Source organism: Pseudomonas sp. CK-NBRI-02 (assembly GCF_008124495.1).
Lineage (GTDB): Bacteria > Pseudomonadota > Gammaproteobacteria > Pseudomonadales > Pseudomonadaceae > Aquipseudomonas > Aquipseudomonas guariconensis.
This window is the reverse complement of record NZ_VSJH01000036.1, coordinates 169,420-224,705: the sequence shown is the minus strand read 5'-3', so window position 1 is coordinate 224,705 and position 55,286 is coordinate 169,420. Positions and strand designations below refer to the sequence as shown.

56 protein-coding genes and 4 pseudogenes (1 of these 60 running past the window's edge) are annotated in these 55,286 nt (G+C 52.9%); 46 read left to right on the top strand and 14 right to left on the bottom strand.

Annotated features, from left to right (window positions below; genetic code table 11):
• Positions 1-398 precede the first annotated feature (398 nt).
• Positions 399-1,571 carry a tyrosine-type recombinase/integrase gene (locus DQ397_RS21240; RefSeq protein WP_043209433.1) on the bottom strand — a complete coding sequence of 391 codons (1,173 nt, stop codon included), beginning with the start codon at positions 1,569-1,571 and terminating at the stop codon, positions 399-401.
• On the bottom strand, positions 1,537-1,824 hold the full coding sequence (locus DQ397_RS21235; protein ID WP_148921618.1) for a helix-turn-helix domain-containing protein: 288 nt from the start codon (positions 1,822-1,824) through the stop codon (positions 1,537-1,539). The genes DQ397_RS21240 and DQ397_RS21235 overlap by 35 nt, the downstream gene beginning before the upstream one ends.
• Positions 1,825-1,952: 128 nt before the next feature.
• Between DQ397_RS21235 and pilM the strand changes: the two genes are divergently transcribed.
• The 13 genes and pseudogenes from pilM to DQ397_RS21175 all read left to right on the top strand — a co-directional run.
• Positions 1,953-2,390: a type IV pilus biogenesis protein PilM gene (pilM, locus tag DQ397_RS21230; protein ID WP_043209438.1), complete on the top strand. Its 438-nt coding sequence runs from the start codon at positions 1,953-1,955 to the stop codon at positions 2,388-2,390.
• An 881-nt stretch (positions 2,391-3,271) separates the two neighbouring features.
• On the top strand, positions 3,272-3,634 hold the full coding sequence (locus tag DQ397_RS21220) for a hypothetical protein (RefSeq protein ID WP_043209442.1): 363 nt from the start codon (positions 3,272-3,274) through the stop codon (positions 3,632-3,634).
• Positions 3,635-3,891: 257 nt separating this feature from the next.
• The gene (locus DQ397_RS24795) at positions 3,892-4,023 is read left to right on the top strand and encodes a hypothetical protein (protein WP_256664399.1); all 132 of its coding nucleotides are present in this window, start codon (positions 3,892-3,894) and stop codon (positions 4,021-4,023) included.
• A 316-nt stretch (positions 4,024-4,339) separates the two neighbouring features.
• Positions 4,340-4,816, top strand: a complete 477-nt coding sequence (locus DQ397_RS21215; RefSeq protein ID WP_043209444.1) for an STY4534 family ICE replication protein — start codon at positions 4,340-4,342, stop codon at positions 4,814-4,816.
• 54 nt (positions 4,817-4,870) lie between these two features.
• The gene (locus tag DQ397_RS24580; protein WP_178113808.1) at positions 4,871-5,026 is read left to right on the top strand and encodes a hypothetical protein; all 156 of its coding nucleotides are present in this window, start codon (positions 4,871-4,873) and stop codon (positions 5,024-5,026) included.
• 147 nt (positions 5,027-5,173) lie between these two features.
• Positions 5,174-5,509, top strand: coding sequence for a hypothetical protein (locus DQ397_RS21210; RefSeq protein ID WP_043209446.1), 336 nt, complete (start codon positions 5,174-5,176; stop codon positions 5,507-5,509).
• Between the two features lie 79 nt (positions 5,510-5,588).
• Entirely contained in the window at positions 5,589-6,095 is a 507-nt protein-coding gene (locus DQ397_RS21205; RefSeq protein WP_052352429.1) for a hypothetical protein, read from the top strand.
• Positions 6,096-6,204: 109 nt separating this feature from the next.
• Positions 6,205-6,528, top strand: a complete 324-nt coding sequence (locus tag DQ397_RS21200) for a hypothetical protein (protein ID WP_043209448.1) — start codon at positions 6,205-6,207, stop codon at positions 6,526-6,528.
• A gap of 64 nt (positions 6,529-6,592) precedes the next feature.
• Positions 6,593-6,997 (top strand): hypothetical protein, encoded by a 405-nt coding sequence (locus DQ397_RS21195; RefSeq protein WP_052352430.1) that lies wholly within the window; start codon positions 6,593-6,595, stop codon positions 6,995-6,997.
• Between the two features lie 65 nt (positions 6,998-7,062).
• Positions 7,063-7,185 (top strand): annotated as a pseudogene (locus DQ397_RS21190) (DUF3275 family protein); the annotation flags it as partial.
• A gap of 309 nt (positions 7,186-7,494) precedes the next feature.
• A complete protein-coding gene (locus tag DQ397_RS21185; protein WP_080642073.1) occupies positions 7,495-8,484 on the top strand; it encodes a fimbrial protein in 990 nt (329 codons plus the stop codon).
• A gap of 962 nt (positions 8,485-9,446) precedes the next feature.
• A pseudogene (locus tag DQ397_RS21180) lies at positions 9,447-9,584 on the top strand (transposase); the annotation flags it as partial.
• Position 9,585: 1 nt separating this feature from the next.
• Positions 9,586-10,029 (top strand): annotated as a pseudogene (locus tag DQ397_RS21175) (DEAD/DEAH box helicase); the annotation flags it as partial.
• A gap of 356 nt (positions 10,030-10,385) precedes the next feature.
• On the opposite strand, the gene DQ397_RS21170 reads toward DQ397_RS21175, so the two are convergent.
• Positions 10,386-10,595, bottom strand: coding sequence for a hypothetical protein (locus tag DQ397_RS21170; RefSeq protein ID WP_238556607.1), 210 nt, complete (start codon positions 10,593-10,595; stop codon positions 10,386-10,388).
• 560 nt (positions 10,596-11,155) lie between these two features.
• Here DQ397_RS21170 and DQ397_RS21165 point away from each other — a divergent pair.
• The 3 genes from DQ397_RS21165 to DQ397_RS21155 all read left to right on the top strand — a co-directional run bounded on the left by DQ397_RS21165 (position 11,156) and on the right by DQ397_RS21155 (position 14,264).
• On the top strand, positions 11,156-12,106 hold the full coding sequence (locus DQ397_RS21165) for a fimbrial protein (protein ID WP_148921617.1): 951 nt from the start codon (positions 11,156-11,158) through the stop codon (positions 12,104-12,106).
• A 231-nt stretch (positions 12,107-12,337) separates the two neighbouring features.
• A complete protein-coding gene (locus tag DQ397_RS21160) occupies positions 12,338-13,102 on the top strand; it encodes a molecular chaperone (protein WP_080642074.1) in 765 nt (254 codons plus the stop codon).
• Between the two features lie 169 nt (positions 13,103-13,271).
• On the top strand, positions 13,272-14,264 hold the full coding sequence (locus tag DQ397_RS21155) for a fimbrial protein (protein ID WP_052352431.1): 993 nt from the start codon (positions 13,272-13,274) through the stop codon (positions 14,262-14,264).
• 217 nt (positions 14,265-14,481) lie between these two features.
• Here DQ397_RS21155 and DQ397_RS21150 read toward each other — a convergent pair whose 3' ends face one another.
• On the bottom strand, positions 14,482-14,835 hold the full coding sequence (locus DQ397_RS21150; RefSeq protein WP_148921616.1) for a hypothetical protein: 354 nt from the start codon (positions 14,833-14,835) through the stop codon (positions 14,482-14,484).
• 494 nt (positions 14,836-15,329) lie between these two features.
• Between DQ397_RS21150 and DQ397_RS25085 the strand changes: the two are divergent.
• Together DQ397_RS25085 and DQ397_RS25080 are read left to right on the top strand one after the other, a co-directional pair.
• Positions 15,330-15,860 (top strand): annotated as a pseudogene (locus DQ397_RS25085) (MCP four helix bundle domain-containing protein); the annotation flags it as partial.
• A gap of 222 nt (positions 15,861-16,082) precedes the next feature.
• Positions 16,083-16,955 (top strand): methyl-accepting chemotaxis protein, encoded by an 873-nt coding sequence (locus tag DQ397_RS25080; protein ID WP_372240780.1) that lies wholly within the window; start codon positions 16,083-16,085, stop codon positions 16,953-16,955.
• 260 nt (positions 16,956-17,215) lie between these two features.
• Here the strand turns inward: DQ397_RS25080 and DQ397_RS21140 are convergent, their stop codons facing one another.
• The 8 genes from DQ397_RS21140 to DQ397_RS21105 form a co-directional block, all read right to left on the bottom strand.
• Positions 17,216-17,422 carry a hypothetical protein gene (locus DQ397_RS21140; RefSeq protein WP_043209453.1) on the bottom strand — a complete coding sequence of 69 codons (207 nt, stop codon included), beginning with the start codon at positions 17,420-17,422 and terminating at the stop codon, positions 17,216-17,218.
• A gap of 39 nt (positions 17,423-17,461) precedes the next feature.
• Positions 17,462-20,017: a fimbria/pilus outer membrane usher protein gene (locus tag DQ397_RS21135; protein ID WP_080642075.1), complete on the bottom strand. Its 2,556-nt coding sequence runs from the start codon at positions 20,015-20,017 to the stop codon at positions 17,462-17,464.
• Positions 20,018-20,099: 82 nt separating this feature from the next.
• Positions 20,100-20,852, bottom strand: a complete 753-nt coding sequence (locus tag DQ397_RS21130) for a molecular chaperone (protein WP_043209455.1) — start codon at positions 20,850-20,852, stop codon at positions 20,100-20,102.
• Positions 20,853-20,923: 71 nt separating this feature from the next.
• Positions 20,924-21,514 carry a fimbrial protein gene (locus DQ397_RS21125; RefSeq protein ID WP_043209457.1) on the bottom strand — a complete coding sequence of 197 codons (591 nt, stop codon included), beginning with the start codon at positions 21,512-21,514 and terminating at the stop codon, positions 20,924-20,926.
• A gap of 110 nt (positions 21,515-21,624) precedes the next feature.
• The gene (locus DQ397_RS21120) at positions 21,625-22,266 is read right to left on the bottom strand and encodes a response regulator (RefSeq protein ID WP_043209459.1); all 642 of its coding nucleotides are present in this window, start codon (positions 22,264-22,266) and stop codon (positions 21,625-21,627) included.
• Between the two features lie 46 nt (positions 22,267-22,312).
• Positions 22,313-25,549, bottom strand: coding sequence for a hybrid sensor histidine kinase/response regulator (locus tag DQ397_RS21115; RefSeq protein WP_043209461.1), 3,237 nt, complete (start codon positions 25,547-25,549; stop codon positions 22,313-22,315).
• Positions 25,550-25,629: 80 nt separating this feature from the next.
• Positions 25,630-26,823: an EAL domain-containing protein gene (locus DQ397_RS21110; RefSeq protein ID WP_043209548.1), complete on the bottom strand. Its 1,194-nt coding sequence runs from the start codon at positions 26,821-26,823 to the stop codon at positions 25,630-25,632.
• Entirely contained in the window at positions 26,810-29,638 is a 2,829-nt protein-coding gene (locus DQ397_RS21105; protein ID WP_148921614.1) for an ATP-binding protein, read from the bottom strand. Before DQ397_RS21105 ends, DQ397_RS21110 begins: the two co-directional genes overlap by 14 nt.
• 861 nt (positions 29,639-30,499) lie before the next feature.
• On the opposite strand from DQ397_RS21105, the gene DQ397_RS21100 reads away from it, so the two are divergent.
• From DQ397_RS21100 to DQ397_RS20995, 22 genes are all read left to right on the top strand, one after another.
• Positions 30,500-31,195 carry a hypothetical protein gene (locus DQ397_RS21100; protein ID WP_052352432.1) on the top strand — a complete coding sequence of 232 codons (696 nt, stop codon included), beginning with the start codon at positions 30,500-30,502 and terminating at the stop codon, positions 31,193-31,195.
• A 13-nt stretch (positions 31,196-31,208) separates the two neighbouring features.
• Positions 31,209-31,988 carry a TIGR03759 family integrating conjugative element protein gene (locus DQ397_RS21095; protein WP_043209463.1) on the top strand — a complete coding sequence of 260 codons (780 nt, stop codon included), beginning with the start codon at positions 31,209-31,211 and terminating at the stop codon, positions 31,986-31,988.
• Positions 31,973-32,533, top strand: coding sequence for a lytic transglycosylase (locus tag DQ397_RS21090; protein WP_043209465.1), 561 nt, complete (start codon positions 31,973-31,975; stop codon positions 32,531-32,533). The genes DQ397_RS21095 and DQ397_RS21090 overlap by 16 nt, the downstream gene beginning before the upstream one ends.
• On the top strand, positions 32,530-33,066 hold the full coding sequence (locus DQ397_RS21085) for an integrating conjugative element protein (protein WP_080642076.1): 537 nt from the start codon (positions 32,530-32,532) through the stop codon (positions 33,064-33,066). The genes DQ397_RS21090 and DQ397_RS21085 overlap by 4 nt, the downstream gene beginning before the upstream one ends.
• Positions 33,067-33,073: 7 nt before the next feature.
• Entirely contained in the window at positions 33,074-33,307 is a 234-nt protein-coding gene (locus tag DQ397_RS21080) for a hypothetical protein (RefSeq protein WP_148921613.1), read from the top strand.
• Positions 33,308-33,311: 4 nt separating this feature from the next.
• Entirely contained in the window at positions 33,312-35,528 is a 2,217-nt protein-coding gene (gene traD / locus DQ397_RS21075; protein ID WP_043209466.1) for a type IV conjugative transfer system coupling protein TraD, read from the top strand.
• 10 nt (positions 35,529-35,538) lie between these two features.
• Positions 35,539-36,291, top strand: coding sequence for a TIGR03747 family integrating conjugative element membrane protein (locus DQ397_RS21070; RefSeq protein ID WP_043209467.1), 753 nt, complete (start codon positions 35,539-35,541; stop codon positions 36,289-36,291).
• 9 nt (positions 36,292-36,300) lie between these two features.
• Positions 36,301-37,797 carry a UvrD-helicase domain-containing protein gene (locus DQ397_RS21065; protein WP_052352433.1) on the top strand — a complete coding sequence of 499 codons (1,497 nt, stop codon included), beginning with the start codon at positions 36,301-36,303 and terminating at the stop codon, positions 37,795-37,797.
• Complete coding sequence (locus DQ397_RS21060) at positions 37,794-38,081, top strand: hypothetical protein (protein WP_043209468.1); 288 nt, start codon at positions 37,794-37,796, stop codon at positions 38,079-38,081. Before DQ397_RS21065 ends, DQ397_RS21060 begins: the two co-directional genes overlap by 4 nt.
• Before the next feature lie 197 nt (positions 38,082-38,278).
• Positions 38,279-39,310, top strand: coding sequence for a hypothetical protein (locus tag DQ397_RS21055; RefSeq protein WP_043209469.1), 1,032 nt, complete (start codon positions 38,279-38,281; stop codon positions 39,308-39,310).
• A gap of 420 nt (positions 39,311-39,730) precedes the next feature.
• Positions 39,731-40,048 carry an RAQPRD family integrative conjugative element protein gene (locus DQ397_RS21050; protein ID WP_238556610.1) on the top strand — a complete coding sequence of 106 codons (318 nt, stop codon included), beginning with the start codon at positions 39,731-39,733 and terminating at the stop codon, positions 40,046-40,048.
• Positions 40,045-40,284 carry a TIGR03758 family integrating conjugative element protein gene (locus DQ397_RS21045; protein ID WP_043209472.1) on the top strand — a complete coding sequence of 80 codons (240 nt, stop codon included), beginning with the start codon at positions 40,045-40,047 and terminating at the stop codon, positions 40,282-40,284. Before DQ397_RS21050 ends, DQ397_RS21045 begins: the two co-directional genes overlap by 4 nt.
• A 19-nt stretch (positions 40,285-40,303) precedes the next feature.
• A complete protein-coding gene (locus DQ397_RS21040; RefSeq protein WP_043209473.1) occupies positions 40,304-40,654 on the top strand; it encodes a TIGR03745 family integrating conjugative element membrane protein in 351 nt (116 codons plus the stop codon).
• A 14-nt stretch (positions 40,655-40,668) separates the two neighbouring features.
• The gene (locus DQ397_RS21035) at positions 40,669-41,061 is read left to right on the top strand and encodes a TIGR03750 family conjugal transfer protein (RefSeq protein WP_043209474.1); all 393 of its coding nucleotides are present in this window, start codon (positions 40,669-40,671) and stop codon (positions 41,059-41,061) included.
• Positions 41,062-41,069: 8 nt separating this feature from the next.
• Positions 41,070-41,723, top strand: coding sequence for a PFL_4703 family integrating conjugative element protein (locus tag DQ397_RS21030; RefSeq protein WP_043209475.1), 654 nt, complete (start codon positions 41,070-41,072; stop codon positions 41,721-41,723).
• Positions 41,720-42,622, top strand: a complete 903-nt coding sequence (locus DQ397_RS21025; RefSeq protein ID WP_052352434.1) for a TIGR03749 family integrating conjugative element protein — start codon at positions 41,720-41,722, stop codon at positions 42,620-42,622. The genes DQ397_RS21030 and DQ397_RS21025 overlap by 4 nt, the downstream gene beginning before the upstream one ends.
• Positions 42,606-44,099 (top strand): TIGR03752 family integrating conjugative element protein, encoded by a 1,494-nt coding sequence (locus tag DQ397_RS21020; RefSeq protein WP_148921612.1) that lies wholly within the window; start codon positions 42,606-42,608, stop codon positions 44,097-44,099. The genes DQ397_RS21025 and DQ397_RS21020 overlap by 17 nt, the downstream gene beginning before the upstream one ends.
• On the top strand, positions 44,077-44,514 hold the full coding sequence (locus DQ397_RS21015) for a TIGR03751 family conjugal transfer lipoprotein (protein WP_043209476.1): 438 nt from the start codon (positions 44,077-44,079) through the stop codon (positions 44,512-44,514). The genes DQ397_RS21020 and DQ397_RS21015 overlap by 23 nt, the downstream gene beginning before the upstream one ends.
• Positions 44,514-47,504: a conjugative transfer ATPase gene (locus DQ397_RS21010; protein ID WP_052352435.1), complete on the top strand. Its 2,991-nt coding sequence runs from the start codon at positions 44,514-44,516 to the stop codon at positions 47,502-47,504. The genes DQ397_RS21015 and DQ397_RS21010 overlap by 1 nt, the downstream gene beginning before the upstream one ends.
• Positions 47,501-47,794, top strand: coding sequence for a hypothetical protein (locus DQ397_RS21005; protein WP_043209479.1), 294 nt, complete (start codon positions 47,501-47,503; stop codon positions 47,792-47,794). Before DQ397_RS21010 ends, DQ397_RS21005 begins: the two co-directional genes overlap by 4 nt.
• Positions 47,791-48,459 carry a thioredoxin domain-containing protein gene (locus DQ397_RS21000; RefSeq protein ID WP_043209481.1) on the top strand — a complete coding sequence of 223 codons (669 nt, stop codon included), beginning with the start codon at positions 47,791-47,793 and terminating at the stop codon, positions 48,457-48,459. The genes DQ397_RS21005 and DQ397_RS21000 overlap by 4 nt, the downstream gene beginning before the upstream one ends.
• Positions 48,456-49,031: a hypothetical protein gene (locus DQ397_RS20995; protein WP_043209482.1), complete on the top strand. Its 576-nt coding sequence runs from the start codon at positions 48,456-48,458 to the stop codon at positions 49,029-49,031. Before DQ397_RS21000 ends, DQ397_RS20995 begins: the two co-directional genes overlap by 4 nt.
• 38 nt (positions 49,032-49,069) lie before the next feature.
• On the opposite strand, the gene DQ397_RS20990 is transcribed toward DQ397_RS20995, so the two are convergent.
• Complete coding sequence (locus tag DQ397_RS20990) at positions 49,070-49,426, bottom strand: histone-like nucleoid-structuring protein, MvaT/MvaU family (RefSeq protein WP_043209484.1); 357 nt, start codon at positions 49,424-49,426, stop codon at positions 49,070-49,072.
• 345 nt (positions 49,427-49,771) lie between these two features.
• Between DQ397_RS20990 and DQ397_RS20985 the strand changes: the two genes are divergently transcribed.
• The 6 genes from DQ397_RS20985 to DQ397_RS20960 all read left to right on the top strand — a co-directional run bounded on the left by DQ397_RS20985 (position 49,772) and on the right by DQ397_RS20960 (position 54,977).
• The gene (locus DQ397_RS20985) at positions 49,772-50,221 is read left to right on the top strand and encodes a hypothetical protein (protein WP_148921611.1); all 450 of its coding nucleotides are present in this window, start codon (positions 49,772-49,774) and stop codon (positions 50,219-50,221) included.
• A 142-nt stretch (positions 50,222-50,363) separates the two neighbouring features.
• On the top strand, positions 50,364-50,786 hold the full coding sequence (locus tag DQ397_RS20980; RefSeq protein WP_043209487.1) for a TIGR03757 family integrating conjugative element protein: 423 nt from the start codon (positions 50,364-50,366) through the stop codon (positions 50,784-50,786).
• The gene (locus tag DQ397_RS20975; protein ID WP_043209488.1) at positions 50,783-51,715 is read left to right on the top strand and encodes a TIGR03756 family integrating conjugative element protein; all 933 of its coding nucleotides are present in this window, start codon (positions 50,783-50,785) and stop codon (positions 51,713-51,715) included. The genes DQ397_RS20980 and DQ397_RS20975 overlap by 4 nt, the downstream gene beginning before the upstream one ends.
• 23 nt (positions 51,716-51,738) lie before the next feature.
• Positions 51,739-53,100 (top strand): integrating conjugative element protein, encoded by a 1,362-nt coding sequence (locus tag DQ397_RS20970; protein ID WP_043209490.1) that lies wholly within the window; start codon positions 51,739-51,741, stop codon positions 53,098-53,100.
• Positions 53,101-53,103: 3 nt separating this feature from the next.
• Entirely contained in the window at positions 53,104-53,457 is a 354-nt protein-coding gene (locus tag DQ397_RS20965) for a hypothetical protein (protein ID WP_043209492.1), read from the top strand.
• Positions 53,454-54,977: a conjugal transfer protein TraG N-terminal domain-containing protein gene (locus tag DQ397_RS20960; protein ID WP_043209493.1), complete on the top strand. Its 1,524-nt coding sequence runs from the start codon at positions 53,454-53,456 to the stop codon at positions 54,975-54,977. The genes DQ397_RS20965 and DQ397_RS20960 overlap by 4 nt, the downstream gene beginning before the upstream one ends.
• A 36-nt stretch (positions 54,978-55,013) precedes the next feature.
• Here DQ397_RS20960 and DQ397_RS20955 read toward each other — a convergent pair whose 3' ends face one another.
• A protein-coding gene (locus tag DQ397_RS20955; RefSeq protein ID WP_148921610.1) for a hypothetical protein crosses the window boundary here: on the bottom strand, positions 55,014-55,286 show its 3' portion. Its footprint extends 84 nt past the window's final position; 273 of the gene's 357 nt are visible here — the last part of the coding sequence; its start codon lies beyond the right edge, outside the window; it ends in the stop codon at positions 55,014-55,016.

Here is a 55,286-nt window from a genome sequence, read left to right as displayed (position 1 = left end):
AGTTAGGGATTTGGAGTTCCCACTTCCGTAGTTCAGTGTGCAGATCGCCCAAGCTCCCAGCGATGAGCCTGAAACCCTATATGGACCGTCAAGCCTTCCGCTATTGCCTTTCCACACCCCGGATTGGCAATCACATGGGTTTTACACAGGAGAATAGGTAATTATTGTCTGCTTGGAAAACTAGGACTCGCTCGTAACCTCCCGGGCACGCAACACGGGGATCAAAGCCCTTACAAGGCAGAATGTTGATGTAGCCTTTATCATGATCGGAAGAAGAGAATCCACACACATCACCCACCTTTTCCCCACCACTACTCCACACCCCGGATTGGCAAGGAGGTTTTAATCAACGCCATGCCACGCTTGAAATTCACACGGTTTGCTGTGACACAAGTGCTTCAAAAAAGTGTGAGCCCAGTTGGAGTTCCTTGAGCTGTACTCAGGCAAAGCGGATCCAGCATGATGATCTCCGAGTCATCAACCTGCTCTAAATACTGGTCAGGAGCTGGAATGGGTCGCTTATCCCGTAGAGACACCATCAGGTGCCTGAGCAGGGCATCTTGGGCGCTTTGCAGTGCTTGCTCAGCTGTTGCTCCCCGGCCAACAATGCCTTCGAAGTCGAGAACCCGAACAACAACACCTGCTGGGGTCTGGTTCGCGACCGCAGGATACGGGACGAGATGACTGATCACCACCTGTTGCCCGCGATGCTTGTTACCCTCAAGCTTTTTGACCAGCTTGGCAGCTTTCAAATGGGTGTATCGCTTAAGCATCGCAAGGCTTTTGTGCCCGCTGATGGCTGCAATCTCCATGATGTCGAGGGTCCCTAGCTCAAACAGCCGAGAACAGGCCTCATGGCGGAGATCGTGAAAGTGGAGGTCCTCGATGCCGAGCCGCTGCAGCATGATGCGCCACGCGGACTTCAGCCCGTTGGCGGTGTAACTGAAGACCTGCCCCTTCGTCTTGGCGCCCAACTGTATCAGTGCATCACGGGCCTTGAGGCTTAGGGGCACATCTCGCTTCGAGCCGTTCTTCGTGTCTGGGAGATGCGCGATCCGTCGCTGCAAGTTGATGTGCTCCCACTCAAGCTTCAGCAGTTCCCCCTGGCGCATGGCCGTCTCGATCGCCAGAACGACCAAGACGTAAAGATCAGCTGTCGGGTGAGCGTGGCAGTACCTCAGAATCTGGCGCTCTTCCCTAGCCGTCAAACGACGGTCACGTCCTGGTGCAGCCTTAGGCTTGCGGACGTTCGTTACAGGGTTGCTGTCGCAGACGCCCCATTCAATGCGTCCAACGTCGAACAGGTTCGACAGGAGCGACATCTCCAAACGCACAGTAGATGGAGAGATACAGGTCCCAGTACGGGAGTTTATTTGGGCGAGACGTTCATCACGGATCGTGGCGATATCTGGACTACGAAAATCGCGCATCTTCTTCGAAGCGTGACGCGATTTCAGAAGGCTTGCGATTCGATAGCTCTCCTGAACATAGCCCTTCTTCAGGATGGAGATTTTTTGCCGATAAAGGATCAGCCCTTCACCCAACGTCATCTCTTTCGTTTCGTGCATCATTCAACTCTTCCAATCTGGCCTGCAACAGCCTGGCCAGCTGGTCGAATGGGATATCCAACGCACTACACAAACTAAACACGGTATCCAGGGTTGGAGATTTGTGGCCACGCTCAAGCAGACTAATGTACGACCTGTCCATTCCTGCCTCAAAACTCAGCTTCTCCTGGGAAAAGCCCCGCGCAGCACGCAGCTCCAGCAGCACGGTGCCGAAAGCTTGGTTGTGTTTTTTTGAGGAGTCTGGTTGTAATTCCAAAAGTCCGACCCGGAGATCACGAGATCCAAGGTGGGAATTCTGGGATTGTTGACTATGGTCGTCAGCGGACTATAGTCCACAGCGCCTGTACACCGCTACAATCGGCCCCAAGCAACAGGATATTGAATATGTACATTTACTGGGTCGCCCTGGGAATACTGGTAATCGCTGGGGGCTTTTTCGCTCAATCTCAGCACAGCGCCGATGTCACCTCAGAACAGGCGACCCTCGATACGCTCAGCCGCAATCTACTGGTCTATCGTGCCGCCGCCGCCGAGTATGCACACTCGAATCCAGGATTCAGTGGCGCGCCAACTGAGGCCGCGTTAAACCTCCCGGCTTGGTACGTCAAACCGAGTGGTGTCACCTCGTACATCGCGGGTGGCGTTTCGTACACGTATGTAGCCGCCCCGCCGGCCGGACTGCCGGGCGTGCTTGCGAAGCAGACTGAGTCAGCGACCGTTGGCATCAATCGGCAAGGTGTACTGTACTCACCTACGACCGGCCACACCTCGATCGCCATTCCGACAGCAATTCCTGACGGCTCTGTCGTTGCGGTTTATTGACCTTTGATGCAGATGGAAAATCGCACCAAGCCTTGCATCCTGGCTGAAGTGCAACCCATAATGACATCAGTTTTGGTTTCACCCCGCTGGCTACTGACGGTCATCAGTAGCACCCCGGTGTTCGGTCCGCCCAACACCAAACCAAAAGCACGCTTAGCTCCGGGAAGGGCGTGCGGATCTTGTTGAGATTCTCCCTGTGTCTCCCTGCTCTCTCTAGTCGCGCAGCCGTCTAACTCGTGATAAACGAGCTCATAGGCACATAGGGTTTCAAAAGGTTCGGTGCTTCTTGATCCAAGGGTCACATTGGTAATGTGGCCCCTTCTCTTTTTTATCCCTTTGGGTAGCCTGAAAACCTTGCACGGCAGGGTTTTCAGGCTACCTAATGGGTATATTCTTCGACTGCCGGCCGCCCACCGGTGATATCCAGGGCTCCTTTTGTGCGCGGATGCGTGCCTCATGATTACTGGCCACAGCCACGAGAACGGCCAGGTGAAGAGAATCGAGACGATCAATGCCCAGGGATCGACGATTCCGCACAGGTGGCTTCTTCCACTTTTTTTCAAGAGACGGCTGGAAAGCCCTCAGGTCTTCCAGCCGCACTTCTCGCTTCCCTCCCTCGCCCCTCCCCGTTTGACATCCCCCCTACTGCTACCGACAATCAATTCGCGACTTGCTGACGTTGTCAGCGATATGCCCTGCAGCACGGATCTGAAATGCTGCGACACGACTTTCGTGTGATCCAACCCAAGACCGCTTAGCTTCTGGTAGCGCGGTCGATCGACACCTGTCGATAGAAGCCCCTTCCGCAAACCCAGCGGGGAATACACTTCCCCGTAGGGTCAGTGTTTCTCCGCGTACCCTCAACCCGCAGGAGAATCACCATGACCGCAATGTCTGCTCAACCGACCCGTCCGATGTCTTACCGCATTGGTTACTCCGTTGGCACATTCGCATCTGCATGCCTTCGCTCGTTGAAGGATGCCACCAACAGAGACCAACCCTCCCCAGTCATACCGACCGTTGCCATGCCTGTCCTCAGCACGCGCAACGATTGGGACGAACTGTCCAGGACACCCGCGCTCGCGCGTCAAGGTGTCGATCTGAACCGTTGGTATGAGGAAAACACCAAAGAGGCCAAGCCGGATAAGCCGAAGCGTAAGCGCAGCAGTGCACGAAAAGCTGCCGCCACGCTGTTTGTTGGCCCACTGCCGAAGTTCGGCCCTCTGGATACGCTCATTCACTGAGCATCTGCACCATACTCACCCCAGTCGGGAAACTCTCCCGACTGGGCGGGTTTCCTCCATCAGTAGCTCTAGGAAACCCATGAAGCAGAAACAGTATGCTGCGATAGCAGAAGACCTGCGAAAGGTTGGCACCACAGCGGTTGCCGGTGCCTTGGTCTCCATTTTCATCACCGATCACCGGATCCTGACTGCTTGTACCCTCGTAATCGGGATGGTAGCGTGGATGGTAGGTATCTGGATGACACAGGAGGAATGATATGAGCCAGAACACCTTCGGTCTCATCATCATTGGCTGCGTTTTCTTCGGCTGCATGGGAATGGCAGCCTGGGCAAACTGGCCCCTCATCAAACGGTGGATCTCCAAGCACAAGCTACTTCGCGCTCACTGATCCACAGCCCCTCTCTCGAGGGGCTTTTTCATTCCGGGGCTTGACAACCCATTCCGTCGTTTCCATGCTTGTACCCGTGAGTTGCTGACGTCGTCAGCACCCCGGCCCGAGCAGCCATGATCTGAAAGACTGCCCACCTACCCAGGTGTTGATCCTCCCCAAAATCGCCAAGCTTCCGGTAGCGCGATTGATCAGTCTCAAGACTGATGGAAGCCCTTCCAACATGCTGTACCCATGCCCAACCCTTGCGGGGAATACTTTCCCCACCAGGGTCAAAGTGTTTCTCCGCTTTCACTTTTGAAACTGGAGAATCACCATGAGCAACCAATCCAACGAAGCCAAATACTTCGATCTGCACACCACTGGCATCGGTTATCTCAACCGCATCCGTGAAGTGAAATCTCGCGGTAAGCCCTTCGTGGCGGTCACTGTCGCAGCCCTTCGTGGTTCGACTGAGAGCGCTGAATACACCTACCTTGACTGCAATGTGGTTGGTGAAGAGGCTGAAAAGCTTGTTCGTCGCTGCCTGCCTGCCGTTGATGCCGACAAGAAAGTCCTTGTGTCCTTCCGTATCGGAGACATCTGGCCTGATTTGTTCACCTATGAAAAAGGCGAGAAGAAAGGCCAATCTGGCGTTAGCCTCAAAGGCCGACTGCTCTTCATCAACTGGATCAAAGTAAACGGCGAACTCGTTTACGACTCGAAACCCAAAGAGAACCCGGACCAGGTCAATGACCAGGACCATCCTCTCCCTGAAAACAACGATCAACAGCAAGCCGACCAGGCTGCTTAATCGAATCCAAGGCGCCACTCTCGGCGCCTTGAAACCTAATGCCCAGGAGGCACCATGAAATTTCTCTTCGTACTGAACGTTCTTCTTATGGTTGCCGCCGTTGTACTGGGCGATATCGTACTGGGTGTCTGTGCTTTCACAGGCCTGAGCGGTTTCTCTCTGCATGCTGGTGTCAAGCGTAGCGAAAAGAAAGTCGTCGCTCTCGCTTAACGATTAGCGTTACCAGTTCGCTGCACTAAGGGCTAATGCCCTTTCGTGTTGGAGCACTTCTCTCAATCTGAATCGGGACATTGCTGTCCCATCCCCTTAGGGTTCACTTCCCTTAGGGCGGTGAACTTCATACTCAGGAAGCTCACCATGAATAACATTCAGCACCTCGAACTCATCGCCCATCCTGACGTCCCGAATGCCTTCATTCTCAAGGGTGATCTGGAATGGCTGTTTGACGCATTCATCGAACAATGCGCTCTCTCTGCTCGTAAGAGCTCAAATGGACACCTCGCGCTTCATCGGAAGTTCTTACTCGAAGATCTACGCGATAAGAACAAGCTGCTGACACCGCCCCAAAGCGAATTGTTTGCTCACGTAGCGCTCATGCGCGGGCTTTGCATCGACGATGCTAGTTATGCCCAAGCTGACCGCGAGGCTATTGCCTTGATGCACCGACTGTTCCCTACCCAAGCCGCTGCTTAAAAGGCGACTGGAGCAGATTAAACCAGCCTGAGGACTCACCATCCTCACGGCTGGTGATCCTCCTCGCAGAGGATCTACGATGATGTATCTCCCCTTCACACACCCGCTCGCAACCACGACCGACTTTGTTGTTCAGCGACAGCTTCAGATCACGTACGACGATGACTGCCCTGCATGCTATCGCCAGCTCCATGAGAGTCAGGCAGACCTTCCTGATGAAGCGCTGCAATGCTTCCCCTGCATCTTCCAAGACGACTTCGCCCTCATCACCGAGGGACACATTCTAGACCCGGTTCTCGAAGAGCAATGCAACGACATAGGTCTTGTACGTGCGGTCTGCTACAGCATTTTCAGTAGCCCCGGCATGCAACATGTCGCTGACACCTACACCGCTGAGTCAGCGGAACAGCTGGTATCGCTGCTGACACAGACAGCAATAAAAGCGTCACGCATGACGTATTTGGCCGGCGACATCCATTCGCCAGGCCACCGAATTCCGGATTGGTTCACTGTCGTTGACAGTGCCTACAGGAGCCCGGGTTTAGGCTCCGGTGCGCAAGCACTTACCCTCCCAAGAACGCCATAGCACTCGGCAGCGCGATCGCATCACACGGTGATGGAGTGCCTTCAACTTAACCTGCCTGCGGGGATCTCATCCTCGCGGACTGAGGCCTCGCACAATTTGGAGACCTCAAATGTCCATGCCCCCTGCCTCGACCGAGGCCTACCTCACCTACCCTGTCGTGCTGACCAGCGATGCCTGGAATCGCACGATCTTTCTCGCAAACCCCGCACGCGTGGCTGAAATGAGCCAACGCCTTGCCAGCGTCGTACAAGCGGCCTGGCAAGTTCTAAAGCAACAACCTCACCCCCCTTCGATTGACTTCGAGGTCTATCAAAAGCTCAGCACCGGACGTGGACGTGCCCTGGTGCCGCTCACACTGCACATCGTTCGGAACGAGGGCGAACCGCCTTTTGTACGCATCGAGTTGCGGATTAACGCAGCTGACCCACGATAGACCGCTTACATCACCCACCCAGAGGGGCCACCCTTTCGGTGGCTCCTTACCTAAGGAGCTGACAATGTCTCAGATCGCCAATCCCTTCATACGCACCAATGACCAGTCCTTTGAGACGGGCTGTTACAGCAGTGCCTTCGCGATTTGCTCGGGACATTTGACAGAGGCAGGCTGGATGGAAATTCAAGACCTAGCAGAGCACGCTGACACGTCGTTGTTGCTGTTCGAATGCTTCACCCTGCCTGACAGTGATGCCGTTGGCTTCAAGCTAATACGCACGCCCTGGATCGACGAGCATCTGTGCAACGTCATGGGTCATGGGCTTTCAACACTCCAGGCCAAGCAGGAGGAGGAATTCCCTCCAGAAGTCATACGACTCCTTATCTTGGCCGCACAAGCGGACGTTCGCTTCCTCATCTTCGACCCCAACGGTTTCGTGCTCGAGGGACTGCCCTTGTTCGATTGCTGAACCGCCATTCACCACCTCGCGGGGAGCCTCCCGCAGGAGCTCCCCATGCTTTATTGGGAAATCACATGATCTACATCACCGGCCAGCTGGCCATCCGTTCTATCTCGGGTCGTCTTGGGCTTTTTAATGCCGGACGCCTGATCACATCGATCAGTGAGTTCACTATCAAGGATGCTCTCTCGGACCAGATCGAGGGGCAATAAACGCTTTTCAGCACGGCCGCCTGCGGCCGCATCCCTGTTCGCTCTTGGAGCAAAAGATTCCACTTGATGGTGTGCTGCATGTCGGCTTCGCCGGTCGGGAAAAGCCCCGTTTTTCTAGGATCGGCTCGCGGTCAAGGGGATCGTGGAATATCGAGCCAGCTTCATCTGCGAGGATATGACGCGAATGTGGGACTCGTCTGATTGTACTCCCGGGCCAGTTAAGTCAGAGTGTACTTGGAGAAATGTAGCTATAACTTCTCCGCCTTCGATTTTACGGTCAAAGCATATAGGCTTATGAATTCTAGTTTATTTTATAAATCCGACTTCACTTTTTTTAAACGAAACCTGAGCATTTGTCTCCTATTAACTATTCCGCTACACAGTCAAGCGGCAAACTGCTATTACACAGCACCATACGCACCCGAAACAATTAGCATTACTCTTCCAAGTGCTTTAACACTACCACGCGACGCAGCTATCGGAACACAGATCTTCGAGTCGCCTCTGCATTATCACGCGACAAACAATAAATACTATTGCGAAACACCCCACCCTTGGGGCATCCGTAACGATCGAGGTCCCGACTCCCCCACCTCAGACTTATTTCCTATCGGCAACACAGGAATTTCGTGGCAGTACGTACTGGATGGAAGAGCACGAAAAGGCTACGGCGAGTTTACAGAGGGCTCAGGGTACAGGACATTTGAACGCGTCACTACAGCTATACGGCTTATTAAAACTGGCAATGTTAACACCGGGACAAGGGTTTCCGCAGGAGAGCTCGGTAGCATCCAGGCTTCCGGGTTAAAAAATTCGACTATTACGCTGAGAAATAGCGCGATATTTATTGCAAGCTCATGCGAAACCCCAGACGTGAAAGTAAACATGGGCGATTACGAGGCAGGGGCATTCCGCGAAGTTGGCTCATCTTCTACACTAGTACATTTCAATATAAATTTATTAAACTGCCCCAGCGGCATCAACAAAGTTAACTATACTTTAGAACCCACATCAACATCTCCAGCATGGAACCGGGATCTCGGTATCATCAAACTTAATCAAGGCTCGACAGCCAAAGGTCTAGCACTACAAATTATGAATAAAATTGGTGACCCGATACCCCTAAATAAAGCTCAAACCTTTAACTATCTCAATGCAGGAGGGAATTTTGCTATACCATTAACGGCCCGTTATTACCGAACGACTCCTTCAACGCCTGACAGTCCCGGCATAGTCGCGGGCACTGCGGATGCAGAAATTTCCTTTATCATGAGCTATTTATAAGCACTTCATACTACCCCGATCGAAGCAATTAATGAAAAAGTGCCTGGTCCTTCTCCTGAAGACGCACCTACAGGTCGCGGCAAGCAGCCTGCTGCACCGCCCTTTGATCGAGGGCCGCCGCAGCGGCTTCTTCCTGTTCGCGGGCATGGACGCGGTCCTTATCCGCTACCATGTCCGCAGCCAGGGAGCAGCTACAGGCGTTGTCCTGCCAGACGGCCCCCTCGCTAAAGCCTAGCCCGTTCTCCGATATGGCGGCCAGTAATCAGCTTCTCATGCGCTTCATAGCTCCAGCAGCGATTAGGGCAGCGCCTGGAATCCAAATGCCTGGAATTGATGTGCCCAAGCCGACAGCAAGTAGTGCGGTACCGACAGCAAACATAGCGTTCTCCCTAACAAAAATATCCATTCGAAATCCCCTCTTCACCATGGGGGGTACCGAGCAAGTTCCTTCAAACCTTCCCGGAATTAGAATCAGCTAATGCGCACGCCACTAACCTGTATTAGCTCACCTCCGTTAACATCGGGCATGGTCAGAAAAAGGTAGGTACGCTCCTTGTACTCCGAAATCTCGACAGACTTTCCGCTCGTCTTGGCCATAGTTAACCCGAAAGCGATGAGCCTGTCCAAATCGTGCCGACTCGGGAACCGCTCGTCCGGACATATCCGATATTCACGGTTTTTTGCATTCCCGCTCGCGTTGATTAACTTACAATGAATAAATATGTTGTCACTCCCATGATCGTTGGCTTTGATCGTACTGGAAAAGTGCTCAATTTGTATTTCGCCATAATCCCAACCTTCTCCTTCTTCCTATCGCTTCCCAAGGTGCGGCTTTCATGCCCTCGTTTGCCTTGGCCGTCCAAAGCGATTTTTTAATCAAACTACCTTGCGCTTACGGTGTAGTGATCTACTAACTCCGGACACCTTTTTAGGCGAAAATGGTCGCCACACAGAGGTGTTCGATGAGCAGACAACGACGTACTTTCACCCCCGAATTCAAGCGCGAGGCAGCTAGCCTGGCGCTCGACCAGGGCTATAGCCTTACTGAAGCCGCCCGGTCGCTCGACTTGGTTGAATCGGCGCTGCGCCGCTGGGTGAATGTCCCGATTGAAGAAGTTTCTCGAACAGTCAGGTCTCCGCGTTGCTGTACTGCGGGCGGCGGATGAAACGGCTCGGCGGGAGGATTGGATTCTCGACCAGGTCGACCGCGGCGTCGATGTGCTACTCACCAACCCGGAGCTGGTCAAGACCGGGCTGGACCTGCTGGACCTCCCGACCATCGCGTTCCTTCAGACGGGGTACAACGAGTACACCCTGCAGCAGGCAGCGCGGCGGTCATGTAGGATCGGACAGAAGCACCCGGTGCGCGTGATTTTCTTCGGCTACGCCGGCAGCTCGCAGATCACCTGTCTGCAGCTGATGGCCAAGAAGATCGCTGTGGCTCAGAGCACTTCCGGTGATGTTCCAGAGTCTGGCCTCGATCCCTTAAACCAAGATGGAGACTCAGTAGAAATGGCTTTAGCCCGACAACTTATCGCCGCATGACTTTTGGCCACCTTCGGGTGGCCATTTTAGGCGAGAAAGAATGCTAAGGCGTCCAGCTAAGTCTAGGCCCACATGTCTTCAGGACCACCTCAAAGCTTCCACGTCAGGCTGTCTTTAGAGTTTAGCTTTTAGCACAACTTTTGCCATTTCCACGAAACTTTAACGAAACCAACAGAAACCTCCACTACCACGATGAAAGGTTTGAGCCAGCAAGAGCCTGCATAGAAACAGCGTCCCGACTAAAGCATGCCAAGCAAATGGCCCGGGACCTAAGCGAGCCAACTGAGGAACTCGAGTGGTGGCGTTACAGCTTTAGGCAATTTCCGGAATCAGAGCCCGGAGCTGATCAAGCCGAATCAGTGATGGGCACCGCCGGCTTCGCCGCGAGACCTCAGCTGAAATTCGGTGACAGCCTGATACAGCGAATCTGCCAGCATCTTCAGGCGCTCTACCTCGGCAGTCGGGGCGCCCATGTCCTTGGCTTCGTGGTACTTCCTAGTCGCATCTATGCATTGCTGGATCAACAGATCGCCAGCCTCAGCCAGACCTTGAATGGTCCTTTTCACCGCCCTGCTCCGCTTTTTGTGATCAGAGCATCATACTCCGCCTCGCACTGATGACTAGGCTTTTGCAAGCTCTTCCGCTGGTGCATCAGCCCGTTGTGGAATGAGTGTGGGTGACCGTCTCCTTATACTTTGGCCCTTCAATGAACTGACGATAGGGTACCTCGGTAGAGAATCACTGATTGGTAGAACGAATCGGTAAGTACTTTAGATACCCATCTCTTTGGAAGAAGGTGGCCTGGATCAGCGTATTGATACGCCCGTAGTGCCAAACTGTCAGGCGTATCAAAGGCTTACCCGCTTCTATCAATTTTTCTATGGCCCGCTTGACGAGTCCGTTACCTGTCAAAAAAGGAAGCTCCACTCGAATATCAGATTTGTCTGATTACATGCGGGCCGGCTCGGATGTATTTTAGAGTATTCCCTTTCACTGGCACATACCCTGACAAGCCAAACAGCAAGAAGAATTATTGGAAAATACATATCATCACTGATAGCTAATCGCCCAAACCAGATCCATTATACGACACCTTTTTGCAACCGCTAATTCCTTGAGACTTAAAATGTTTAACTCAACCAGAGCAACACAAATGCTATTCAATATAGCACTCATAATGACTATAGGGATATCAATCCAAGCCCAAGCATTTACCGTTACCAGCCGGGGGGCCACCAGAGAAGGCGATATGATTCGCTACAATTTCACCATTGATAATTGGTCTGTTAACGACACGACGCCCGGGAAGTGTGACTCTGAGGGAGGCTTATACAATACGTGCTATGTTTGGACCGCAACATGGAGATACTCTACTGGAGGAGGAACCGCTGCGTTCCCAACCGAAGGGTTACGACAATGGTGGTTCCTGACACGACCAGGGTCAACATTAGGAAATATGCTCCAGGACATGAAACAAGTTGGATTTAATGTTCCTTACAGAGGTTCAGTTCTCATTCATAAGTCGGTGGACGTAACCGATGCTTGCGTAGGGCTTTCGACTGCAAGGGCCGGCAATAGTATCGGTGGAGCGGTTAACCCCTTTGGTCCATGTCTACGTCTGAAAGATATGAAACCGCCCGAGATAACTTGCACCGTGCCTGATGTAACAATCGACATGGGAGAGCACCTCGCCAGTAGATTCGCTAAATACGGCGACACATCGCCCGAAAAACTCATCCCGATAAAAATAACCAACTGCTCAGCATCCCTAGCGTACATAGTATACACCATAAAGCCAACACCTTCATCCCCGATCATAAACATTACAAATGGAATAATTTCGCTTAATAGTCGATCCACAGCTAAAGGTATAGCTTTACAGATATTGAACGAAGAGCGTCAGCCGCTGGCACTTAACCGCAACTATACCATCAGGCCAGGTTCCTTCGGCAGAGACTATAGGTTTAATATGTATGCTAGATACATCAGAACGCTTCCTAACGGAAATTCTGGATCAGATATAGTCACAGCTGGCACAGCCAACGCCGAAGCAACAATAGTTATGGAATATTTGTGACTATTCGCGAAACGAATGTTTAGGCATGAGAGTTTAAAACTTAATTATATATCAACAAATCAAGCCAGCCACTCAAGAAGGTATAGACGCACTACGATGTGCTTATCTCAATCGAGAACAAGCAGCGAAACGATTAGGACTAAATATTAAACGAAGAACCGGTTTTGATGAAGACAACGGCTCCTTCAAATAAACACCGGCAACTGGGCTGATACGCTTAGGAGTCTACTTATGCCCCGCCTACCTTCCTATACATCGAAGACTAGATCAATTTGCAAATTGGAGCTAATTACATATTGCAGAATCACCCTGATCGGACTTGCCATTAACATTATACTTAACTCCTCCGCCCTAGCGAATGTCACTTTCGATGGCTACACGCGATTCATTTATAATCACAAACAAAAACAACTACCTATCACCATTGTCAATCACAGCAATGAACAAGCGCTAGTACAAATACAAATAGAGCAAGGTGATCAGAGCAATACGAAACCGGTACCAATGGCAATAACAAAACCATTACTAGTAATTCCAAGCAACGCGAAGGCGACCACTGACGTATTATATATGGGCGCTGGCCTACCTGAGGATCGTGAGTCCTACCTCTCATTAACCATATTGGAGATACCAAAAAAAGTTGAAATCGCAAACTCCATGGCTATTGCCTTGCGTCATAATCTTAAGTTGTTTTTTCGCCCCCAACTATCCAGCACATTCAAAGACGCCATCGATCAATTGCACTGGACGAAGACGTCTAAAAGCAGCGTAACAATTAAAAATTCTTCGCCCTATTACATAACACTTACCGGAATTAGTTTGCAAAATCATCACAGAACTAGTTGCGGCGAAGCGATAGAGCATCTGATGATCTCCCCCTATTCAACATCAGAAATCGCTACAGATCCATGCGAAGATATAGAGCAGGTGGCTTATAGCTACATTAGTGATACTGGAACTCCATATAGCGTTCGAGCCCCTCTGACGGAGATATGACTTACTAATCGAATAGGCCCAGACGCCTAAAAATTTAATGTTAAAACCCAGCCCCACCCAAGAAATATATTAACCGCCATTAGCACAGCACAAACAATTACAAACCATAAACAATATATCCGCTCTATAAGCTCAATTAAAGCATTACAAATACCTAGGACTTAGATAAATGCATAAAAGAAAATTAATTCAAATAGCTTTTCCATTTTTAATATACGCCCCACAAAGCTACGCCCTGAAATGCACACAAACGGGCACAGACATCATAAACGATAGAATCCTCATTAGGGATACTATAGCTGTGCCTAACTCGTTGCCTGCTGGTACAGTACTATGGCGCCAACCAACACAACGAATAAATGTTCAGTGCTGGGTAGATATTCAGGGCATGCCCGATGAAAAGATTTATTTTTACATGAACCCCAACAACGTTAACCTAGGTAACGAAATCGAAATTGGTGTAACCTACGAAGGAAGGGACTATCGGTATTCCCAACTCCCTGGAGGAAAACTCGATATTGGCTGGTCTGTGTACGGATGCCCAAAGGGGGACACCTGTGGATGGCAAAAAGAAAGTAAAAGCATGACCTATTCCTTGTTCTTCGTGAAGAAGGCTCCTGCCGGACCAAACAAAGAAGGCCCAATGACACCGCTTGCGGATTATAGAGCATTCCAATTCGACGGCGTCGGTGGAGTCAGACCGGGAGTTAGTTATAACATAACCGCTCTGGGACTCAATAAGTTTCGCTACCTACCTTGTGAATCCTCAATAACCATCCAGCCCAACGTAATAAACTTCGGTACAATTGGTACAACTTCGGCTGTGAATGGATCCGTTATCAAAGAGATTCCATTTTCAATTAATGAAGAGCGAACTTGCGCAGCAGTATATGGACTAAGCGGTTATTTGGAACCTACAACGGCTACCACAAGTTCGGATCAAACAACTTTAATTCCGAACGACAACCCCTCGGTGGGAATCAGCTTGATTAGCCAGGCGAACAACAAGACAATACCATTCAAGAAAGAGTTTGAACTTACACCTAAGCACGGGGCCACTAGTTATCGGCACGACTTTTTAGCTCGGTTAAAGTGGACAACATCCCGCCCCAAAGCGGGTAAATTTAATGCAGGCGCAATAGTAAATGTCTTCTACAAATAACAATAGAAACAACGTTTTACTTACCGCTTTTAGCTTAGCAAATATTGATACCTATAATAGGATGTCGAATTATACTGAAACCGCACTGAAGTCATCGCGATATTATGAGTGACTCATCAAACTGCGCTACTAACCGAAGTCACTGCTCCACTCATCTGCGGTGCTCGATCTCCTTTTTGAGCACCGCAAACATTTAATCGATTCTATTCTGATAAAACTAAATTGATGTAAATATAAGAATATAGCTTCCAGCAGTGACAACGGCCCCTTTCGCATCCAACAAAGTATAGTCTGCGAGCTCATCCGCACTTGTTGTTCTCTTTACTCGCACAGGCATTCCAAAATTATCAATCGGCTCGACGGCAACTTGGCTCAAACGGCCAAATGGCGGGCATTCATTTACCCTCCACCCAGTGGATTGTACCGTCGTGATACATGAAGGCTCTACGATACTCCCTGTAAATTTAATTAAACCAGATGCTGAAATCACGTCAGCGGACGCGTGTGTTACGAGTCCAAAACATGCAAAGAAAAGAGCCAAGGTGCTAGTAGTTCTTTTAAATTTACGCATATCAACTTTCCTTTAGGCAATTTCCATGTTCCTAAAAGAGCTATCAGCCGATTTGCGAAATACTTAACCCCCTAAATGTGACGCGCATCACAAAAGACGAAATGTCTTTATATAACTTAATAGCATATGCTTAGAAGCCAATCTTCTCTAACCAGCCTCGGAAAAGACAGTTCTTTCAGCAGTTGTGGACTTTTTACTGCACTTTCTCTTTTCTAAAAATATATCCCTTGAGACGTATCACGCCAGATAATTCAAGAAAAAGTCTTATACAAAATAAGTAGTGTTTTTCGATAAATCACAGATTCTGCTTACTTTATGACCCCATAGGTTTACAACGAAGCGAAGCTTGGGAACTTATGCCAGCGGTATGTTCGCCCTCGACATAGGACGAATCCGAAAGTGCGTTCAAGCTCTCAAGAATCAAAAACCACGTCCGATAATGCTGGTAGCCTTGTTATGGAAACAAGAACTACAGAACCTCGAGGACGAAAACTATGATTCTACGGAAGTTTAATATTTCTATTAGAGCACTCTTTGGCTTCTCTTTTATAGGAAGCGTTATGCTCTTTTTAGGAGTATTCAGCCTGGACCAGATGGCAAAAATTCAAGCAGCAACAGAAAAAATAATTCAAGATAGCATACCCAGCATACAGGCAGTTAATGATCTAACTAGACACACACTTCAGCAGCGCAATTTAGAATATCAACTTCTTCTAAGTACCTCCCGGGGCGCAAAAGAAAATATTATAAAAAAGATGTCTATGCAGAACATCGAAGTTAATAAGACCAACATATCTTATCGAAAATTAATCAGCAGCACTGCAGAGCAACGCGCATATGATGCGTTCACAGTAGAATTAGAAAAGCATAGAGATCTTGAAAAGCATTTCATAACTTTATCCCGTGACTCGCAATCCGAGCGTATGCGTGAATTAATTAAAGACGAAATGCGGGTCAGCACAGATAAGATTAATATTGCGTTATCAAACCTAGCAAACATAAACGCGCAAAATTCTTTGACTGCCAGAACTGCTGCAGTTGAACAGTATGACCTAGCACTTAAGCTTGTTACAGCAATTTTAACATTATCGACCGCATTAATATTAGCATTTGTTTGGTCATTCACACGCAGCGTTACAATACCTATTTCTGCCTCACTTCGCGCGACTGAAGAAATTGCCAACGGTAAACTAACTAGTCCAATCGTAGGCAATGGAAACGATGAGCCAGGACGACTACTCCAATCAATGGAGATCATGAGGTGCAAACTACAGGAAACTCTTAGCTACATTTCACACTCAGCTCATCAATTGGCATGCGCCGGAGAAGAGCTGAGCAATGCTACTGAAGCTAGCGTAAAAGACTCCCATGACCAAAATGCGGAAATCGAACAAGCGGTAACAGCGGTACACCAAATGACGTGTGCAACAGAGGAAATTGCTCGGAATGCCGTCAATACCTCGCAAGCCACTCAGGATGCAATCAGATCTACAGATGATGGTTTGAGTAAAGTCCAAGAGACAGTTACAGCCATTGAGGGCGTTGTTGGAGACGTTCAGAAAAGTGCCAAACTCATTGGAGAACTTGCGACCAATTCGAAAGATATAAGCAAAGTTTTAGAGGTTATTCGCAGCCTTGCCGAGCAAACCAATCTATTGGCGCTCAATGCGGCTATAGAAGCAGCTCGTGCTGGTGATGCTGGCCGGGGTTTCGCAGTGGTTGCAGAAGAGGTCCGTGCTCTTGCATATCGTACGCAGCAATCCACAAACGAAATTGAAACCATTATAGACTTGATTCAAAATGGAACCGAACAAGTAGTAACTTCTATGCGATACAGCACGGAGAATGCAGAAGAGATGCTTGCGATCGCTCGAGGAGCGGGACATACACTAGAAACAATCAACAGGGTGGTCGTTGAAATTAGCGAGCGCAACTTGATGATTGCAAGTGCAGCTGAAGAACAAGCCCAAGTAGCACGGGAGATTGATCGCAGCCTAATCAACATTAGTGAACTATCAGTAAACAATACAGCAACCGCTGGGCACACGCGCAGCGCAAGTGGACAACTCACCGAGTTAGCTGTCGGGCTCGATTCGGTTGTAGCCAGATTTCAGATTTGATTCCCAAATACCTATAACTAATTGAATACGACACCTTGAGATAATTACCATCGCGCTAGCTTGTACCTATTTCTAAACAGCTTAATAATACTATGCCTGATACCAGGGCTACGCCCTGGTAAGGAGTTTACTCTTAATTCAAAGTTGTACAACACTGCGCACGAAAGATGAGATAGTCAAGGCACAATCGTCAGCAAGGATTATACTTTGTAGGTTGCAGGAAAATGACCAATAGCAACATCCCACGCAATAACTAGAAATCAATGCAAGGTTGTAATTTGCCTTGACAATACGCGAAGTTGGTCAGCCTCAATATTAAGTAGATTAATAATATCGATAATGTTGTTCGCTTCGGCATAGCTCAATTTCCGCAAAATACCCATCAAATCCTTTGCGCAGCTCTCATTGACAGCGGCTGACTCTATTAACTTTAACTGCAGTATCTGAGCTTGTTCTAATGTCTTCACAAACCGGTCTCCTATACAATTTTTTTATATGTCCTCTACTTACGGTTGACACTGCAACCGAAGGCGTTCGTAGTTAAGATTACTACGTTCTGGAAGGTCGTAGGGCGCCGTGCACTGACCTTCGTTCCACTTAATTTTTAGATGGCCTGTATCTTTCTCTAAAAGAACTAACGCTTTTCCGGTTGGGTCGGAAATGGCCAATTGTTTGCCTTCGGCATCCTCTACCGATGCGCCAAATGGCATGAGCTGTCCGCGGTGATCAAAAAGCTCGAATTGCACGCGGCGACCGGATTTTCCTATATAGCGGGCCAGCACAACCGCACCACGACGCGGTACGAGTTGCTGTGTGGCATTCTCGATCTCTATGTCGCTCCCTAGATCACGGGTGTCTAGACTCATCCAATTAACCCGGTACGGTTGAGCGCTGGGAATCACTGCGTAGCCATTACGTCCGGTTTCCACCCCGCTAAAATTGCTGATCTTCGCGCCCTTCACCCCAGGAACTTCGGCCAAAGCAAATGTTTCACTCACAGTTTGACCTAGGTTTATTCCACCTTGGTGCGCAACAACTGCACCCGCAACATTCAAGTTTTGAGAATCGTAACCGCGTCCCTGACTGTATCCAACGCTAATATCAGCCATCGAAGTGCGAGCGTTTAGGTTCGCCGAAGCAGAATTACCGCTAGTTCGACTGTGACCACCTTGAACCGAATAGAAGATTTCATTGGAGTCTGACAGATAGCCATTGACACCCGCTTGAGTGGTTTCATTTCCTTTCTGTGTGCTAGAAGTTATGAACGCGCGTGGAGAACGGGCTCGACTGCCTAGAGGGAAAGACATGGATAAGTTTAACTGCGTATCATCACTCGATGCGCCTGAGGTTCCAAGATCCTTTGTCTTGCTGAGATCAATGCTATAAGTAACATCACCCCAGCTGTTACTGTAACCCGCCGAAACACTTTGTGAGCCTCCACGATTCCAGTAGCGCTGATCTGTTGCAGTAAGGTGCAAGTTGCCGAACTCGCGGTTACGTCCCAAGCTCTGATTCACTGTGAGATCGGTACGCGTTTTAGAATTGCCACTGCGCTTACGGACGTCGCTGCTCAGATCTTCAATATGATTAGTTAAACTCCGAAAACCTTCCGTTGAATAGCGGTACGCCGCCAGGGTGAAATTGGTATCTGTCCCTGTAAAGGTCTTTGCATACAGTGCGCGCAGACTGTTCCCCTGAGTGTTTCGCCCCTGGGCCTGGCTCGAGGAGTGAGTCACATCGAAGGAAAAAGCACCCAGCATCGTATTATGGCCGCTACCCACAGCTAGTGCCTTATAGTTATCAGTAGCTTGCATACCAACGATGCCAGTCAGGTTGTTGGTAATTCCATAAGCCAACGTCGCGCTAAGCATCTGCGGTGTGGCCAAGCCATCGCTATTACTATTATAGCGTCCAGCAGAAACGCTGTACTTTACTTGCCCGTGTCGTACCATCAACGGCAAGCTGGAGAATGCCTGCACATTCACCCGACGACGGCCATCTGCCTCGATAATGGTAATTTCAAGGTCACCGTTGGAGCCACTAGGATAGATATCGCTTATTTCGAAGGGCCCAGGCGGTACGTTGGTGGTGTACAGAAGGTAGTTGTTCTGACGAATTTCCACCGTGGCGCTTGTCTGGGCCACTCCTCTTACTACCGGCGCGTAACCCCGTTCGCTGTCGGCACGCATGCCTTCATCTGATGCTATTTTGAGTCCGCGGTAGCGAACGCTATCGAAAAGGTCAGTATCAGTAAATATATCGCCGGCGCTGAATTGCCCCTTGAGCGCGGTCACATCGTGCTGCAAGTAACTGCGGTTGCTCTGGAACTTGTTGGGACGTCCAGTTCCACTACTAAAGTTTGACTCGTTACGCAGTCGCCATCCTCCCAGATTGATACCATTGCGAAGGCTCAAATTATTCGCGGTGTTCGTTTGGCCATCAGATCCGCTACGGCTAGTACTAAACTGATAATTGGAAAATGCTGCAGCAACACCGGCATCCCAAAGCTGCGGATCGACATAGCCACGTAGCCCCCGCTTCATAGCAAGCTGGGGGATACTGGCAGACAGTCGCAGGCGGTTAGAATCGTAGCTCAAGCTTGCCTGATCAATAAGTAATGATAAATCGTAACAAGCCCGGGCGCTGTCGAGATGCCCCTGGGCTTTGAGCTTATCCATGTCGACACCCAATTGCTCGATCAACTCTAAAGTCAGACACGGATCTACCCGACCGGTCTGTACGTTGCGGTTGAAATCGATGTCGCGCCGCCCCACAAGCACATCATTACTGTATAAGTCGACACGATAGGTGCCAGGCAATACGCTATTAGCCGATAATAATAGCTGCAAGTCCACAGAGGACTGGGCGCCTTGCAGGAAGGTGGTATTGAATCCTTGCAGCGACTTATCGACCTCAGTCACTTCAGCGTCAGCGAAGCCAGGAATAGAAGCACAGATGACCAGCGAAAGTGCGCTTCGTTTCCAAAGCGAGTTAGCGGCATTGTTGTGCCCCACATTTTCATTAACGCTGATACTTCGGTGGAGGGCGATGGGCTGATTCATATCACAAACCTATTTCATGACCCGTGGACTGGACACGGGAAGGCCGCACGCAAATAGGCGCGCAAAACACAACTGCTGCGAGTTAGAAAGAAATAGAAGGCTCGGTAGGCTTGGCACTTATTGGATTTGCGCTACCCAGCTGGGCAGAATATTTATTCTGAGCACCGTAGTCGTTAATACTCTTAAAGGTCAGGCTCATTGCACCTTCTGACTGGGAAACAGCCGAGGAAAAGATTTTACGTTCACCTGGCGCGACCATAGTTGAATCAGCCTTAAACACGGTTTGCTTGCCCTGTTTGATCTCGATGTCAGCCATGGAAACGTGGTACGAACTCGGATTCTCAACCACCAACTTAGGCTTACCCAACTCTTTAGTTATTTTCCAACTCAACTGTTCAGGTGCCAGGAGAGCATTCCCAGGCAAGTTGGCAGGACGGTAGAAAATCTTAATTCGTTGGCGCACTGCCAACTGTAATGTGTTGGCTTCTGAAGTAGCCTGAGGAATTTCCTGAACATTCAGCCAAACGACAGACTCGCGATCGTTTGGTAAACCTTTCCCTTCAAATAGTATGCGCAGAAGTTGTTCTTGCTTGGGCAAAACCCTAGCCAACGGTGGGGTAACTGCAAACGGTACCTCTTTAAGGCCAGTTTCACCACTGTCCACCCATGATTGAATCAATACTTCTTGATTACCATTTCGGACAGTGACATTGGCTTCTTTATGCGCGCCGTCAAAAACGACACGTGTAGCACTAAGAGAGATACTAGCGGTTGCCTGGGCGGCAGCGAACATGCCCAGCAACCCGAGAACAGGATACAGAGAACGACGCAACATGGTGGCACACCTTGCGAGATTGGAAGTGGCGAGGCGGTTAAGCCTCGCGCGCGGGGGAACCTGCTTGATAATTACTCGTACTGCAGGATGAACGGCAGAGTTGCATCACCACGACCCGCAGTCGCGGTACCTACTGCGCCGGTGGTCACATAGGCAGCAGAGAAGCTCAAGGTTGCATCACCACCCTGGGCGCCAGTTCCGTGGATTTCGCTTTGGATCATGGCGTTGGCTGGCGAGCGAAGGTCAATGAGTTTGCCCGCATGGTCGAGCAGGGCAATACCAACGCCCTGTGCTGTACCGGTACCTTTCGTCAGAGCCAATACACTCTTGCCGGTTACCAGGCCCGAGCCGCCGCTGTTAGGATCAAAAATCATGGATACTTTTGTACCCACGTTGCAGTTGACGTTGAGGTTGAAATCTTTACCAGTTACACGTCCCGACGCAGGACTTTCGGCAGTCCCCATGTCTTTAATCGAAACGTTGCCCATGTCGACCGCAATCACGCGATCACTGTTAGCACCGTCAACGGAGCAGGCGTCGTTGTTAATTACGCCAGTGAAGGAGATCTTGCCATTGCCGCCTACGGTAGCGTCTGCAGCAAATGCACCGGCGGAAGCGGCGAGCAGCGACAGGGTCAGTGCGGCTAGGGAAAACTTTTTCATCTTGATGTCCATCTGATTAGAGATAAGTGCTGCATTTAAAATGCACGCTCAAGATAATCCAGGTCGCCCCACAATAACATCAGACGATTCTTAAAAACCTCAGTATCTAATCAGCCAAAAATATTGCACTCAATACAGTATGCGATCAAGTCCTGATCAGAACTCACACCTAACTTGCGCATTGCTGAAACCTTCTGCGTACTGATAGTTTTTTTACTACGATTGAGATTTCTTGCAATGTCGCTAACAGTTTGGCCTGTAGCAAAAAGTCTTATTATCTCGAACTCCTTGGGGGAAAGTGCCCCAAACCGCAAATCTACGGCCTGCGCTTTTGATTCGCTAGAATCATTGAACATGGCGCGATAAGTACTATTTGTAGCTATAGCATTCAGTGCGTTTTCTATTTCGCCATGCATTTGATTCTTCTGAACTATACCGTCCACTCCAATTTCAGAAAGCTGTGTCAAAATAAGTGGATTCGAAATCATCGTCAGTACCAATATACGGACTGCCGGATAGTGCCGCTTGAGGTATGTAACCAGTTTAAGTCCGTCACCATAAGGCGAATTGGCAGGCATATTGTAATCTGAAATTACCAAATCCACTGGCTGCTTCTCCAGCAAGTCTATCAATCCTTGCGAGCACACAGCTTCACCTACCACGCAAAAACGATGATCACGCTCGACCAACTCCCGGACACCTAGCAGCACTATGGGGTGGTCGTCGGCAATAACTACCTTAAGTTGTTCCATAAAAGAAGATCCATTTTCGGTGAGTGTAAAAATTCCTAAGCTCGTGTCAGGGGTGCTGTTCGATCCGTTCAATGATTGCTTCGATTCTGCTCAGGACATCGTAGACGCGCTTAGCCAGGGGCGCGTCTAGAGTCGTGTCTATCAGAGCGTTTTCTACTGCGCAGCACTCTTCGGATAATGTCCTTGCCTGGACCGCACCTAGGGCACCGGCGATGCCGTGCAGAAGCTCCCCGAGTCGCTGGCTATCTCCTTGCTTTAAAGCTTCTTGTACATTCAGCACATCTTTGTGCATGGTGCTGATAAATAGTTTCCGCATGGCAGGGGATAGCTTCACGTTATCTGTTTGTTCGGACGCAGAGCTTTCCATACGAGGCTCCAAGCGAGATTCAACAGTCTCCTCATTCAATTCTTGTTCTAGACTAGGCCGGCATAATCGCACCAGATAGGCACGAAGTACCTTCAAGCTTAAAGGTTTCACCATCCAAGCGTTCATGCCCATTTCGACACATCGTTGACCTTCCTCCCGCAATGCATTAGCAGTAATGCCTATAATTGGCAATTGGGCATCGAGCTGGCGTAACGTCTTCGCAAGCTCATAACCGTTCATCACAGGCATGTTCACATCGGTCAATACACAATCGAACATTCCTGGCTGCCATCGTTGTAGGGCTTGCTCGCCATGGGCTGCGACTACAGCAGTGCAGCCCAGCGCTTCGAGCTGTTCTTTCAGAATCGCTTGATTAATCGGATTATCTTCTACCACAAGGATATTCATTCGCAGTAGCGCATGCTCCTGGCGTACCATTGCCCCTCCTCCACTCCCGCTCTCGCGGGCTTGGGCAATGACTTGTGCGAGGGCGCGGACATCATGCATGTCCACTCGCCAACAACCATCGATGAATGCTCCAGGAGTGGGTCCGTCGTCAGTGGCACAAATGCGCGCCCCCTGCCAAGCGGCGATAGGCGTGCCATCCAGAAGATCGACCAGCAGGGCATGGGGATTGCTCTGTGCCTCCGTTGGAATCGTCAAGGTCGCGGAGAGACCCAACCGTTGTAGCCAGTCGACACAGTGCTGCGCTAACTCTGGAATCGGTGCTCGAACATATACCGGCGTAGAATCGGACACCGCCATCTCGTAACCGGCTGATGAGCCGTTGACTAGAGGCAAAGTCACCTTGAGCGAAAAACTGCTTCCTAAGCCAGGCTCACTAACCACTTTGATTTGTCCGCCCATCATTTCCGCCAGCGAACCGCAAATGGAGAGACCAAGTCCTGCACCGCCCTCGCTGGATGCGTCGCTAACTTGATAGAACATTTCAAACAACCTAGCCTGCTGAATCTTAGAGATTCCGATTCCACTATCGGTTACCTGCCACTCGAGGGTAACTTGAGATTCGCTCAATTCCAGTATGCGAGTGCGCAACACCACCCGTCCCATGTCGGTAAACTTTATGGCATTACTAAGCAGATTATTGAGGATTTGCCGGATGCGAATGGGGTCGCCTATCAACAGCGCGGGTAGACGGGCATCTGTGCAAGCGTACAACAATAGGCCTTTGCGCTGAGCGAATGCACTGTAGGTACGTAACGTGTCTTCAATCATATCCAGCGGGCAGAACTCGACGGACTCAAGGGCCATTTGTCCAGACTCGATTTTTGACACGTCGAGGACATCACTAATCAACTGGAAAAGCGTCGCAGAGGAGCGTTGAATAGTTTGTAGATAGCCTGTTTGCCGTGCATCTAGCTGAGTCAGGCCTAAAAGTTCAAGCGTCCCTAATACTCCGTAAAGTGGCGTACGAATTTCATGGCTCATAGTAGCAAGGAACAAGGTCTTTGCCTGGTTGGCAGCGTCAGCCTCCTTCCGGGCACTTTCGAGTGCCTCAGCATCCTCCACATGACGAGTGATATCGTTGAGCGCAAAAAGTTTAACATCCTCGCCTTTATATCGAGTCGAAACGAAGCCGATTTGGAAGTGACGACCTTCAATCTGTATTCGACTATTGCCGCTAGTCGAGCACGCCCACTCAGGCGCAAGCGTGTTGATCAGCTCAGCCGTGCCGTGCCATTGTTGGGCTAGCTGGTTCTCTAACAAAACTGCATGGTCCGAATTACGCACGACGCATAGACCTGTGGGCGCGGTATCAATTACTACCCGACTGAAAGCCTCACTCTCCGCAATTGTCCGATGTGCTGCCTTAGCGGGTGAAATTACTTTTTGTCTATACCAGCGACTGGCAACCAAGCCGAGCACGATGATTACTAAAACGCCTATAACGAGACTCACCAAAGACCAGAAGGCGTAGCGGAAGAAATGTTGGTAAGTTACTGTATATACTGCAGTCCATCCACGTTTGGATTGGTCGTGCAGGCGGAATACCAAACCTTCACTCTTAAAGTTTAGACCTTCATTTAAATCGGCTAAAGGAACCGTCTCACCAAGAAGCGTCGTACCAGTCCGGTCTACCAGTGAGAAGCGGTCATATACCGTCCAGGCCATTATCCGTTCGAAGTCATTGATCTGAGGAAGATCTACTAAAGAAGCCACTCGGAATTCTTCAGTTTGTGCGTACTCTGGAGATACCGGGATGCGGACATAAGCCAATACACGCGGTGGTGACTCCCGATCAGGATTCGCAACATAGCTCCGCCACAGAATTCGTTGATCTTGTGGCCAAGTCGCCAGCTGCGGAAGGCGATCGGCAACTTGGCGGATCAACTTTCCGAATGCTTCCTCGCCCTCAACAGCTTCGCCGCGGCCCCGCCTCGCACCAGGAACAGCGATGTCATACTCATTGTCAGGAGCGAACAGAAACACTTGTGGAGAGCGGTAGTATGAGGCTGACCAGAAATGACTATAAAAACTTGCAAGATTTGCCCCCAGGCTGAAGATGCGAGGAATCTCTCGATCGCCCAATTGATTCTTGTCGAGCTTTATGCTGAAGGGTAGGGAAAACGAAAACGCCTGGCCTTCATATATATCCGGGCCGGCCTCTGGCCTGAGATCGAGAACTGGATCAATCGGACGTTGACGCTTTAGCAATTCGCCATTCACGGACTGCTGTACCAGGGCGCCTAGAAAACTCTCCTGCTCAGTGACATTTTCCATCAGTCGCGCAAAATGGATTTTCACTGTGTCATAGTGCTCATCGACTAAGCGATGGAATGACCAGGCACTAAAGGCCAGCAAAAGCAGCAGTAAGCCGGATAGCACGCTAATCCCTTTATTAAGGCGTAACGAACTGCGACTGAGGTTTTCCAGCATCGCATAGTACTTTTTCATCGTGTCCAGAAGCCTCGGCCGTAGTTTCGTCGAATACGATAATACCTCCGATAAAGCTACTCCAATAGAGCAAGGTTAGATTATCTGTTTGCCGGGGGACCGTCGTTACGGAGTAAGACCTGGAATTGCTCGGCGGACACAGCGTGCGAAATAAGAAAACCTTGCACCTGATTGCACTCAGCTTTGCGTAACGTCTCAAGCTCTTGAGCTGTCTCAACGCCTTCAGCGACTACAGTCAGACCGAGCTTACGGCCTAGCGCTATAATACTAGTGAGGCCAGATGTCAAGCTTTCACATTCATGGCAGCGCCGGACTAGTGCACGATCGATCTTAAGCTCCGTAAACGGGGTAGAGACGAGACTCATGTAGGAGCTGTAGCCCTTACCGAAGTCATCTTGAGATAAACCGAAACCTTTCATTCTAAGTCGGCAGGCGCCAGCATAAAAATTGCTCAACTGCTCTGGAACAGAGCACTCCATAAGCTCAAAGCATAATTTGCTAGGGATCCCCTGATGACGCAGAACGAACTCTAGGAGTCGGTCAGCTAAATCATGGCTACTCAGGAGGTGCGTCGGCAAATTAATAGATACTGGTATGTCATAGCCTCGGTCACGCCAGAGCGCTTGAGCTACTATTGCTTGCTCTAGCACTACCCATAAAAGCCGTTCCTCCAAGCCAAAAGCATTGATTGCTGGTAAGAATGTTGCGGGTAAAAGCACACCCTTTTCCGGATGGATCCAGCGCACCAAAGCTTCAGCGGAGACAATACGGCCATTGCTTAAGGATTTTTTGGGTTGAAACCAGGCTTGAAAAGCAAAACCGTCTAGAGCATTTAGCAAGGTCAGGCGATCGAATTCAAAGGCCGATGGGGTACTAATGGCGATAGATTGACACCGCAAATGCAACTGATCAATTAGGCTACGCAATGCAGAAGGTTCGACCGGCTTCGAGATCAAGCCCAGCACGTCCACGCCAAGATTTTTCGCAACTAGACTAGCCGCTAAAAGCATTCTCCGAGATGCAGCACTCATTATTGCCAGCCCAGGCTTTTGAGGTAACTCATTAAGATGCTGGATAAATTGCACGCCGTCCATACCTGGCATTAGCAGATCGGTTAGAACAAGATCAAAATTTACCTTCCGCATGCACTCTAGTGCTTCTTTGCCATCCCGCGCAGTCTCTAGGTTAAAACTACCAAGCTCACTAAAAAGATGCTGAATATACATATGCTGAAACGGGTGATCTTCCACAATCAAAATATTAAATTTTTTCAACATGCCTACCTCTATACTGCCCTAGGCAGCTACCTAAGACCTGGAGATTAATGGGTTTTATTAGGCAGCGGTCCATCCCCGCCGCTAAGCATAACTCTTCCTCTCCACGTAAAGCGTTTGCGGTAGCGCCGATAATAGGTAAATCACAGCCTTGCTTGCGTAGAGCCCGGGCGAGTTCATACCCATTCATAACGGGCATATTAATATCTGTTAAAACAAGATCAAAATTTTCGCGCTCCCAATGATGCAAAGCCTCTTCGCCATCATTAGCCAAAACAACACTACACCCAAATTCTTTAAGTTGATCACGCAAAATCAATTGATTAATTACGTTATCTTCTGCCACCAACACATGCAGCCCCAAACATTCATGCAGACTAGCAGGAAGTGACGCCTCGCCTTCATCTGGCCTTAAACCCTGCGCTTGGCTAACAGCTTTATGAAGTGCGCGTAAATCGTTGAGATTGATTTGCCATTGTTGCAGCTCTGGCTTGGCCTCCCAACAGTCGTAAGCACTCGCTACTATTCGAGGCCCCGGCCAATTCTTGAAAACAGTAGGTTCGACATCTCCGGGGTGCAATTCAAGCAATAACTCACCATCATGACGTCCATCAGACAGTATAGAATCTACTTGAGCGCGTGCTCCCCATCGGCACAGCCAGCCGGTGATTGTTTGGGCCAGCTCATTGACGGGAGACACGACATGGATAGGCTGAGCTAGTAAATTAAAGGACGCAATGCCCTGCTCAGGCGCAACCTCCAACGGGAGTATAAGGCTGAAGCTTGTTCCCAAGCCGAGCTCACTAATCACCCTTAGTTGCCCATTCATTAGCTGTGTCAGACGCTGACAGATAGGTAGTCCTAAACCAGTGCCAGGGATAACATTGGTGCTATTCCCCTCAACTTGATAGAACGGATCAAATATAAAAGGTTGATCTTTTTCGGCAATCCCCTTACCGGAATCAGATACTTGCCATAAAATACATGAACGTTCTCCATCGCGACTTAGTAGCTTTACCCGAAGAACGATGCGCCCGCAATCCGTGAACTTCACGGCATTACTCAGCAAATTATTAAGTATCTGCCGTATGCGAGTAGCATCGCCGACAAGTCTCTCTGGCAACCGAGGATCCAAACAAGAATATAGCTGTAAACCTTTACTTTTTGCTGCCGCACTGTAACCCTGAATTACCTCTTGAATTAAATCCAAGGCGTTAAATTCGTTCAGATCGAAAGCCAGTTGTCCAGCCTCAATTTTTGACACATCCAACACATCGCAAATTAGTTGTAACAGAGTCGAGGAAGAGCCTTGAATAGCTCTGAGATAATCGCGCTGCTGCGGATCCAGCGTAGTACGCGACAGCAATTCCAACGTTCCCAATACCCCATACAAAGGCGTACGAATTTCATGGCTCATCGTAGCAAGGAATTGAGTCTTTGCCTCATTGGCAGCATCTGAAGCACGCCGGGCTTCCTCTAATGCGGCCTCAATTTGCTTACGCGTACTAATATCGCTGAAGGCGCAGAGAACCACATCCTCACTCATGTACCGGGTAGCAGCGCAGCTAAGGTAAAGGTGGCGTCCCTCAGCGCTTTCAAAGTATTCGCTATACTGGCCTTCTTCTCGCTCAAGAACATGCCGAACCCATTCTGTACTTCGCGCTTCAAAATGTTTTTCTTTCCCTAACCACTGTTGAGCTAGATAGTTCTGCAACACTATCTTCCTATCGCTGCAGCGCACCACACACAAGGCGACCGGAGCAGTTTCAATTACATCACGGCTAAACATCTCGCTTTCAACAACCGCCCGTATCCGCTGCACTGTGGGAACGATAAAACGCTGTTCAAACCGCTGAATTAAAACCACCAGCAACCCAATACTCAGGGCACAAAACAGTAACGCACCAAGCAATTGCTTCCAAAGACCGACAAAAATATCCATGAGACTGATTGCATAAACCAACTGCCAATCTGTCGACATCAATGGCTTGCTTATCACTAAGTGACTGGGCAGTAGCCCGCTTCCTACTAGGCCGAAAAAATCGACATCTCGATGCTTGCGTAACGACTGATTTAACTCTTGGTCAGTGCTATTAGTGAAGACTAATAAGCCATCACCATTAAACATCATGAACTGACCTGAACTGGCATCTACCAAGGCGGGCGATATCGTTTGAGTGTCTATTTCCAGACCTAACCAACCTGAGTCGAGATCACTTTCGTCTAGACGCCGGAATACGAACAAACGTGACCGTACAGCATCACGTTCCGCAAGCCACAATTCATTAGGCGGACTCGTTTTTTTGAGCAGAGCTTCGCGTAGTCGTTCCAGTAGCTTGGGCGGCAAACCTTCGGTTTTATTATCGTTGCTGTACAACCAGAGTACTCGCCCCTGCGGCCCACTCCCTACATACAGCAAGTTAACATCCTTGTCTTCCAGATAGGCAGACATTCGGCTTGTCAACCAGAAGCTCCAACGCTTATCCGAGATATCGCCAAGATAATGTTTAAATTCTGAGGATCGCCTTAGTGGGCGAAGAGTGGAACCCGCCGAGGCCTGAGGTATTGCCGATAAGCTCAAGGCCTCCAACAACGCCTCACGATTAGTGAAAAATGTGTGAGCCTCTGCAATGGCGCTACTCATATAGCCACGCCGCTGTGAGATATCGTTATTGAAACTAAACAACAAGAAATTATAGGATGCACCAATAATACCGGCAGCCAAAACTAACACCAGCATCCATAGCAATCGGCGCACCGCCCTTGGATTGGAAAGTAAAGGATTGATCTGTTGGAGATAAGTTTTAAGTCGCATGTTACGACATTAATGCAAAATAAGACGATTTGATATAAGACGATTCTTAAAAACCACCACGCCCAATGCATACGATCAGGGCGTAGATTCACCAGATTGCTTTGCTCACTTGCATTCTAAATCTTAATAGAGTTCCATTTGCTATAGCCAAAACCCCAACAAGTTTTATACACTCATTATTGCAGCTACCTATACTCTACCTAACCGTTCTATTTCTTTTGGAGTGGGCATATTCCGCTAGCGCAAAAGTTCTGCATCCCATCGCTCATTGACGAATCTGTGGATCAGCAGCAGAAATTGCGCTGTATAGATGCCTATATTTCTTTCAAAACTTTGGCAGATGCGGGAGCAGCTGAAAAGACGAATGATGGTTTCATTGAGGCGGAGGATCATACCAAGGCATATGATCATATCGATGCTTCGCACACACTCTCAGACGGTCTTATATCTGTAATTAAATAACGACAAACAAGATCGACATGCTCAACCATCCAATCCAAAAGCATTGCATCGCTTTGCATAACAGGGACTCCGTCTCGCCGCTTGAAATCAGATTCAATTCATAAGCTATTAAAACTTGAGCACACACTGCACAGCCTTTTTGATAATTACTGGGGCAATTGTCCGCGAAGGTTCGCAGGTAGGGCGCTCCAACAAGAGTTATCCAACAAGACACGCTTTAGTACTTCAGGTGGGCCTAAGGTACAAAGGCCAGGTGATGTGCCTGGTTTGAGAGACGGATGCCTTGAGCAGGAATGGCATCCGGCTTTGCTAAAAAATTCCAAGCAGCTGAGCTAAGCATTTTCTGCTGAAACGGAATCACATCTGCGCCAGGGTGTACTCGGCTTCGAGAGGACACCCATGAACCTGCCAAATTTGCCGTCCAGAAAAAAACTGCTCATCGCCCTGGGGGGAATCGCCCTCGGCGCCGCCTTGCTGTACCAGCAATACCAGCTCGCAACATTGCGCAGCACGGTCACCGAGGCGGCGGATAAAACCACGCTTAATGCGCTGCAAAGCCGACTGAGCGGGATCGATGATCGACTCGACACTGTCGCCGGCAAACCGATGGTCTCGATGGACGATTTCCGTGCCAGCCAACAAGCGCTAGCGATGCGAATCGATGCCGCACAGGCGGCGGCAGCCCAAGCCCAAGACATGGCCCGGACGTCAGCCAGTGCCAGCGAACTGGTGGTCCTGAAAGCCGATCTCGAAACCCTTACGGGCAAAATGCAAAAAATGGCGGCATCCCGGGCCACCGCAGTAGTCACGACGAAACCTCAATCGCCCCCCAAGCCAAAACCCAAAGCCGCCATCGCCAAAGTGCCGCCTGTGCCATCAGCGCCTCCTCCATTCCAGATGGTGGGGCTCGAATACCGCGGCGGCGAACGCTTCCTCGCCATCGCTCCATCAGGCAGCACACGACTGAGCCAGATCTACCTGATCCGTCCAGGGGAGTTTGTCAGTGGCAGCACCTGGCACCTCAAGTCCGTCAATGACCGTACAGCCACATTTGATGTCGACGGCGCAACCCGAACCCTGAACATCCACCCCTGAGACGACCTGAGCCATGTACCGACAGATCATCTGCTCCATCGCTTGTGCCTATTGGTTGACGGGTAGTGCCGTCGCAGCCACCGGGAGTTGGTTGGCGGGCCCCGCCGTAGCGGCCCCAACGAGCAACACCTCCAGCAGCCAGCAACAGTTCTCGGCTGAAAGTGCAGCCGGCCAGAGCAAGCTGCAGGACCGATTGGCCAAGGAATGGGGGCTCACAAATAAAGAATTTGAACGCTATCAGGAACTGATGCAGGGGCCTCGCGGGATCTGGAGTCCAGGCCTGGACCCTCTGACTGCCCTCGGCATAGAAGCGCGGTCGGACGAAGAACGGCGCCGCTTTGCCGAGCTGCAGGTCAAGGCTGAACGCCAGCGAGTGGAGAAAGAGCTCGCGTATCAACGGGCCTTTGATGAGGCGTATAAACGACTCTTCCCAGGGGAGAAGACGATTGAACTGTCGTCCGCACCTGTCCAGTCACACACCACCGTGAGCGGGCCGAGCCTACAAGGTAATGGTCGACTGGCCGTGTTCGTGAAAGAGAACTGCCAGGCCTGTATCGAACAGGTCAAACAACTTCAGGCTGCCCGGACTCCGTTCGATCTCTACTTCGTCGGGAGCCAGAATGATGATGAGAGGATTCGCCGTTGGGCCATTCTCGCCGGGGTCGAACCCAGTAGCGTTAAAAGCCGACTGATCACCCTCAATCATGACAAGGGACGCTGGCTCCGTCTGGGCCTTGGCGGCGATCTTCCCGCGTCAGTGACTCAGGTTGGCGGCCAATGGCAGCGCCAGTGAGCCGGTACGGGGCGGCCTTGGTGCTCATAATCGCTGCCACTGGCATGGCCACCGCAGCCGAGGATCCGCCGCCGGCGTACAAGTCGATCGCAATCCTGCACGGCGTTCCGCCTGCTGTTCTGTACTCCGTGGCGCTGCAGGAGAGTGGCACCAAACTACGCGGTCAGCTCGTGCCCTGGCCCTGGACATTGAATGTCGCGGGCAAGGGCTACCGGTTTGCAACCAGGGCAGATGCCTGCAGGGCATTGAACATGGCTATCGCAATCGTCGGCCCCGCTCGGGTCGACGTTGGCCTTGGGCAAACCAATATCAAGGCCAACGGGCATCGTTATACCTCGCCATGCGAAGGCCTCGACCCCTACAAAAACCTGACTGTGACAGCCCAGATTCTGGCCGAACAGAAGGCTAAGGGTGGGAGCTGGATCGATGCCGCTGGCCGCTATCACCGACCAGCGGGCGGTGCCCCCGCCGCACGATACCGCGGCTACTTCGCGAAGCACCTTAGCCGCGTCACCGGCATCAATTTCTTGGCCACGACTCCATGACAAAGAGCAACCTACCTTTTCTCAGGGCGCTTCGAGCGCTGCCCATCCTGGCCCTCGCTACGCTGGCCAGCGCTACCGTAACCATCAGCAGTGCCGCCGCAGCGGAATTGACGGTCGTTGCTGATTACGGCGGTACATCCGCGCTGCCGTACTACCAGGACCTGGAGCCCGAGCCCACCCAGCCGCCTCCTGTGACAGGCCTCCAAACGACCGGTGCCTTCCCCGTAGAGACCCCCGAACTGCGCCCAGGCACCGTTCAAGGGCGAGTGATCAACGCGCCAGGCCTACAACCCATGTTCCTGATCGGTGATGACCAGCTCTCACAAACGTGGCTCAGCCAGAAGCTCCAGGACCTGCAGCGATTGCAGGCGGTGGGCTTGGTGGTGAACGTCGCCAGCGCCGATCGCCTCGAGGTTGTCCGACGCTGGGCACCGGGCCTGCAGGTAATGCCGGTACCAGCCTCCGACATCGCCGTACGACTGGGCCTGCAGCACTATCCGGTCCTCATCACCTCCACCACCCTCCAGCAGTGAGGTCCCGATGCGCTCGCCCATTATCACGCTGGTCATCAGCCACCCGGTAAACCGTCCAGGACGAGAACAGATGCTCGAACAGATCCGGCACGTGAGCGAGCTTTACGGTGGCCGCGTGACCGGGCTGTCAGGGATCAATGAGATCGCCTTCGCGCAGCGCCTGGCCGAACGCCTCACCCCAGAGCAGATCGAAGTGGCTCGCAGCGAAGCCATCTCTCTAGTCAACCTCATGAGGGCGTGACCACATGGCCACCTACACCCTTGAGTCACTCCTCCGACCGCCCGTCGAGCTGTTCACCACGGCTGTCTGTTATGTCGCAGCCGCCCTGTGCATCGGTGCTCCCTGGGCCTTCGCGCTGACTCCCCTGTTCGGGTTAGTGGCTGCACTCGGCTTTGCCTACATCGGCACTGTCCGGCTGCTTCAGGCCAGAGTGGTCCTGCGCTACCAGGCCAACCTCCGGCGTCTTCCTCACTACACCATGACCAGCACCGAGATGCCGATCAGCAATGAGCGCCTGTTCATCGGCCGGGGCTTCCGCTGGACACAGAAGCACACGCAGCGACTCGCTGATACTTACCTGCCTCAGTACGCGTCGTATGTGGAGCCGACCAAGTTGTACACCCGGGCGCGGCTGGCTGAAGAGCGCTTGGAATTCGCCCCCTTCCCACTGAAGGCCATCACAAAACTCACCAGTTGGGACTCCAGTTGGAATCCCGCCAGGCCACTGCCTCCCGTGGGTGGCCTACCGAGACTGCATGGTATCGAGCCCGATGAACAAAATGTCAGCCTTCCCCTGGGCGAACGGGTTGGGCATACCATCGTGTTCGGCACGACCCGTGTCGGTAAGACACGCCTGGCCGAGGTATTCATCACACAAGACATCCGCCGCACCCATCGCCGTGGGCGCCGGGTACACATGGGACGACGGAGCCAAGCCCGACATCGGTGGGCACGTCGGCAGCAACCAGCTCAAGCCGCTGATCATGAAGTCGTCATTGTGTTCGACCCCAAAGGTGACGCCGATCTGCTCAAGCGCATGTACGTTGAGTGCGAGCGCGCCGGGCGCCTGGATGAGTTCTATGTTTTCCATCTTGGCTGGCCGGACATTTCCGCCCGCTACAACGCCATTGGCCGCTTTGGCCGGATCAGCGAGGTGGCCACGCGTATCGCTGGCCAGCTCTCCGGCGAAGGCAATTCGGCAGCCTTTCGCGAGTTCGCCTGGCGTTTCGTCAACATCATCGCGCAGTCGCTAGTTGCCCTGGGCCGTCGCCCCGACTACGAACAGATCCGCCGGCACGTTATCAACATTGACGAGCTGTTCATCGAATACGCCCAGAAGTACTTCGCGGACCACGACCCAAAGGCCTGGGAGACCATCGTCGCTCTGGAGGGGAAGATCGATCGTAAGAACTTGTCCTTCGCGATGAAGGATCGCCCATTTCGAGTGGTGGCCATCGATCAGTATCTGACACTGAAACGTGTCAACGACTCCGTGATGGACGGTCTACGCAGCGCCGTGCGCTACGACAAGACCTATTTCGACAAGATCGTCGCCTCGCTGCTGCCGCTCCTGGAGAAGCTCACCACGGGACGGATCGCCGAGCTGCTCGCACCCGACTATCTGGACCTCAACGATCAGCGGCCAATCTTCGACTGGATGCAGGTGATCCGAAAGCGCGCCGTGGTGTATGTCGGCCTGGACGCGCTGTCCGACACCGAGGTCGCCGCAGCTGTGGGCAACTCAATGTTCAGTGACCTGGTCTCCGTCGCTGGCCACATCTACAAGCATGGAATCGACGATGGACTGCCAGGCCACATGGCAGGTGGCAAGGTGCGTATCAACCTCCATGCCGACGAATTCAACGAACTGATCGGTGACGAATTCATTCCGATGGTGAACAAGGCGGGCGGCGCCGGCATTCAGGTAACCGCCTACACCCAGACCTTGAGCGACATCGAGGCGAAGATCGGCTCGAAGGCGAAGGCCGGCCAGGTGATCGGCAACTTCAACAACCTCTTCATGCTGCGAGTGCGCGAAACCGCCACGGCCGAGCTGCTCACCAATCAACTACCGAAGGTGCAGATCTACAACAGCACCCCCGCGAGCAGTGCCAACGACTCAGTGAACGGCAAAACGGCGTTCACCTCGAACACCAATGACTCGGTGCAGCTGACCAGTGTGCCGATGATCGAGCCTGCGCACGTCGTGGGCCTGCCCAAAGGCCAATGCTTCGCCCTGATCGAGGGCGGCAACCTGTGGAAGATCCGGATGCCACTGCCGGCAAACGACCCTGACGATATCCTGCCTGCCAGCCTGCAAGACATCGCGACGGGAATGCGCCGATCGGCTGCAGCCTCGAGCGAATGGTGGGAAGCGCCTGGCTATCAAGACCTTAAATCCGCTCTCCCTGAAGACCTGGTGGACGACTTCCGTCATGTCGCAACCGACGAAGTAGCGTGAGGGGAAGGCCATGGCAGCAGATGACGTCTCCAAGCGGGCGCAGCATCAGCAAGAACAGCAGGAGTCGCTGTTCAGCAAAATTATCGGATTCCCGTTCTACTTCCTTGGCGTCATGTTCGGATCGCTGTTCACTGCGATCGTAGTTGACGGGATCTGCCTCTATTTCTTCTGGCCCGAGGCCGGGTGGCGGCATGGCCAACACATGTTGATGACAGAGCTGAGCTGGTTGTCGCAGGGGTTCCTGCACAGTGCCATCGTCCAGGAGCCCGGCCGTACCGCCACCTGGTTGGTCACCGAGGCCTACAGCTGGCTGGTGGTAAAAACCGGGATGCTCAGCTGGGTCCAGGGCATGGAAAATGTGGCCAATGCAGGCCCCCGGGGCGAGCTGGATGTGCGCTATCTGGCGGCGCAGAGTGTGACGACCATCCAGAACTACGCCCTGGCGGCCCTGTTCACCGTTCTGATTTTCTGCGTGCGCCTGGTAGTCCTTGCCTTGACCATTCCTCTGTTCGCCCTGGCCGCGTTCACTGGCTTGGTCGATGGCCTGGTTCGCCGTGATCTGCGGAGGTTCGGCGCGGGTCGGGAATCCAGCTACCTCTACCACAAGGCACGCGGAACCATCATACCGTTGGCCATCTTTCCCTGGACGTTCTACCTAGCCCTCCCGATCAGCATCAGCCCGATGCTGGTTCTGCTCCCCTGCGCGGCCCTATTGGGCATCGCGGTGAGCATCACTGCCGGCACCTTCAAGAAATACCTGTGAGGAAGCGTCATGCAATGGACCCAAGAGCAACTCCCCATTATTCGTTCAAATGCTGAGAAGCTGCTGATCCAGGCCGGGGCTGGCAGCGGTAAAACCACCACGCTTGTGGGATACGCGCAACAACACTCGAACCTCAGGATCCTTTACCTCTGCTACAACAAATCGGTGGAGATCGCAGCCAAAGGCCGCTTTCCCAGGAATGTGGTGAACAAGACTGCTCATGGGTTGGCTTACGCCGTGTATGGCACGCAATTCAGTCATAAGCAGACGGAGAACCTGCGCTTGACGGACGTTGCCAGTGCACTCAATTCCCAGGACTGGGAACTTGTCAGGGATGTGGTCAGCACCGTCAACAACTACATGGCCAGTGCAGACGATCACATTGGACGAAATCACTTCCCAAGATTCCGTGATCGCTCCTGGCTGACAACAGCTCAGGAGCAGTATCTAAAGCGTGGGCTTGCTGACGCGCAGCACATTTGGAACCGCATGACCGACCTGCAGGACTCGGCTGTGCAGATCACCCACGACGGCTATCTGAAACTGTACCAGCTGAGCAAACCCGACCTTAGCCAACGCTTCGACTGCGTGCTGCTGGACGAAGCCCAGGATGTAAACCCCGTCATTGCTGACATCGTGTCCATCCAACGCATTCGAAAGGTTGCTGTCGGTGACTGTCACCAGCAGATCTACCGTTTCCGCGGTGCTGAAGACGCGCTTAGCGCGCCTTGGATGGCAGATGCCGAGGCTCACTACCTGACACAAAGCTTCCGATTTGGCTCTGCGGTTGCTCATGTGGCGAACATCATCCTGTCCTTCAAAGGCGAGACTCGAAAGCTCCAGGGCCTGGGAGAAGTGACACAGGTCAAAAAGGCTCTTCCGGAAGGCCTCCCTCATCGGACCTACATTCACCGAACCGTGATTGGCGTGATCGAAAATGCACTGAGCCTGGTGGCTGAAAAGCCAAAAATCTATTGGGTAGGTGGGATCAACAGCTATTCACTACGCACCCTTGAGGACTTGTTCTACTTCAGTCGAGAGCGTCAGGACCTGGTGCAGAACAAGAAACTGCTTCGCGATTATCGCAATTACAGCCAATACGTCGAAATCGCCGAGGTCAGCCAAGACAGCGAGATGCTCCGATCGATCAAGATCATCACGGCCTACCCAGACCTTCCACAACGGGTCCTTGCGTTGCGATCCTGTACGTCAGAGAAAGAGCTCGACGCCACCATCACGCTCACTTCTGCGCATAAATCGAAGGGCCTGGAGTGGGACTTCGTTTCACTCTATGAAGACTTCGCCGCCGATCTACTTGCCCCGGATATCGATATCTCTCGGCGCGATGACGAGCTGAACCTGCTCTATGTATCGGTCACTCGGGCTATGAGGATTCTCGCCATCAACAGCTTGGTGCTTTCGCTGATGGAGCACTATGTCGCCGCCTTGCGCGCAGCTGCTGGGAGTTCAAGTTCGATCACCCCAAGCATTGGAGACTCCAGATGAACAAGCGCTATGAACATCGCATCGAGCACGTGGCCATCCCCTTCAAGAGCAATCGGAAGGGTGCCGGTTTTTTCGCGTCGCACGACCCGATTCTAGAACCGGACTTAACCGCTCTGCTCGAGGGCAACCTGATCCAGGGCGTTCTGGCTCCGCTGGGTGCAGAGGGTTGGACACTGGTCAGCGTACAGCCCGTGTGCCGCGCCGAGATCAAGATCGGCAACCACAACGCCCAGGGCTGGGCCTATGGCTTCCCGTTACCCACAGGATATCTCTTATTTTTTTAGCGGGAGCGGATCACTGAGTAATAGTATGATGTAGCCATAGCCGCTAGCGTCACAACGATAGATTGACAAGCGAACAAACTCATACTCCAAATATCGGCATTTTCAGGTAAAGTGCAAAGAGCATAATGGCTATCTGACACCTGACAGCTCGAATACGGCTGTGGCCTGCAGCAAATGCCCCATATTGGAGTTTTATCATGACTGACTGGAATTGGTTTTTTAGTACTCTCTCACAATCTGCCGCGGCAATCACGGGCATATTCGGCGCATTCATCATAACCAAAATATTTTCGAACCAAACCAGTTTCCATGAGAAATCAAAAGCACTGCGACAGTTGATTGCGGACGGGAGAAAAATCAAGCTCGACGCGAAGGCGTGCAACATCAACTGGTACAACACCACTATAAATTCTGCCGCGCTTGATGAAGCGGAAATATTTTTGAGCAATCATTGCCATGAATTAGACCCCAGTGAATTTCAAAAGCGTGACGAGTTGATGCGAGAACTTAAATTTTCAAAGTTTTCAGATGAAAGTCTAATTAACGAAAAAATCGAAAGCATGATCGTACAGCGTTGCCAAAAAAACAAAGAAGAGATTGAGCGTGAAATTGCTGTACGGGAGGAAGCGAAGAGAAAAAAAGAGGAATTTGAAAAACGAAGTCTTGAAGGAAAGCTTACTTTAGGGGATGCGCTACGCAGACAAGCCCCCATAGGGTTGGCGCATTCACATTTTCAACAAAACATGGCATCAATCCGAGACAAACAGCCTACGATAATAGTCCCAAACATTTTACCTTGGCCGGAACTGAATAAAGTAGCCAGCAACTATATGGCGATCTACACCAAAGCCAAACACAACTCTATTCTTGCAGCTGACCTCGTAGAATCCATTAGTCAGTCCCCCGATTCTAGAACGCAAATAGCCGCATCCCTAATCCTCGTTTCGCTGATCTTTTTCGCTGGAGTAATCTACCCGTTGAGCTTCATGCCTCTCTCAGGTGCACCAGAGTTAGAATACTCATTTTCCGCAGTCTCCAGGATATTATTTTCATTAAAAGGGGCTTTATTGACGACCTTATCCGCTGCCTTCCTCGCAGTTATCAGTGTATTTTTTGTTGCAAATATGAGATTAAAGCACGACGACAACGATATCACTGAAGCAACCACCTTATCGAAAATCGAGGCATATTCAAAAAACTTTAAGTACATCGACAACCGGGCAGAGTAACGCACACATCAATTAAGTCCAAGTAACAAAGCATTGGCACGCTTGATCATATCGATCAGCTCTGCGGTACTCACCAGCCCTTCAGACTGCAGCCGTTCAGCGGCATGGATTGCATTGTCGTAGCACCCCCTCATCCCGGAAGTGGACGTTCAAGTACTCAGCTACCCACTCCCGGAATGCTGGGGATTCTGGTTTCCGATGCGGCATTCTGTGCTCCTACTCCCCGCCTTCATTCCTTCTGAGTAGCCCCACCGATGCGGCGGCGCAAGGAATTTTTCCTCTCAAAAAATTCCACGCCACCCAGATAAGTATTTCTTGAGGCGCGCTCCCGGGCGCTCTCGGCATCCTGATGCCCATAGTCAGTCTTGCCAGAGCCCAGCCGTGAACAAGCACCTTCTCTCCCTTGCAACAGCACGCCGCATCCTCTGCGGTTCGCTGATCGCCATCACAGGCAGTTTACTGGCCGTGCCCACGGCAGAAGCTGCAAGCGCGTCCGAGCAGACCAACATCGAGGTCATGATCCGCCAGCTCAATGCCCTGGAGGACTCAGCACGCCGCAGTGCCGCTCTCTCTAGTGAGCCAGGCCAGCGTTACTACTTCGACTACGAGCGCCTGGCCGGCGACATCGAACGTGTTCGCCAAGGCCTGCAGGAGTACCTGACGCCAAGTCGTGCCCAACCACGGGATCCCGCCGAGCTCGCCGGGAAATACACCCTCACAGGAGGCCGGATGCCATGAGTATGAGTGGAGCACAAGTCGCTGCTTTCAACGCTGCCAGCGCCGCAACACCCCAGGCGTTTTCGACCTTTTTCCTGAGCATCGTCATTGCCCTCTCGATGCTCTGGGCAGCATGGGCCCTTTACAGCATCTATCGCGGCTGGGCCATCCAGAACATTGATCGCTCTACCGCAGGCGCGTCAGCGGTTCGCATCTTCGTTCTGCTTCTAGTTCTTTCCGCACTCGTCCTTAGCTAAACCACCAGGAACTGCATCCATGTCTAAATCGAAACACATTAAGTCCATTTTCTTGGCCATCACTTGCGTATTGGCGGCCGTCCCCATGTTGGCTCAGGCCGCGCTTCCAGGAGCACAAGCACCCACTCGCGGCGAAGGCACCAACATGATCCAAACAATCCAGAACTACGCATATGACGGCTTCATGTTGCTTGGTCTGCTGGTTGTTGGTGGTGCAATGATCGGCGTAGCTCACCATGCCTACGGCACTTACCACGATATTCATGAGGGCAAGAAGAAGTGGCGTGACCTCGGCATGACCGCAGTTGTCGGCGTCGTCCTGATCGGCGTGGGCATCTTGCTGGTTACCAAGGCTACCGGCGTGCTTTGAGCGGGTAGGTTCGCATGGCTGAGACCCAGTACCTCAAGGACGGAACGCTCGACTTCCTTCCGCATAACCTAAACAGGCAGCCCATGGTCATGGGCGGCCTCACCGCAGACGAACTATGGGGAACCATTGCGGCATGCGGAGGCACAGGTTTTGTGCTGGGCATTCCAATGTCGTTCCTGTTTGGCAACTGGGCGCTCCTGATCGCGTGCGCCTTGGTTGGCGGCGTGTTGGGTCTAACCGTCGCCAGCCGGGTTCTTCGTCAATTGAAACGTGGCCGTCCAGATACCTGGTTCTACCGCCAACTCCAGTTACAAGCCACGCATCGAGCGCCATTCCTTCCATTCCTTGGTGACACCACGCTGGTTGTCCGGGAAGGGGCCTGGACCTGCCGCCGCACCGGAAAATAGGACATCTCATGACGTTCAGAAAAAAGGTGGATGCGCAGTACGCGCACATCCTGAGCTTACGCACAGCGCTCGGGCTCATAACCGCCGTCTGCTTGGTATTGGCCTACGGTTGGTGGTCGGCCCCACGGTCACTCACCGTCCATGTACCGCCAGATCTTCGCTCTGGCAGTACCCGTCTGTGGTGGGACGTACCGCCCGAGAATGTCTACGCATTCGGCTTCTACATTTTCCAGCAGCTGCAGCGCTGGGAAAAAGACGGTGATGTCGACTACCAAGACAACATCGATCGGCTGACCAACTACCTCACCCCAAGCTGCAAGGAGTATTTGCAGAAGGACTACGAGCTTCGCCGCAATGCCGGCGAGCTGCGCAAGCGTGAGCGTAGTGTGTCCGAGATCCCAGGCCGGGGTATTTCGGATCCGAACCTGCAACGGGTCGTCGTCAATAGCATCAATGATTGGACGGTAAAACTGGATCTTGTAGCAGACGAGTACGTCAGCGGTGAACGGGTGAAGCGCGCCCTGTCTCGCTATCCACTGAGCGTCGTGCGGGCAGATGCTGACCCTGAAAAAAACCCCTATGGGCTAATGCTGAATTGCTACGCAAGTGATCCCCAGCGCATCGAGGTGGACCTTACAGCCGTAGCAGGAGCCAAGCCATGACTATTCGCAACTGGGTCTTGGCTATCGGCCTGACCGCCATGGCTGATGCGCATGCCATCGAAATCATGCAGTGGGATCGAATTCCGCTGGCCATCCCCTTGCAGGTCGGCAAGGAACGCATTGTTTTTGTCGACCAGAATGTCCGTGTAGGCATGCCACAGGATCTAGTGGGCTCGCTGCGAGTCCAGAGCACTGGTGGAACGGTCTACCTCATGGCCACTCGTGAAATCCCTCCGACCCGCCTGCAACTGCAGAATGTGGCGACCGGTGAAATCATGCTGGTCGACATCGCCGCAACCCCTAAGAAAGAAGGTCAGTCGGCGCTGGAGCCAGTCAAGATTATTCCGGGCGTGACACCTGCCACACGCTATGGCCAATCAGCAACGCGAGTCGTGGAATCCACCGCATCAACCCCAAGCCATGATGCTGATGATGAGGACATCCCTGCCCCACCGCGTCACGAAACACCCGCACCCGTAGCCCTTACACGCTACGCCGCCCAGATGTTGTATGCCCCCCTGCGCACCGTCGAACCGGTAGCCGGTATCTCCCAGGTGCGCATCGATCGGCAGATGGACCTCAGCACCCTCTTGCCAGGCTTGCCCTTGGAAGCATCAGCCCTGGGCGCATGGAAGCTCGATGACACCTACGTCACGGCGGTCAAGCTGCGCAATCTGAGCGTACAGCAGTTGGTGATGAACCCAACTGACCTGATGGGCAACTTCGTCACTGCGACCTATCAACACCCCTATCTGGGTGCACGCGGGAATGCGAGCGACACGACCACGCTTTACTTGGTGACCAAGGGCCGGGGCCTAAAGCAGGCACTGCTGCCCTCCTCGATCAGTCAGGTCGACCCAAAACTGAAAGGAGGCCGTGGTCATGACGCTGACCAGTAACCCACTGCTGAAATTTCTAGTCCCCGCCGCGGTGGTAGTCGCACTTTTTCTGGTCTTCAGTGGCCGTTCAAAACTGGAAGAAGCATCCGAGGGCGAACCGCTGACGATCGATGCAGGAGACGCTAGAAGACTGGGCGTCGACGGTGACACCCCTGCGGACACCCTGAGGACACTGGTCGCTGAAGGCCGCGGGCTGAAAGAGCAGATCAGTCAGGCGTTGTCCGACAACCAACAGTTGAAGAGCCAGAATGAGGAACTTCAACGCCGGTTGAAGCACATCGATGACAACGTCGACAGCAAGCTCGCCAATGCCAAGGATCAACTGAAGGAAGAGGTTCAGAACCAGGGCAAAGGCATGCTGGATCAGCTCCAGAATCAGTTGAACAACTTGAGTCAGAACTCACCCAACGGAGCTGGCCAGGATCTGCCCATCGGCATCGGTATCCAACCGGGCGATGGAGCAGGCTTCGAACATGCCCCAAAGGCAGACATGAACGGGACCGTCTGGATTCAACCCGATGACGCGACTCAAGTGGACGCCAACGGCAAGCCCCTGCCACCAGGGTCTAGTCAGGTTGCAAGTGGCTTCAACTTCCCCACCAGCTTCGGCAACACCATGGACAAAGGTCAGACGGTTCTCGCCGCCACCGCGCAGAACGTCGGGGCAGAAATTTCCCCCCAGGATGCGCGCAAGCATGTCCGGAAAGCCTACACCCTGCCGCAAAACTCGACATTGATGGGCTCGGTGGCGATGTCGGCGCTCATCGGTCGGGTCCCGATCGACGGGACGGTTAACGACCCCTTCCCCTTCAAGGTACTCATCGGTCCAGACAACCTGACCGCCAACGGCATCGAGCTGCCTGACGTCGTCGGCGCGGTGGCCAGCGGTACCGCGTCGGGGGACTGGACGTTGTCGTGCGTGCGTGGCCAGGTCCGCAGCCTGACGTTCGTGTTCGCCGACGGCACCGTGCGCTCGTTCCCGGCTCCGGCCGAAGAGGCAAACGGCAGCCAGAACAACAACCAGAACAGCAGCAATGGCCAGCAATCCATCCAGGGCGGGCTGGGGTGGATCAGCGACGCCTATGGCATCCCGTGCATTTCCGGCGAGCGCCGATCCAATGCCAAGGAATACCTAACCAACCAGTCGCTGGTTACTGCTGCAGGCGCCGGCATCGCAAAACTTCTGAAAGCGGACGAGCAGACCAGTGCGACGACGTTCAACAGCGGCGGGACATCGTTCGGGACAACGGGCTCGACGGGAAATTCCGCCATGGGTTCCATCCTCACCGGTGGTGTGAGCGATATCCGCGCCTGGATGAACAAGCTTTACGGCGAAGCCTTTGCTGCCGTGTACGTCCAGCCCGGGGCGAAGGTAGCGGTCCATCTGGATCAGCAGCTCGCCATCGACTACGAGATCAAGGGCCGCAAGGTCGACTACAACGCCGGAGCGAATCATGTATCCGCAAACCTCGATTAAGCCGCGCCTGCTGGTCGTGGTGCTCGCCATATTGCTGGGTGGGTGTTCAACAAATAAAGACGAGCTGCTCCCCCACGGAGACGCCAGCATGATGGACGTATGGCAGCACGGCACGATGGGCGGTGCAGGGAGCTCCAATAGCCGAACCCTCCTCGATGCGCGCCAAGAGCTTCGCCGGCCGCTCGATGAGCCTCAGATGGTTCGCCAACGAGCGAGTGCCGCCGCCTTTACCCGCACGCCTCAGAACGAGATCTACAGCCAGTTCAAGCGGCTGCCCAACCCCGACCTGGTCATGTACGTGTTCCCGCACCTGGCAGGGACAGATCCGGTACCGGTCCCTGGTTACACCACCGTGTTCCCTATGTACCAACGCGTGCAGTACGCGATGCCCGGTGAACGGACGGAGGACTATTAATGAAGTTCCTGCAACGGTTCTTCCCGGCCACCAGCAAGCCGCAGGTGGAACCCACCGTCGAGGACAACCTGGACGCCCCCGTTCAACTGCAGTCGCAGATCGATGACACCTCAGACGTAACTGCAGAGAAGCTCGAGGAGGCGGTCGAACGATACCTGGATCGCCTACAGGCGCTCGGGATTCCTTCTCCCACAGACTGGCAAAACCCAAAGAGACGGCCAGCCACGAAGCAGGATGTGTCGCGCCTCTATGAAGTGAATCCGTCGTTCGTCGACTTGCTGCCTTGGGTCGACTACCTGCCCCAGGAGCAATCCATGCTACTTGAGGATGGTGTTTCCCAGGCTGCATTTTTCGAACTGGTTCCGATCGGTACCGAAGGACGTTCAGACGACTGGCTTGAGCAAGCGCGAGATGCACTGCAAGGTGTCCTGCAGGACAGTTTCGATGAACTGGAAAGCTCTCCCTGGGTTGTTCAGCTCTATGCCCAGGATGAGACCAACTGGGACGACTATCTGCAGCGGTTGCATGCCTATGTTCAGCCCCGAGCAGAAGATACCGGGTTTAGCGAACTGTACTTGGCGATGTTTCGGCACCACTTGGAGTCGATTTCCAAGCCGGGTGGTTTATTCATCGACACTGCGGTGAGCAACCTGCCTTGGCGTGGCCAAAGTCGGAAGGTCCGACTGGTCGTGTATCGCCGAGTACAGAAACAAGATTTCATGGTCCGCGGTCAGGACCCTGGCGCCTACCTGAAAACCATCTGCGATCGACTCAAAGGCGCGCTGGCGAATGCCGGTGTCACAGCACGGCGCATGGATGAGAACGACATCAAAAAGTGGCTGGTGCGTTGGTTCAACCCCCACCCTGACCACCTTGGCCAGACTGATCGTGACATTCGCCGTTTCTACGAACTTGTCTGCGAGCCGGTACCCGAATTGGCACCTGGTGAACTGCCGTTGGCGAGTGGTACTGACTTTTCTGAGACCCTTTGTTTTCGCGAGCCTCGCTCGGATCTGAAAAAAGGTCTGTGGGTGTTTGATGGCATGCCCCACCGTGTGGTGATGCTCGATCGGATGAAAAAAGCACCTACGACGGGTCACCTGACCGGTGAAACGAAGCAAGCGGACGCCTTGAATTCCCTGTTCGACCGACTGCCTGAGGATACGGTGCTGTGCATCACCATGGTGCCGACACCACAGGATCTACTCGAAGGACATCTGGAGAAGCTGGCTCACAAATCAGTGGGAGATACCCAGGCCTCCCTCCATACCCGACAAGATGTTGACGAGGCTCGATCGATCCTGGGTCGCAAACACAAACTGTACCGTGGCAGTGTCGCGTTCTTCCTCCGCGGCCAAAATCAGACAGTGCTCGAGGAGCGCACTGTCAGTCTGTGCAACGTGCTTCTCGCCGCGGGCATGCAACCCGTCCAGCCCCAAGATGAAGTCGCCCCGTTGAACAGCTATCTCCGCTGGCTGCCCTGCAATTTCGACCCAAGCGAACGCCGGGCGATGGACTGGTACACCCAGCTGATGTTCGCCCAACATATCGCCAACCTGGCCCCCGTGTGGGGGCGTTCCACGGGTACTGGACACCCAGGTTTCACTTTTTTCAATCGGGGTGGTGCACCACTGACCTGTGACCCGTTGAACAAGCACGACCGCCAAATGAACGCACACCTGTTTTTGTTTGGTCCTACAGGTGCAGGTAAATCCGCAACGGCCACCTACATGATCATACAGGCACTGGCTCTTTACCGTCCCAGGATGATCATCGTAGAAGCAGGTAACAGCTTCGGCCTTTTGGGCGAGTTCGCCAAACGTCTTGGTTTGAGCGTCAACCGAGTGCGCCTCGCCCCGGGCTCGGGAGTCAGCCTGGCCCCGTTCGTGGATGCGGTGCAGCTGGTCAAAAATAAAGAGAAGGTGAAAGTTCTCGATCCCAACGACGTCGAAGCGTCCGACGAGCACTTAGCAGGTGCTCTTGAGGGCATGGAGGACGAGCAGCGCGACATCCTGGGGGAGCTGGAGATCACTGCACGCTTGATGATCACCGGCGGCGAACCTGGCGAAGATGCTCGCTTGAGCCGTGCGGACCGAAGTGCCATCCGCCAGTGCATTCTGAACGCTGCCGAACTGTGTGTCCGCGAGGATCGCCCAGTCCTGACCGAGGACATCGTCGAAGCCTTGAAAATGATGGCTGCTGACTCCGAGGTGCCCGAGATCCGACGTAACCGCTTCATGGAAATGGCGGAAGCCATGGGGATGTTCACCATGGGTACCGAGGCGGAGATGTTCAACCGCCCTGGCACCCCGTGGCCCGAGGCGGATGTGACGATTGTGGACCTGGCCACCTACGCCCGTGAGGGCTACCAGGCACAGATGGCCATCGCCTACATCTCCCTGCTCAACACCGTGAACAACATTGCTGAGCGTGACCAATTCAAAGGCCGGCCACTGATCTTCTTCACCGACGAGGGCCACATCCAGTTGAAGGTACCGCTGCTCTCCCCCTATGCGGTGAAGATCACAAAGATGTGGCGGAAGCTCGGCGCCTGGTTCTGGATGGCCACCCAGAACGTCGATGACGTCCCCAAGGAGGCTTCAGCCCTCCTGAACATGATCGAGTGGTGGATTTGCCTGAACATGCCGCCAGATGAGGTCGAGAAAATTGCCCGGTTCCGCGAGCTGACGCCGGCACAGAAGACCATGATGCTGTCGGCCAGGAAGGAGAACGGGAAGTTCACCGAAGGTGTTGTCCTGGCCAAGCGGATCGAGCTGCTGTTCCGTGTCGTCCCTCCCAGCCTGTGTCTCGCCCTCGCCATGACCGAGCCGGAGGAAAAGCGGCAGCGCTACGACATCATGCAGGCCCGTGGCTGCGACGAGTTGACAGCTGCGCTGGAGGTGGCCGCTGACCTGGACCGGAAGCGCGGGCTCATCCCCTACCCCATTACTTTCCCTGTATCAACTAAGGCCGTGGAGAGCATGGCATGAGAGTCATGAATCACCTGACCCAGAGCTTGATTGAAAGCCTGACCCAACTGCTTAAAAAACCCGGCCAGGACACTCTAAAGTCCCTGGAGATCTGCGCTCCTGTCCTCATCGATGAACTGCAACAGATCAAGGACAATGCCCTCGATCGACGAGACCTTATGCCCCTGATCCAAACCGCCCTGAATGAGTGGCTGCAACAGCATCCCCAACCGGAAGGGGCTGTGGAGGATCTGATCGACGCACTTCGCCGGCAGGCGCTTGCCCCAGCTCCAAAAGGGGCAGGTGAATGAGCAAGCCGTCATGGGCAGAGGTAATCAGGATAATCGGCGGCACGACCATCCTGGCCGTCGCCCTAGTGGCGGTTCCGCCTGTTGTTCGAGCACTTAAAAGCGAAGCACCTGACACAGAAGCCTGGTTCTTTGGACCTGCATCAGCCAGGTGGTTGATCACTGAATACGCAGATCTGGAATGCCCCTATTGCCGGGCATATACCCCAGAGCTCAAACGGTGGGTAAGCCAGCAGCCTGACGTAAAGCTCAAGTGGCACCACTTCCCGCTCCAGGATCACGGCTTTGCCGCCGAACGGGAGGCGCGCCTCGTGGAGTGTGCTGGTCAGCTCGGAGGCGCCGAAGCCTTCTGGACCGCAATCGACCAGGTTCTGCTGCACAGCCGAGGCAATGGCCAGGGCCTAGCTGCCGAGATCGAGGTCGGCACTATCCCTTCTGACACCCTGAGAAACTGTGCCGACACGGACCGAGATGTAGCCTCTCAGGTGTTCCAGCAGCGGTCGGATGCACAGCACCGGGGCATTGTCGCCACCCCCACCCTGGAGATCACTGACACCCTCACAGGGCACTCTATGCGCCTGGAGGGAGCAGTGGATGAGGTGACGCTACTGTCCGCAATGGATGGCCTGGCCGCCCAGGGCGGATCTCAGGGGGAGCCAGTGCAGTGAACGAAGCGTTTGAATGCGCGTTATCAGCACGACTGCATTGGATGGAAAAACGCTACTTGGAAACCCTAGGGTTCCTCACCCAAGCCCAAGCCGCCCAAGAGCAATCGCTAGCCCTAGTTTGTCAATTGGCTGGGAACGAGGCCCACACGGTTGAGTCCTCACAACACTATGGCGCAACCATTCCACTGATTCTTTCTGACGTGCCTGAACTCGCACAGGAATACCGAGAAACCTACGATTATTGGATGGCCGAGTTTGAAGAGTGGGAGGCTGAAGAAGCAGCTCGGCGAAAACAGAAAGAGCGCGAGCTACGAGCGCAGGATTGTATTGCGCGTGAAGCGTGGGAGGAGCTGGGTCTTCCGACACCAGAAGAATTGGCCGCTCATCTTTTGTCTGGAGAGTCCATCAGAATCGAAGGTCACTTTCTGCAATATGACCGATCTGACGGGTACACCTGGATGGACAATCCCTATGGCGTACCTGGTGCACTCGGTGGTCGACCTACCCCCGAACTAGCTCGTGAGTTTCTCGTTACCGTTGCGACTGGGGGAATGTATGGGCCTGAACCGTAGGAGACAAAAAAGCCCGTCCTTCTGACGGGCTTTTAATATCACTGGAGCCAAGACGCAACGGCATCGACACCGTATTGGTCTCTCCACTCTTTGAGGCCTTTGTGATTACCGCCTTTGGTTTCAATGACCTCTCCAGTGTGAGGGTTTTTGAAGATCTTGACCGCACGAGGTTTACGGCTAACCCCTGGCATTGCAACAGGACGGATTGGAGCTGTAGGATCCAGAATACCGATCACTTGCCTCAGCCCAACCCCATATTCGGCCAAGAGTGCTCGGAGCTTCTCTTCAAACTCGATTTCACGTTTGAGGCCCTCGTCGCCTTTCAACGCTTCCAACTCGGCCAACTGGGCGGCCAGTTGCTGCTCCAGTTTGCGGTACTCAACAAGACGTGACATTGAAACCTCATTTCTTCGACGTGGACTATTGTACCTATATACATTAAAAACGTTGAGCCAGTATAGTGTCCTTTCCCTATAGGACCCTATACACGATCGAAAACTTAGGACAAATAATTCATGAACTGTCTAAAACACTTCAAAAACCTTCACCTGGCTCTTGAATTACTAGACAAAAAACGCTTATTCATTTACGACTCCGTTGATGATTAAAAAAAACCTTTAGCAGCATTCGACGTAGCCCTAGCTACAGATATAGACATCGCGAACCTGAATCGCGAATATCGGCTTTCAATTGAACAATTAAACGCATTAGCAGAAACCTGCTATAACAGCAGGCAAAAAATGAATGAAATCAACCCGCCCTTAGACTCGCCCATACTGGAACTTCTTAACTCCTGCATCGCGAAGGTAGAGCGCATTTATGACAAATGTTACGGATTGGGAAGCGCTCAGATAGAAAAAATGCAGTACGAGGAAAAAGTCTACGACTTCCTTATCGCCATTGGTGTCTATAAAAGTGACAAGCGACACTTCGGCGGGATGGGATACATAGACTGGGCGGAAGAAAAAGAGAAAAAGAAAAAAGAAGATGAGGCCAAGAAACAAGAGCTAATCGATTTCGCAAAGAACAATCTGGAGGAGGTTGTCCACACGATCCACTCGTGGGCGAGAGGATACACTCAGTTTAATGCTCGTATCGGACAAGACGCGCTTCCTGTGATAGCAGTGCATAACCTCTTACAAGCCGCAAAAATCCCAAATAGCATTCTAGGTAATAGCCAAACAGTTTAGCGTAATCGATGAGGCCGCTCGGCCATCTCTTCGCGGCGGAATGCCTCTGAAAAAAATGTCGAGCCATGGGATAAGGATTTTCTACAGATAAATAGCTTGAAATCCGTTGAGCTGTACCCGACCAACAACCAGGTACAGCTCGATGTCCAGCCCTCCCCATCAGCCTCGGTGGCCCAACGTTGTCGCACTATGCTGCCTACTAGCCCTAAACAGCGCCCAGGCCGAGACCTGGGCAATCACAGACGCAGCGCATCCACTCAACGTACCACCAGGTGTACGCCTCATCCGGTTGGATGACCAGCAGCGCCTCGAGGAGCAGTTGTCTCGGTCACTGCCCTCCAACCCTCACCAAGCCACAATGGCCGCGCAGCAACTGTTGAATAGTCCTGAGGGCGCACGACTGCTTGCTGAGCTCGCCCGCGCTCAGCAAGGCGCTGCTGATGCCTGGAGCATTGGGATCACGAAGGTGCCGGCAGTGGTTGTCGATCGGCAGTACGTGGTGTATGGCCAGCCTGACGTGGCAGCCGCCATCAAGGAAATCGAAGCAGCCCGGGGGCGTCCATGAAAAAAATCCCTCGCGGCCTGCTGGCCATCGCGGTGGCCACCGCTTCATTCACCACCACGGCCGCAATCAACTCTGCTGCCATCAGCGCTTCAGCCTTGTCGCCAACGTGCCTGGAATACAAGGTAGTCGGGATCTGCTACTGGCTGCTATGTACACCGTTCGGCTGCTCGGTGAAGACGTCGACCAAGGTCCGCCATTACATCCCCGACGCAGTGGTCTCGGCCTACGCCAATACCGGCGACAACCCGTGGACCGAGATGAGCCCTCTCGGCACTCCAACCGTCGCCGCCCAAGGCGGTAATGACGGCACCACCAATCACAACGCCGAAAACAACATCACGAAGTTCAAGGAGGCCGATGTCATTGGCCATCCAGGGGCAATGATGTTCAACAAGTTCGCCAGCTCCTACGGCTACTCATGCCAAGGAGCGACCAGTCCGTTGATGCCCTACATGGTGAGCACCCTCGACTTCCTCGCCTGGCGTCACGGTGTTCCCGAGGTTGTATATCCGGAATCCCTGATACCAGGTAGGCGGGAAGTAGGGGGAACCCTGTCGGGGGACCTCTGGGGGAACGTGTATCCGCGCAGCGGAACCGTGCTGCAGGCCGACGATTTCAAGGCTGCGGCCGTGATCGCGCAGCGAGCGGGCGATATCACTACCCGCGTTGGCCAACCTCATATCTACAGGCCCATGCGAGCACTTCCCAAGCCCGGTTACTGGCCAGCAGGCGACCTTCTCGAAGGTGATGCCAGAACAGGCAAATGGCAGCAGCTCACGCCCGCCCTGAGCCAAACCTGCGCCGTATTCCCGAACAACGAGCCGAATGTCCAGGCTGTGGACGAGGCCTACGCGTGGGCCTTGTGGCGCCCCTACTCCTGCTGCAAACGCCGCGGCCAAACCTTCCTCGGCAGCACCGACTTCCAATGACGAACTTTAGACGGGAGACCTTCATGAAGACATTGACCCAGGCCTTTGGGCTTGCCCTCAGTTTGTGTTGCACGGCCGCATTTGCTGCGACAGGAGACCCCATCAAGGTGGAAAGCCAGGGATCCGTGATTGGCGATGACGTGCTTTACAGCATTGGCGGCGGTAGCGCCGTCACTATGGGCAGCGCGGGGCAAATGGAGAGCATCACTGTCGGCGCCGGCTGGCAGAACAACCTGATCTGCGGAAACATGAGTTTGAACAACACCCTTGAGAACCAGTTGAACGGTGCTACTCAGGGCTTTCAACAGATCATGGGAAACGTGATACAGAACGCTACAGGTGCAGTGATGTCGTTGCCGGCGCTGCAACTGCAGCGCGCCAATCCACAACTTTACAACCTGATTACCAACGGCATCCTGCAGGCTCGTTTGGACTACGACCGCTCCAAAGGCACCTGCCGCGCAATGGCTGAACGCATGGCAGATATTGCGGGTGGCCAGGGTTGGGGCAAAGTCGCAGAAGGACAGAAGATGGGCCAGGCCCTGGCCAGCGGTAACGCTGATGCGGTTGCAGTGGTGAATAGCGTCGAAGCGGGTTCTGGCAACGCCGGCGTCACCTGGGTCGGCGGTACACAGGCCGGTGGCGAGGGGCAGAAGCCCATCCAGGTGGTGGGTGACATCGTCAAGGCAGGCTACAACCTGCTCAATAATCGTCCGGCAACAGAGACCTCGAGCATTGAACAGTCTAGCTGTTCGAATGGCCTGGTCTGCGGCTATTGGCAGTCACCTGCAGAAGCGGCGCAATTTGCGAACCGTGTGCTGGGTGAACAAGAGATTCAGACCTGCCAAGGCTGTCGCGGTACCTCCACTCCCGGTGTAGGCCTTACTCCGCTGATCCAGGAAACCTACGAACAGAAGCTCACGGCCCTGCAGGATCTTCTCAAACCCGGTGCACAAATCACCTCCGAGAAACTTCGAGAAGCGGGCAGCGACCCATTGCCGATCACCCGCGGAGTAATCACTGCATTACGCGATGAACGCGACCAGGCTGTACTCGCCCAACGGCTCGCATCGGAAGTTGCGCTCTCGGAGATCTTGGGCAAATCGTTGATGCTCAACCGCATGCTCATTTCTGGATCCAAAGAGTCGAACGTGGCCTCGAACCAGCTTGCCACTACGGCTGTGGGAACTCAGTCCGAGGTCCTGCAGAAGGAAATCGAGAACCTCAAGATGGAACTGGATCTCCGCCGTGAGCTGTCCAGCAACAGCCCGATGGCGATCATCGAGCGCGGCAAGTCACGCGCCGAAAACTCCCGCTCGATCTATCAGGCCGCCCCTGAAACGAACCGCCTGCAGCAGCTGCAGAGCCCAGCTGGCAAGGAGTGATTCATGGAACAACACAGTGCGAAATTTACCCTCCTCAAGCAGGTAGGGATCGGTCTTCTCATCAGCTTGATCATGCTCCTGGCGAGCGTAGCGCTTGGAGTGATTGCCCTGAATCATCTCGGGGTATTCGAGAACTGGCTCAGGTGGCGTGGTGACAACTATCTGATGCTGTTGGCTTGGAGGGTCTTTCTCTATGCCGTAGTGATCGTGGGCTGGTTGAAAGTGCGCGATCGCCTTCCGCTGGACCAGTCCGATCTGACCTCGAGTCGCCGCCGGCGGGTAGAAGGCCTGGTCATCTTGCTCTTCGTGATCACTGAAATCGCCAAGGCCCCAATCGCCTGGTTGGAGGTCGTATGACGCTCTACACCAATGACTACCTAGAGTATTACCTGACCATCGTGGGCTGGCTGATTAACAACGGGATCTGGGACATGATCTCGGACACGGGTCTCTTCGCCCTGCCCTTCATCATTATCGTGGCACAAGAGTGGATCAAGGTCCGCGGTGAAGGCGCTGACGAGGGCAACAAGGGCGTGCTGTCGCTCGCCCGTATCGAGACGAAGCTCTACGTTGGCTACGTCGTCGTGATGATGTGCGCGATTCCACTGGTATCGGTCGGCTTCGATACCCTCGCGTTCGATCAGCAGCGCGCTAAACAGTGCCAGGTGATGACACCGGCCCCCTCAGAGACGGGCTGGAGTACCACCTTCAGCTCCCTGGCGGGCAAGAGCGCGAGGATTCCTGTCTGGTGGGCGTTCATGCACGCATTGTCTAAGGGGTTCAACAGCGGCGCGGTTGCAGCGATCCCGTGTGGTACCGATCTTCGGCAGATGCGGATGGATGTCGATGCTACTCGGATCAACAACCCCCTACTCGCCCAAGAGGTCGCTGACTTCAGTCATGACTGCTTCGGCCCTTCGAGGGCGCGTCTGTTCATGCGTCAGCCCGACATCGGATCCATCGCCAAAGATCCAAAGGCGCTCCAGGACCTCAACTGGATCGGCTCACGCTATCTGCTGAACACCTCCGGTTACTACGACACCGACTATTCGAGAACCCCGCGAGCAGCCTGGCCATACGACGTGAAACGTGATGACGGTTTGCCTCAGGTCACGGGTGGTGGTGGTTATCCCACCTGCCGGCAGTGGTGGTCGGACGGTACGATCGGCCTACGCGATCGCCTGCAGGCGCAGGTCGACCCAACCCTGATGAACAAGTTCCTGGGCTGGGCGAAATGGCTGTCACCGGAAGAAGTCACCGACTCGATGATTCGGCAGATCGTATCGCCCTCCAGCCAGGTCAATGGTGACATCTATACGGATTATGGCGGCCAGATCGACGGCACTATGTGGAATATGATGGCGCGCGCCGGCGGAACGGTTGGTGTCGCCGTCGGCTCTCTTGCCTACTTCCCCGCCATGGACATTGTCCGCCAGGCATTACCCATGGTCATGGCGTTCCTAAAGATAGCTTTCATCATCTGCATCCCGATTGTGTTGATCATTGGCGCCTATCAACTCAAAGTCGCTATGACTATGTCTGTGGTTTTCTTCGCGCTGATCTTCGTTGACTTCTGGCTCCAACTAGCCCGATGGATTGATAGCACTATCCTTGATGCCTTTTATGGCTCCGGCTCTCCGCATTTGTCTTTCGACCCGGTCATGGGATTAAACGCCACAACTCAAGATGCAATCCTAAACTTCGTAATGGGGGCAATGTTCCTGATTCTTCCTGCATTTTGGGTAGCTGCGCTTGGCTGGGCAGGCGTTCAAACCGGAAATCTTGTCTCGGGGCTTACAACGGGAACCAAAGATTTACAGCGATCGGGCGACAGCGTTGGAAAACTCTCAACGGACACGCTCAAATCTGTGAAATAAAAAAAGCCGGACATCGGTCCGGCCTTTTTTCATGACTCAGTCTTTGTAATACATATGATAATCGGGATGCTCATACTCACCATAAAAGGGCACTTCTGGCTCGGCATCTTCGGTGCCAACGACGCCTCCACCTTGCTGGCCTAGAGCCGATGTAAGAAGTGTCGAATCCCCTTTCGTTAATGCTAGAACTAAGAGTCCAAGACATCCCAGCGTGATTACAGAACTGATGAGCCAAGTAAAAGAGGTCACAAACAGGGCTAGCAGGACTGAAGCGACCATCGCACGCTTCACCCAACGAACCTTTGGTTT

Coding starts and splice junctions, on each gene's coding strand:
- pilM (WP_043209438.1), top strand. CDS start 1,953: ATGTACATTTACTGGGTCGCCCTGGGAATACTGGTAATCGCTGGGGGC.
- DQ397_RS21130 (WP_043209455.1), bottom strand. CDS start 20,852: ATGTTGCGTCGTTCTCTGTATCCTGTTCTCGGGTTGCTGGGCATGTTC.
- DQ397_RS21220 (WP_043209442.1), top strand. CDS start 3,272: ATGACCGCAATGTCTGCTCAACCGACCCGTCCGATGTCTTACCGCATT.
- DQ397_RS21200 (WP_043209448.1), top strand. CDS start 6,205: ATGTCCATGCCCCCTGCCTCGACCGAGGCCTACCTCACCTACCCTGTC.
- DQ397_RS21155 (WP_052352431.1), top strand. CDS start 13,272: ATGCATAAAAGAAAATTAATTCAAATAGCTTTTCCATTTTTAATATAC.
- DQ397_RS20990 (WP_043209484.1), bottom strand. CDS start 49,426: ATGTCACGTCTTGTTGAGTACCGCAAACTGGAGCAGCAACTGGCCGCC.
- DQ397_RS21160 (WP_080642074.1), top strand. CDS start 12,338: ATGCCCCGCCTACCTTCCTATACATCGAAGACTAGATCAATTTGCAAA.
- DQ397_RS21150 (WP_148921616.1), bottom strand. CDS start 14,835: ATGCGTAAATTTAAAAGAACTACTAGCACCTTGGCTCTTTTCTTTGCA.
- DQ397_RS24580 (WP_178113808.1), top strand. CDS start 4,871: ATGAAATTTCTCTTCGTACTGAACGTTCTTCTTATGGTTGCCGCCGTT.
- DQ397_RS21090 (WP_043209465.1), top strand. CDS start 31,973: ATGGCAGCGCCAGTGAGCCGGTACGGGGCGGCCTTGGTGCTCATAATC.
- DQ397_RS21045 (WP_043209472.1), top strand. CDS start 40,045: ATGAGTATGAGTGGAGCACAAGTCGCTGCTTTCAACGCTGCCAGCGCC.
- DQ397_RS21055 (WP_043209469.1), top strand. CDS start 38,279: ATGACTGACTGGAATTGGTTTTTTAGTACTCTCTCACAATCTGCCGCG.
- DQ397_RS21080 (WP_148921613.1), top strand. CDS start 33,074: ATGCGCTCGCCCATTATCACGCTGGTCATCAGCCACCCGGTAAACCGT.
- DQ397_RS21240 (WP_043209433.1), bottom strand. CDS start 1,571: ATGATGCACGAAACGAAAGAGATGACGTTGGGTGAAGGGCTGATCCTT.
- DQ397_RS25080 (WP_372240780.1), top strand. CDS start 16,083: ATGGAGATCATGAGGTGCAAACTACAGGAAACTCTTAGCTACATTTCA.
- DQ397_RS21135 (WP_080642075.1), bottom strand. CDS start 20,017: ATGAATCAGCCCATCGCCCTCCACCGAAGTATCAGCGTTAATGAAAAT.
- DQ397_RS21210 (WP_043209446.1), top strand. CDS start 5,174: ATGAATAACATTCAGCACCTCGAACTCATCGCCCATCCTGACGTCCCG.
- DQ397_RS20965 (WP_043209492.1), top strand. CDS start 53,104: ATGGAACAACACAGTGCGAAATTTACCCTCCTCAAGCAGGTAGGGATC.
- DQ397_RS21025 (WP_052352434.1), top strand. CDS start 41,720: ATGACTATTCGCAACTGGGTCTTGGCTATCGGCCTGACCGCCATGGCT.
- DQ397_RS21100 (WP_052352432.1), top strand. CDS start 30,500: ATGAACCTGCCAAATTTGCCGTCCAGAAAAAAACTGCTCATCGCCCTG.
- DQ397_RS21185 (WP_080642073.1), top strand. CDS start 7,495: ATGAATTCTAGTTTATTTTATAAATCCGACTTCACTTTTTTTAAACGA.
- DQ397_RS21070 (WP_043209467.1), top strand. CDS start 35,539: ATGGCAGCAGATGACGTCTCCAAGCGGGCGCAGCATCAGCAAGAACAG.
- DQ397_RS21030 (WP_043209475.1), top strand. CDS start 41,070: ATGACGTTCAGAAAAAAGGTGGATGCGCAGTACGCGCACATCCTGAGC.
- DQ397_RS21125 (WP_043209457.1), bottom strand. CDS start 21,514: ATGAAAAAGTTTTCCCTAGCCGCACTGACCCTGTCGCTGCTCGCCGCT.
- DQ397_RS21010 (WP_052352435.1), top strand. CDS start 44,514: ATGAAGTTCCTGCAACGGTTCTTCCCGGCCACCAGCAAGCCGCAGGTG.
- DQ397_RS21095 (WP_043209463.1), top strand. CDS start 31,209: ATGTACCGACAGATCATCTGCTCCATCGCTTGTGCCTATTGGTTGACG.
- DQ397_RS21035 (WP_043209474.1), top strand. CDS start 40,669: ATGGCTGAGACCCAGTACCTCAAGGACGGAACGCTCGACTTCCTTCCG.
- traD (WP_043209466.1), top strand. CDS start 33,312: ATGGCCACCTACACCCTTGAGTCACTCCTCCGACCGCCCGTCGAGCTG.
- DQ397_RS21085 (WP_080642076.1), top strand. CDS start 32,530: ATGACAAAGAGCAACCTACCTTTTCTCAGGGCGCTTCGAGCGCTGCCC.
- DQ397_RS21195 (WP_052352430.1), top strand. CDS start 6,593: ATGTCTCAGATCGCCAATCCCTTCATACGCACCAATGACCAGTCCTTT.
- DQ397_RS21115 (WP_043209461.1), bottom strand. CDS start 25,549: ATGAAAAAGTACTATGCGATGCTGGAAAACCTCAGTCGCAGTTCGTTA.
- DQ397_RS21205 (WP_052352429.1), top strand. CDS start 5,589: ATGATGTATCTCCCCTTCACACACCCGCTCGCAACCACGACCGACTTT.
- DQ397_RS20970 (WP_043209490.1), top strand. CDS start 51,739: ATGAAGACATTGACCCAGGCCTTTGGGCTTGCCCTCAGTTTGTGTTGC.
- DQ397_RS21165 (WP_148921617.1), top strand. CDS start 11,156: ATGTTTAACTCAACCAGAGCAACACAAATGCTATTCAATATAGCACTC.
- DQ397_RS20975 (WP_043209488.1), top strand. CDS start 50,783: ATGAAAAAAATCCCTCGCGGCCTGCTGGCCATCGCGGTGGCCACCGCT.
- DQ397_RS20985 (WP_148921611.1), top strand. CDS start 49,772: ATGAATGAAATCAACCCGCCCTTAGACTCGCCCATACTGGAACTTCTT.
- DQ397_RS20980 (WP_043209487.1), top strand. CDS start 50,364: ATGTCCAGCCCTCCCCATCAGCCTCGGTGGCCCAACGTTGTCGCACTA.
- DQ397_RS24795 (WP_256664399.1), top strand. CDS start 3,892: ATGAGCCAGAACACCTTCGGTCTCATCATCATTGGCTGCGTTTTCTTC.
- DQ397_RS20960 (WP_043209493.1), top strand. CDS start 53,454: ATGACGCTCTACACCAATGACTACCTAGAGTATTACCTGACCATCGTG.
- DQ397_RS21105 (WP_148921614.1), bottom strand. CDS start 29,638: ATGCGACTTAAAACTTATCTCCAACAGATCAATCCTTTACTTTCCAAT.
- DQ397_RS21015 (WP_043209476.1), top strand. CDS start 44,077: ATGTATCCGCAAACCTCGATTAAGCCGCGCCTGCTGGTCGTGGTGCTC.
- DQ397_RS21120 (WP_043209459.1), bottom strand. CDS start 22,266: ATGGAACAACTTAAGGTAGTTATTGCCGACGACCACCCCATAGTGCTG.
- DQ397_RS21065 (WP_052352433.1), top strand. CDS start 36,301: ATGCAATGGACCCAAGAGCAACTCCCCATTATTCGTTCAAATGCTGAG.
- DQ397_RS21005 (WP_043209479.1), top strand. CDS start 47,501: ATGAGAGTCATGAATCACCTGACCCAGAGCTTGATTGAAAGCCTGACC.
- DQ397_RS21215 (WP_043209444.1), top strand. CDS start 4,340: ATGAGCAACCAATCCAACGAAGCCAAATACTTCGATCTGCACACCACT.
- DQ397_RS21000 (WP_043209481.1), top strand. CDS start 47,791: ATGAGCAAGCCGTCATGGGCAGAGGTAATCAGGATAATCGGCGGCACG.
- DQ397_RS21060 (WP_043209468.1), top strand. CDS start 37,794: ATGAACAAGCGCTATGAACATCGCATCGAGCACGTGGCCATCCCCTTC.
- DQ397_RS21040 (WP_043209473.1), top strand. CDS start 40,304: ATGTCTAAATCGAAACACATTAAGTCCATTTTCTTGGCCATCACTTGC.
- DQ397_RS21020 (WP_148921612.1), top strand. CDS start 42,606: ATGACGCTGACCAGTAACCCACTGCTGAAATTTCTAGTCCCCGCCGCG.